Annotated in this window: 41 protein-coding genes; 19 read left to right on the top strand and 22 right to left on the bottom strand. The window is 60.2% G+C overall.

Annotated elements, in window-relative coordinates:
• Window positions 1-139: 139 nt before the first annotated feature.
• The 10 genes from rfbA to ACR0ES_RS18745 all read right to left on the bottom strand — a co-directional run bounded on the left by rfbA (window position 140) and on the right by ACR0ES_RS18745 (window position 13,394).
• Window positions 140-1,030: a glucose-1-phosphate thymidylyltransferase RfbA gene (gene rfbA, locus ACR0ES_RS18790; RefSeq protein ID WP_480484785.1), complete on the bottom strand. Its 891-nt coding sequence runs from the start codon at window positions 1,028-1,030 to the stop codon at window positions 140-142.
• Entirely contained in the window at window positions 1,027-1,893 is an 867-nt protein-coding gene (rfbD, locus tag ACR0ES_RS18785) for a dTDP-4-dehydrorhamnose reductase (RefSeq protein WP_480871488.1), read from the bottom strand. Before rfbD ends, rfbA begins: the two co-directional genes overlap by 4 nt.
• Window positions 1,890-2,933 (bottom strand): dTDP-glucose 4,6-dehydratase, encoded by a 1,044-nt coding sequence (gene rfbB / locus ACR0ES_RS18780; protein ID WP_209508309.1) that lies wholly within the window; start codon window positions 2,931-2,933, stop codon window positions 1,890-1,892. The genes rfbD and rfbB overlap by 4 nt, the downstream gene beginning before the upstream one ends.
• A 3-nt stretch (window positions 2,934-2,936) precedes the next feature.
• Window positions 2,937-3,494 carry a dTDP-4-dehydrorhamnose 3,5-epimerase gene (rfbC, locus tag ACR0ES_RS18775; RefSeq protein ID WP_480488984.1) on the bottom strand — a complete coding sequence of 186 codons (558 nt, stop codon included), beginning with the start codon at window positions 3,492-3,494 and terminating at the stop codon, window positions 2,937-2,939.
• A 142-nt stretch (window positions 3,495-3,636) separates the two neighbouring features.
• Window positions 3,637-5,382, bottom strand: a complete 1,746-nt coding sequence (locus ACR0ES_RS18770; protein WP_480871487.1) for a Mur ligase family protein — start codon at window positions 5,380-5,382, stop codon at window positions 3,637-3,639.
• 14 nt (window positions 5,383-5,396) lie between these two features.
• Entirely contained in the window at window positions 5,397-8,198 is a 2,802-nt protein-coding gene (gene cphA, locus ACR0ES_RS18765; protein WP_480774354.1) for a cyanophycin synthetase, read from the bottom strand.
• A 15-nt stretch (window positions 8,199-8,213) separates the two neighbouring features.
• Window positions 8,214-9,110: a cyanophycinase gene (locus ACR0ES_RS18760; RefSeq protein ID WP_267365913.1), complete on the bottom strand. Its 897-nt coding sequence runs from the start codon at window positions 9,108-9,110 to the stop codon at window positions 8,214-8,216.
• Between the two features lie 274 nt (window positions 9,111-9,384).
• Window positions 9,385-10,896, bottom strand: a complete 1,512-nt coding sequence (gene amaB, locus ACR0ES_RS18755; protein ID WP_480871486.1) for an L-piperidine-6-carboxylate dehydrogenase — start codon at window positions 10,894-10,896, stop codon at window positions 9,385-9,387.
• 3 nt (window positions 10,897-10,899) lie between these two features.
• On the bottom strand, window positions 10,900-12,006 hold the full coding sequence (locus ACR0ES_RS18750) for a saccharopine dehydrogenase family protein (protein ID WP_480508683.1): 1,107 nt from the start codon (window positions 12,004-12,006) through the stop codon (window positions 10,900-10,902).
• 134 nt (window positions 12,007-12,140) lie between these two features.
• On the bottom strand, window positions 12,141-13,394 hold the full coding sequence (locus ACR0ES_RS18745; RefSeq protein ID WP_480488973.1) for a cytochrome-c peroxidase: 1,254 nt from the start codon (window positions 13,392-13,394) through the stop codon (window positions 12,141-12,143).
• Window positions 13,395-13,427: 33 nt separating this feature from the next.
• On the opposite strand from ACR0ES_RS18745, the gene ACR0ES_RS18740 reads away from it, so the two are divergent.
• Complete coding sequence (locus tag ACR0ES_RS18740; RefSeq protein ID WP_267365609.1) at window positions 13,428-13,898, top strand: tetratricopeptide repeat protein; 471 nt, start codon at window positions 13,428-13,430, stop codon at window positions 13,896-13,898.
• A gap of 30 nt (window positions 13,899-13,928) precedes the next feature.
• On the opposite strand, the gene ACR0ES_RS18735 is transcribed toward ACR0ES_RS18740, so the two are convergent.
• Genes ACR0ES_RS18735 through ACR0ES_RS18710 form a run of 6 tightly spaced genes read right to left on the bottom strand, consistent with a single transcriptional unit; the run spans window position 13,929 to window position 19,505 of the window.
• Window positions 13,929-14,990, bottom strand: a complete 1,062-nt coding sequence (locus ACR0ES_RS18735) for a TRAP transporter substrate-binding protein (protein WP_480484794.1) — start codon at window positions 14,988-14,990, stop codon at window positions 13,929-13,931.
• Between the two features lie 24 nt (window positions 14,991-15,014).
• Window positions 15,015-16,304 carry a TRAP transporter large permease gene (locus ACR0ES_RS18730; protein ID WP_480477545.1) on the bottom strand — a complete coding sequence of 430 codons (1,290 nt, stop codon included), beginning with the start codon at window positions 16,302-16,304 and terminating at the stop codon, window positions 15,015-15,017.
• Window positions 16,305-16,892, bottom strand: coding sequence for a TRAP transporter small permease (locus ACR0ES_RS18725; RefSeq protein ID WP_480484795.1), 588 nt, complete (start codon window positions 16,890-16,892; stop codon window positions 16,305-16,307). It abuts the gene before it with no gap.
• 53 nt (window positions 16,893-16,945) lie between these two features.
• On the bottom strand, window positions 16,946-17,461 hold the full coding sequence (locus tag ACR0ES_RS18720; protein ID WP_480484813.1) for a flavin reductase family protein: 516 nt from the start codon (window positions 17,459-17,461) through the stop codon (window positions 16,946-16,948).
• On the bottom strand, window positions 17,461-18,351 hold the full coding sequence (locus tag ACR0ES_RS18715; protein ID WP_480539941.1) for an aldo/keto reductase: 891 nt from the start codon (window positions 18,349-18,351) through the stop codon (window positions 17,461-17,463). Before ACR0ES_RS18715 ends, ACR0ES_RS18720 begins: the two co-directional genes overlap by 1 nt.
• Window positions 18,351-19,505, bottom strand: a complete 1,155-nt coding sequence (locus ACR0ES_RS18710) for an LLM class flavin-dependent oxidoreductase (protein ID WP_480871485.1) — start codon at window positions 19,503-19,505, stop codon at window positions 18,351-18,353. The genes ACR0ES_RS18715 and ACR0ES_RS18710 overlap by 1 nt, the downstream gene beginning before the upstream one ends.
• 105 nt (window positions 19,506-19,610) lie before the next feature.
• Here ACR0ES_RS18710 and ACR0ES_RS18705 point away from each other — a divergent pair, with 105 nt between their 5' ends.
• The 8 genes from ACR0ES_RS18705 to ACR0ES_RS18670 all read left to right on the top strand — a co-directional run bounded on the left by ACR0ES_RS18705 (window position 19,611) and on the right by ACR0ES_RS18670 (window position 31,231).
• A complete protein-coding gene (locus ACR0ES_RS18705; RefSeq protein WP_480871484.1) occupies window positions 19,611-20,321 on the top strand; it encodes a GntR family transcriptional regulator in 711 nt (236 codons plus the stop codon).
• A 12-nt stretch (window positions 20,322-20,333) separates the two neighbouring features.
• Window positions 20,334-21,434, top strand: coding sequence for a Gfo/Idh/MocA family protein (locus ACR0ES_RS18700; protein ID WP_480871483.1), 1,101 nt, complete (start codon window positions 20,334-20,336; stop codon window positions 21,432-21,434).
• A gap of 243 nt (window positions 21,435-21,677) precedes the next feature.
• The gene (locus tag ACR0ES_RS18695) at window positions 21,678-23,771 is read left to right on the top strand and encodes a hydantoinase/oxoprolinase family protein (protein WP_480774362.1); all 2,094 of its coding nucleotides are present in this window, start codon (window positions 21,678-21,680) and stop codon (window positions 23,769-23,771) included.
• A complete protein-coding gene (locus ACR0ES_RS18690; protein WP_480774363.1) occupies window positions 23,771-25,423 on the top strand; it encodes a hydantoinase B/oxoprolinase family protein in 1,653 nt (550 codons plus the stop codon). Before ACR0ES_RS18695 ends, ACR0ES_RS18690 begins: the two co-directional genes overlap by 1 nt.
• Entirely contained in the window at window positions 25,420-26,487 is a 1,068-nt protein-coding gene (locus ACR0ES_RS18685; RefSeq protein ID WP_480871482.1) for a pyridoxal phosphate-dependent aminotransferase, read from the top strand. Before ACR0ES_RS18690 ends, ACR0ES_RS18685 begins: the two co-directional genes overlap by 4 nt.
• A complete protein-coding gene (locus ACR0ES_RS18680) occupies window positions 26,484-27,224 on the top strand; it encodes a maleate cis-trans isomerase family protein (protein ID WP_480871481.1) in 741 nt (246 codons plus the stop codon). Before ACR0ES_RS18685 ends, ACR0ES_RS18680 begins: the two co-directional genes overlap by 4 nt.
• Window positions 27,225-27,534: 310 nt before the next feature.
• The gene (locus ACR0ES_RS18675; RefSeq protein WP_480871480.1) at window positions 27,535-28,785 is read left to right on the top strand and encodes an aminotransferase class V-fold PLP-dependent enzyme; all 1,251 of its coding nucleotides are present in this window, start codon (window positions 27,535-27,537) and stop codon (window positions 28,783-28,785) included.
• Between the two features lie 28 nt (window positions 28,786-28,813).
• Entirely contained in the window at window positions 28,814-31,231 is a 2,418-nt protein-coding gene (locus ACR0ES_RS18670; RefSeq protein WP_480871479.1) for a GcvT family protein, read from the top strand.
• Between the two features lie 117 nt (window positions 31,232-31,348).
• Here ACR0ES_RS18670 and ACR0ES_RS18665 read toward each other — a convergent pair whose 3' ends face one another.
• Together ACR0ES_RS18665 and ACR0ES_RS18660 are read right to left on the bottom strand one after the other, a co-directional pair.
• A complete protein-coding gene (locus ACR0ES_RS18665; RefSeq protein ID WP_480871478.1) occupies window positions 31,349-31,930 on the bottom strand; it encodes a UbiX family flavin prenyltransferase in 582 nt (193 codons plus the stop codon).
• Window positions 31,927-33,435, bottom strand: a complete 1,509-nt coding sequence (locus tag ACR0ES_RS18660) for a UbiD family decarboxylase (protein ID WP_480871490.1) — start codon at window positions 33,433-33,435, stop codon at window positions 31,927-31,929. The genes ACR0ES_RS18665 and ACR0ES_RS18660 overlap by 4 nt, the downstream gene beginning before the upstream one ends.
• Before the next feature lie 136 nt (window positions 33,436-33,571).
• On the opposite strand from ACR0ES_RS18660, the gene ubiT reads away from it, so the two are divergent.
• From ubiT to ubiV, 3 genes are read left to right on the top strand one after another with little or no spacing between them, the layout of a single operon-like run.
• Window positions 33,572-34,114: a ubiquinone anaerobic biosynthesis accessory factor UbiT gene (gene ubiT, locus ACR0ES_RS18655; protein WP_480496068.1), complete on the top strand. Its 543-nt coding sequence runs from the start codon at window positions 33,572-33,574 to the stop codon at window positions 34,112-34,114.
• Window positions 34,114-35,091, top strand: coding sequence for a ubiquinone anaerobic biosynthesis protein UbiU (gene ubiU, locus ACR0ES_RS18650; protein WP_480871489.1), 978 nt, complete (start codon window positions 34,114-34,116; stop codon window positions 35,089-35,091). The genes ubiT and ubiU overlap by 1 nt, the downstream gene beginning before the upstream one ends.
• Before the next feature lie 4 nt (window positions 35,092-35,095).
• Entirely contained in the window at window positions 35,096-36,016 is a 921-nt protein-coding gene (ubiV, locus tag ACR0ES_RS18645; RefSeq protein WP_480871477.1) for a ubiquinone anaerobic biosynthesis protein UbiV, read from the top strand.
• 88 nt (window positions 36,017-36,104) lie between these two features.
• On the opposite strand, the gene ACR0ES_RS18640 is transcribed toward ubiV, so the two are convergent.
• The 4 genes from ACR0ES_RS18640 to ACR0ES_RS18625 all read right to left on the bottom strand — a co-directional run bounded on the left by ACR0ES_RS18640 (window position 36,105) and on the right by ACR0ES_RS18625 (window position 42,759).
• The gene (locus ACR0ES_RS18640; RefSeq protein WP_480871476.1) at window positions 36,105-37,247 is read right to left on the bottom strand and encodes an amidohydrolase; all 1,143 of its coding nucleotides are present in this window, start codon (window positions 37,245-37,247) and stop codon (window positions 36,105-36,107) included.
• A gap of 181 nt (window positions 37,248-37,428) precedes the next feature.
• Window positions 37,429-39,447 carry a CocE/NonD family hydrolase gene (locus ACR0ES_RS18635; protein ID WP_480871475.1) on the bottom strand — a complete coding sequence of 673 codons (2,019 nt, stop codon included), beginning with the start codon at window positions 39,445-39,447 and terminating at the stop codon, window positions 37,429-37,431.
• 58 nt (window positions 39,448-39,505) lie between these two features.
• Window positions 39,506-41,545 (bottom strand): oxidoreductase, encoded by a 2,040-nt coding sequence (locus tag ACR0ES_RS18630; protein WP_480871474.1) that lies wholly within the window; start codon window positions 41,543-41,545, stop codon window positions 39,506-39,508.
• A 287-nt stretch (window positions 41,546-41,832) separates the two neighbouring features.
• Window positions 41,833-42,759, bottom strand: a complete 927-nt coding sequence (locus ACR0ES_RS18625; RefSeq protein WP_267366015.1) for a LysR family transcriptional regulator — start codon at window positions 42,757-42,759, stop codon at window positions 41,833-41,835.
• A gap of 157 nt (window positions 42,760-42,916) precedes the next feature.
• Here ACR0ES_RS18625 and ACR0ES_RS18620 point away from each other — a divergent pair, with 157 nt between their 5' ends.
• The 7 genes from ACR0ES_RS18620 to ACR0ES_RS18590 form a co-directional block, all read left to right on the top strand.
• Window positions 42,917-43,933, top strand: a complete 1,017-nt coding sequence (locus ACR0ES_RS18620; protein WP_267366014.1) for a TRAP transporter substrate-binding protein — start codon at window positions 42,917-42,919, stop codon at window positions 43,931-43,933.
• 67 nt (window positions 43,934-44,000) lie between these two features.
• Window positions 44,001-44,537, top strand: coding sequence for a TRAP transporter small permease (locus tag ACR0ES_RS18615; protein ID WP_480477503.1), 537 nt, complete (start codon window positions 44,001-44,003; stop codon window positions 44,535-44,537).
• Window positions 44,538-44,554: 17 nt separating this feature from the next.
• Entirely contained in the window at window positions 44,555-45,895 is a 1,341-nt protein-coding gene (locus ACR0ES_RS18610) for a TRAP transporter large permease (protein ID WP_480496053.1), read from the top strand.
• 17 nt (window positions 45,896-45,912) lie between these two features.
• A complete protein-coding gene (locus ACR0ES_RS18605) occupies window positions 45,913-46,407 on the top strand; it encodes a universal stress protein (RefSeq protein WP_209507926.1) in 495 nt (164 codons plus the stop codon).
• A 26-nt stretch (window positions 46,408-46,433) separates the two neighbouring features.
• Window positions 46,434-46,820, top strand: coding sequence for a nuclear transport factor 2 family protein (locus ACR0ES_RS18600; RefSeq protein WP_480871473.1), 387 nt, complete (start codon window positions 46,434-46,436; stop codon window positions 46,818-46,820).
• Window positions 46,821-46,857: 37 nt separating this feature from the next.
• Window positions 46,858-48,261 carry an NAD(P)/FAD-dependent oxidoreductase gene (locus tag ACR0ES_RS18595; RefSeq protein WP_480871472.1) on the top strand — a complete coding sequence of 468 codons (1,404 nt, stop codon included), beginning with the start codon at window positions 46,858-46,860 and terminating at the stop codon, window positions 48,259-48,261.
• A gap of 42 nt (window positions 48,262-48,303) precedes the next feature.
• On the top strand, window positions 48,304-48,451 hold a 148-nt coding region (locus tag ACR0ES_RS18590; protein WP_480774324.1), incomplete at its 3' end, for a thiamine pyrophosphate-binding protein.

Below are 48,451 nucleotides of genomic sequence, written 5' to 3'. Positions count from 1 at the left end.
CCCGCCGCGCCTAAAGGGCTGATGCTACCCTGCGGCAGACCAACCCATCCCAACATCCAAACACGCTAAATAAGACCTCACCACCAAACCCACAACCAAAACCAAAAAACTCAACCAAGCCAATACCGCTATTGAACGGCTAATGGTTCAGCAGGTTCTTGAGGTATTCGCCGTAGTCGTTTTTGCCGAATCTTTGGGCGCGGGCTTCGAGGTCCTGGTCGCTGATCCAGCCCAGCGTATGGGCGATTTCGTCAGGTGATCCGGTTTGCAGGCCTTGCCTGTCCTGAAGCGTACGCACAAAGTTTCCGGCGTCCAGCAGGCTTGCGTGGGTTCCGGTATCCAGCCAGGCATAACCGCGCCCCATGCGGTTGACGCTGAGCAACCCGGCCTCAAGGTACATTTCAAGCAAGGTGACAATCTCAAGCTCGCCGCGTGCAGACGGTTTTACGGCGCGGGCCCGTTCAGGGGCAGAGCCGTCCAGAAAATACAGCCCGGTCACGGCGTAGTTCGATGGCGGCACTTGGGGTTTCTCGACAATCTGGGTGACGGCGCCAGCCTCGTCATAGGCCACGACCCCATAGCGTTCGGGATCAGCGACCCGATAGCCGAAGACAGTGCCACCCGTCTCTTTGGCGTCTGCCGATTGCAGGATCTCGGGCAGGCCGTGCCCAAAGAAGATGTTGTCGCCCAGCACCATGGCCGAGGGGGCACCATCCAGAAAATCTTCTGCCAGAATATAGGCTTGCGCCAACCCGTCAGGAGAAGGTTGAACAATCCAGGTCAGGGACAGGCCCCATTGGCTTCCGTCACCCAACAGGCGCTGAAACTGCTCCTGATCCTGCGGCGTCGTGATCATCGCGATGTCGCGGATCCCGGCCAGCATCAGCACCGAAAGGGGGTAATAGATCATCGGCTTGTCATAGATGGGCAAAAGCTGTTTCGAGACGCCCATCGTGATCGGATAAAGACGGGTGCCTGACCCGCCTGCCAGAATGATACCTTTGCGTTTCTTGCCGTTCCGGGTCGTCATGTGCCGAGCTCTCCAAGGTCTTCAAGTATGCTGTGCAGGCCCGCCTTCCAATCCGGACGGGGCACGCCCAGTTCCGTTGTCAGTGTCGTGCAGTCCAGGCGGCTGTTCAGGGGGCGTTTCGCGGGGGTCGGGTATGCGCTGGACGGGATGTCTTCGACATTGCAGTCAATACCGGCCTGATCGAAGATCTCGCGCGCAAAATCGGCCCAGCTGACATCAGGGCCACCGCTGCAATGGTAAATTCCGGTCTTTTCATCCGGGTTTGTCAAAAGGGCGCGGGCCGCGCCGATACAGGCCCCGGCCAGTGCCGATGCCGGGGTTGGACCGCCAATCTGGTCTGCGACGATCGTCAGGTGGTCACGCTCTTTGCCGAGGCGCAGCATGGTTTTGACGAAGTTATGCCCATGTGACGACACCACCCACGAGGTTCGTATGATTGCATGGGGTCCGCCCGCCGCAATCACACCGGCCTCACCCGCCAGCTTGGTGCGCCCATAGGCGCCCAGCGGGCCGGTCGCGTGGTTGGGTAAGAACGGGGCCGTGCCCGCCCCGTCAAACACATAATCTGTCGAGACCTGAACAAACGGCAATCCGCGCCCGGCCGCGGCTTTGGCCAGCGCCGTGGGCGTGGCTCCGTTGATCAGCAGGGCAAGGTCTTCCTCCGCTTCGGCCTTGTCGACGGCGGTATATGCGGCGGCGTTGATCACCGCATCCGCATCGGTGTTGCGAACCAGGGCCGCGCACCCTTCGGGATCGGTAAAATCCGCCTTGTCGCGCCCAAGCGCTTCAACCGAGATATCCCCGCCACACCGGATCAGTTCCCGGCCCAGCTGACCGGTCGCCCCGAAGACCAGAAGTTTCACGCGCTGACCCCCAGCCGTTCGCCAACGCCGGACCGGTTCTGTAAAGACCGCCACCAGTCTTCATTGTTCAGGTACCATTCAACCGTTCTGCGCAGACCTTCCTCTACCGTCACGGACGGGCGCCAGTTCATTTCGTTGCGCATCCGCGAGGGATCGATGGCGTAACGCGCATCATGCCCGGGGCGGTCTGTGACAAAGGTGATCTGGTCCGCATAGACCCCCTGCGGTTTCGGGCGCAGGTCGTCTAGGATCGCACACAGCGTCTGCACCAGTTCCAGATTGCTGCGCTCGTTCTCGCCACCGATGTTATAGGACCGGCCGACAGCCCCCTTTTGCACCACCAGCAAAAGCGCGTCGGCGTGATCCTCGACATACAGCCAGTCGCGGACATTCGAGCCGTCGCCATAGATCGGCAGCGCCTTGCCCGCGATTGCGTTCAGGATCACAACAGGGATCAGCTTTTCAGGGAAATGATAGGGCCCGTAATTGTTCGAACAGTTGGTCAGCACCACCGGCAGGCCATAGGTCTCGTGCCAGGCCCGGACCAGATGATCGCTGGAGGCTTTCGACGCGGAATAGGGTGACCGCGGATCATAGGGGGTATCCTCGGTGAACTGGCCGGTGGGGCCCAGGCTGCCAAAGACTTCATCGGTCGAGATATGGTGGAACCTGAAAGTGTCCGGTTTTCCTTGTCCGGCCCAATAGCTGCGCGCCGCCTCCAGCATGTTGTATGTGCCCAGGACATTGGTTTCGATGAAAGCCCCCGGCCCGTCGATGGACCGGTCAACATGGGATTCCGCCGCCAGGTGCATCACCGCATCAGGCGCATGCTCGGCAAACACCGCCTTCAGGGCCGCAGGGTCGCGGATATCTGCGTGAACAAAGGCATAGTTCGGGTTCTCTGCAACCTCGGCAACATTGTCGAGGCAGGCCGCATAGGTCAGCGCATCAAGGTTCACGACCTGATGTCCGTCCGCAATGGCACGCCGCACGACCGCGGACCCGATGAAACCCGCACCACCTGTCACCAACAGTTTCATATTCTATCCTTCGTAAACAAACGGGCTGTCAAAATCGGCCAGCGCAGGCGCAATCCTGTCCTTGTCGCTCAGCACCGGGTTCCCCTGCAAGGGCCAATCAATACCACAGCTGTCCCAGCGCACACCCCCATCGGCATCCGCATTGTAAGAGCTGGTACATTTGTAGCAGATTTCGGTGTCGGGCTCTAACGTCACAAAACCATGGGCAAATCCCGCCGGCACCCAAAGCTGCCGCCCGTTCTCAAAGCTGAGCTCGATGCCGAAAGATTGCCCATAAGTTGGCGATCCCTTGCGGATATCGACGGCGACATCATAAAGCGCGCCCCGGCCCGCGCGCACCAATTTGCCCTGCGCATGCGGAGGCGCCTGAAAATGCAGGCCGCGCAATGTCCCCACCGCGGACGACAGCGAATGGTTGTCCTGCACAAATTCCGGCAACACAACCCCAGCCTCCTCCAGCCGCGCCTTGTTCCAGCTTTCGGAAAAAAACCCGCGCAAATCCCCATGCCGCTGCGGGCGAATAACCAACACACCCGACAACCCCGTCTGCTCAATCTCCATAACACCTAACCTCAACCACCTGTTGCCTGTGTTGGGCGAGTATTGTCAGGCTGGGTTTCAATGCAAGGGTGTTGCGCAATTTGCTGCTTAGATGACCGCAGCCGGAGATGGCGGCTCGCTGCCTTCCTGCTCCCTCACCCCACTACGTCACCTGCTGGTCCAGCATCTCAAGCACGGCGTCGCGTTCCGACAGAACCAGCAGCAGTGCTAGATCGCCCGGTTCCACCTGTTTCAGGATCATCGCGGCGGCCTCGGACGGGGATGCGGCCCTTTGGATCTGGGTCTTGTCATACCCTTGTTCCAGAGCCGACTTTTCAATCAGGTCCGGTATCTCTCCCAAAGCGCGACCCCGTAGGTACCCTTCCAGTTCAGCAGCAACGACCACGTCGGGTTGGAAATTCAAGGCGGTTGCGGTGACGTCGCGAATGTCCTGGTCCGAGCGGTCTCCGGCATGGCTGAGCATGATGAACCGCCGTTTTGCCGGCAAGGCCGACAGCGCATCGCACACGGCAGAAATCGAATGCGGATTATGCGCGAAATCCACGAAAACCTGAGCGCCGTTGTGCTGGAATTCGTTGCAGCGACCCGGATTGTCCTTGGCATCCGGTTTGAACCCGGCCAACCCATGCCGCACCGCTTCAAGCGGCAGTTTCAAAGCCAGCGCAAGGCACATAGCCGCCAGAGCGTTCAGGATGTTGTATTTCGCGACCCCGCCCATGGTCAGGGGCACGTCGGACACGGCAATGACCGTATGCTCGGACCGGCCGTCAAAGAAGACGATGTTGCCCTGCGAGACATAAGCGCAGCATGTTCCCGCGTCGCGCGCCCGACGGATCAGATCATTCCCGGCATCCAGTGAAAACCACCAGATATTCGCCGCCGTGTTTTCGGCCTCGGCACGGACAAAAGGATCATCGGCATTCAGGGCCAGAACACCGCCCTTGGTCAGTGTCCGGTGCACGGCGAATTTCGCCTGAGCCAGCTCGGGCACCGTGTTGACGCCGTATTGCCCCAGATGATCGTTCGCCACGTTGGTGACAGTGGCGGCCATGGCGGCACGCGTCGGCAGGCCGCGGCGCAGGATACCCCCACGGGCCACTTCAAGGCATCCGATTTCAAGCCGCTTGTCGCGCAGCAACATCCGCCCTCCGCCGGGGCCGGAATAGTCGCCGCGATCCAGAATATCGTCACCCACCCGCACAAACTCGGTCGAGGTCAGCCCTGCGACCTTGCCCGAGGCGCGGGCGATCGCCTCCAGCAACCGGGTCGTGGTGGTCTTGCCGTTGGTGCCGGTGATGAAGGCGACGGGGATGTTGTGAAAGGCGGGCCAGTCCACGTCATCCGGGGCGGGCAACGCGTCGACAGGCCAGGTTTGGCTGCCGGTTCCATGCCCGATGGAAATCTCATCATCGTCGCACAGGATATCCACACCATGCGCGTCGGCTGCCGCGATCAGGGCGATCAGCGCAGGATTGGCCTCCTTCGCCATGACGCCTTTGACGTCCCGGATCATCTGATCAAAATCGCCCGGCGTGGTCTCCAGCAACTCTGCCGCGCAGAAATGCCAGGCGGTCTGAGCCGCAAAGATCGCGGAATAAAGCTGATCCATCGGTGCCGAGATTGCCAGATTGACGCCTCCGGTAAAGGTACGGTGGGTCAGTGCCTGATCCTGCCAGCCAAGCGCATCCAGAACGCGCCGGGCGTGTTTTTCCCACAGTGCAATGACCTGCGCGGGGTCGATAATAGTGAAAAACACATCCATCACCGCGCCGGGGTGATCCCATAACAGGCCGGGGCCGGTCAGTCGCCGCGCGTCATCCACCTGAATATGATCAGCGGTCGCGCTTTCGATGGTCAGCGCGGTTTCAAGCTCTTCGATCCGGTCCATTCCGGTACCTCCGCTCAATCCGCGTCTTCGCTGATTTCACGCGCCAGTCTTACACCGCGTTCGTCCCGGATCAGGTTCTGATCGCTGTCGAACATGTCCTCGAACGTGGTGTCGGCAGGGCTGGTCCTGGGTGCTGCCTCGGTTTCAGAGGTTTCTCCATCGGAGTTGAAGTAGATGATCTGTTTCCAGCAGCGTGTGGTGTCATCTCCGAAGATCACCAGCAGATCGCCCGGTGCCGCCATCTCCAGCGCTGTGGTCACGGCCTCAACCTCATCCGGGATGATCGAGATTGCCTCATCCGGTGTCCCGCAATCGATCAGGGCCTGCCGCATCATTTGCGGCACCTCGTCATGCCCGCGACCCCGGCGGCGGTCATCGGCCTTGCAGATGAAGTGGTCAAAATGCCCGGCCAGCGCTGCGGCCCCATCAACAATGTCTTCATCGCGCCGATCACCGGGCATCGCAACAACGCACAGCCTGCGGCCCTTGACCTCCAACTGATCGGCCAAAGCGGCCATCGCCTTCAGCGCGGCCGGGTTGTGGCCGTAATCAAGGATCACCTTGAAGGGATGTTCATCATAGACATTCATCCGCCCCGGTGCCTGGAAATAACTGGTGTCGAAAGTGCGCAGACCATGCCGGATATTGTCCAAATCGACCCCAAAGCTATAGGCCATTGCAGCTGCGACCATGGCGTTTTGCACGTTGAAGATCGCCTTGCCTTCAAGCGTGGCGGGGATCAGATGCGACCACAGAACCGGGATGTGAAGCCCTTTGTCATAGATGGTCAGCATGTCGCCATTCATGCCTTTTTCCAGCACGATGGCCTTGCCCCCTGTCTTGATATGTTCCTTGACCAGACTGTGACCGGGGTTGGTCGTGACATAGAAGATCTGATCCGCCCCGGCGTAATCGGCCATCTTCAGACAATTGATGTCGTCGGCGTTCAGCACGGCCGTATCGGTCGCGCTTTCCACCACCACCCGTTTGACGACGGCCAGCTCCTCGACCGTGTTGATCCCGCCCAGGCCCAGATGATCTGCCGAGACGTTCAGACAGGCTGCCACGTTCGAGCGTTGATAGCCCAGACCCGAGCGCACCAGCCCGCCCCGCGCGGTTTCCATCACCGCAAAATCGACCATCGGATCACGCAGGACGATCTGCGCCGATTTCGGGCCGGTCATATCCCCTTTTACGCTCAGCTTGCCATCCACATAGACGCCGTCGGTCGAGGTCATGCCAACGATCTTGCCGCTGGTTTTCATGATATGACCCAGCATCCGCGACGTGGTCGTCTTGCCGTTGGTGCCGGTGATGGCCGCAATCGGGATGCGGGTTTGTTCATTGGCGGGGAACAGCATGTCGATGACCTTGCCCGCCACATCGCGCGGCTGACCTTCGGACGGGGCCACATGCATCCGGAAACCGGGTGCGGCGTTTACTTCGACAATCGCGCCACCGATATCCTTGTAGGACTTGGTGATATCGTCGATCAGGAAATCGACACCGCCCACATCCAGCCCGACGGCCATGATGGCGCGTTCGGCCATGTCGCGGTTGTCAGGATGCACCACGTCGGTCAGATCGATGGCGGTGCCACCGGTTGACAGGTTCGCGGTCGAGCGCAGATAGAAAACCTCACCCTCGGGCAGGACAGTGTCTTCCGTCACGCCCGCATTCTCCATCAGGCGGTTAGCCTGATTGTCCAGCTCGAGCCTGGTCAGCACTTTTTCGTGCCCGATGCCCCGGCGTGGGTCCTGGTTCACGATGTCGACCAGTTCGGCAATCGTATGGGTTCCGTCGCCTATTACATGGCCGGGGACGCGTTTGGCCACCGCAACCAGCTTGTCGTTCACGACCAGCATCCGGTGATCAAAGCCGGTGATGAAGCTCTCGACCAGAATGGCGCGGCTGCGCGAATGCTCCTTGGCCTCGGCAAAACCCGCCTCGACCTCGGCATCGGAATTCAGATTGATCGAAACGCCGCGCCCATGGTTGGCGTCCAACGGTTTGACCACCACCGGAAACCCGATCCGGGCTGCCGCGCGTACGGCCTCGCGGGCCGAATAGACCATGCGCTGCTGCGGAACCGGCAGGCCAAGATCGTTCAGCAGATTATGGGTGTCTTCCTTGTCACAGGATATCTCGACCGAGATATGCTTGGTCTCGGACGTAATTGTCGCCTGAATGCGTTTCTGAAACTTGCCGTGTCCAAATTGCACAAGCGAGCCGGAATTCAGCCTGATCCACGGAATGTCGCGTTCCTGCGCCGCCTTGACCAGCGATCCGGTCGATGGGCCAAATTCCTTGCGTTGCGCCCGCAGCACAAAGCTGCGCAGTTCTTCATCCCAGTTGAAGTCCGGGTCGAATTCGTAATCCACCTGATCTTTCAGGGATTGCGGCAGCAGGTGCATCAGTAACCGCATCGCCAGATTGCCCGCATCCAGACCGACGTCGCGCTGGCGGTATTCATAGACCATATTGTACTGGCCCGGCTCACCTGTGCCGCGCGTACGTCCAAAGGTCACGTCGGACCCGGCCACGTTCTGAACTTCGATGGCGCAATGTTCCAGCACATGTCCCAGCCAGGTGCCTTCATCCTCGCGCAGGCGGCGGATAAAGCCGCCGGGTTCGCGATAGGAACAGCCGTGTTCCGCCAGACCGGGAAGCGCCTTGATCAAGGCGTCAATAAACTCGGAACCAATTTTTGCCGAGGGCCACTCTTCCAGAACACCCAGATCGATGACGTGGCGAATGACCGGAAAACTTGCCCAGACATTCGGGCCGACAAAGACATTGGTCGAGATTATTTTCATGAGGCTCCCCGTTGGTTAGCTTTTTGTTTTCCCCCCGCTGGCGGCCTCTTGACCGGACATGTCCGGCAATGTGCAGAACGCCAAATGCTCATCCGGCGGAAAAGCCTGGCGAGCCGTCAGATCATAACGGCACCCTTCGCCCAGAACGTCAAGCCGAAGTCCAAGCAGGCTCAGCGCTTCGCCGCGGCGCGCGTCCCACATCGATGAATGGGTCAGATGACTGGCGTCCACGACGGTAACCGATCCGCTGCCCACGACTTCAAGGACATTATCGGGTCCGATGAAGGCTGCCGTGTCTTCGTCGATACCCAGTCCGATCAAAAAAGGGTTGAAAGATGAAGCGGTTAGCAAACGTCCCAGCCGATTGCGTTGTGTGAAGTGCTGGTCGATGATGACGGCGTTGGTCAAACCCATGCCCGGAGCCAGCGTGATATTGCCCTCAGCCGGAGCCGAGTTGCTGCTGCCCCCGGCCACCATGTGTTCGGACATGATCGACGCCCCGGCTGAAGTGCCGGCAACCGGCACACCGGCCGCATTCCGGCGCCGAATTTTCTGCGCCACAAGTGTGCCACCCAGAATCGCCGACAGCCGCAGCTGGTTGCCGCCGGTCATGAATATCCCTGTAGCGCGGTCCAGCATCTCGGCATAATCGGGATTGTCGCAATCAGCACGCCGCGAGATGGGCAGAAATTCGACCTTGCCCGCGCCCAGCTCGGAAAAGATGCGATTGTAATCCGGTCCGGTCTCTTCCAACATCGAGGCCGTCGGGATCACGACAATATCGGCATCAGGACCACCAGACAGCTCAACGAACTTGCGGTGAATCTGCATTTCCTTGACGCGGTCTTCGCCGCCGCCGATCGGGATGATGAACCCGCGCGGGGTCTCTGCATCAACGGGTGCAGGGCACATATCTTACTTACCTTCCGGTATAAAAGCAGCCAGCCATCGGGGCCACTCGGACGCTTAACCTGTTCATACATGCCGTGTCGGGCCATCTGACCCTATCGGACATGCCGTTCCCCCCCCAGCGACATCACATGCCGCACGGCAGGGATTTCGTCAAGAACCACCGGTTTTGTGCCTGCTTCAGCCTGCCAGTGCCAAACCCTGCACGACAAAAGCGATCCCCCCGAAACATCAAAGCTCCGGGGGGATCAGATTGCCCGTCAGTTTGCGCGCTGGTTCAGATGTCGAATTTGACACCCTGCGCCAGCGGGAGCTCTGCCGAGTAGTTCACGGTGTTGGTCTGGCGGCGCATATAGGCTTTCCACGCGTCCGAGCCGCTTTCGCGTCCGCCACCGGTTTCCTTTTCGCCACCGAATGCGCCACCGATCTCGGCGCCCGAGGGGCCTATGTTGACGTTGGCAATACCGCAATCCGACCCCGCCGCAGTCAGAAACTGCTCGGCCTCGCGCATGTTCAGCGTGAACACACAGGATGACAGCCCTTGCGGCACATCGTTTTGAAGCTGGATCGCATCGTCAAAGTCGTCGTAGCCCATAACATAAAGGATTGGCGCGAAAGTTTCGGTTTTCACGACCGCGCTTTGGCCGGGCATTTCGACAATTGCGGGCTGCATATAGACACCCGCAGGAAGCCCTTCGGTTACACGTTCGCCGCCAAACACGGTGCCGCCTTCGGCCCTTGCGGCCTCCAGTGCGGATGTCATGGCGGCACCCGATGCCTCATCCACCAGTGGCCCGATCAACGTGCCCTCAGACAGCGGATTGCCGATGGCCAGACCGGCATAAGCCTTTTTCAGGCGGCCCACCAGTTCCTCACGGATCGAGTTGTGCACGATCAGACGGCGCAGCGTGGTGCAACGCTGACCGGCGGTCCCAACGGCCGAGAAGACAATGGCGCGCACGGCCATTTCCAGATCCGCCGAAGGGCCGACGATCATCGCGTTGTTGCCACCCAGCTCCAGAATGCACTTGCCAAAGCGTGCCGCAACAATGGGCGCAACCGCACGGCCCATTCGTGTGGACCCTGTGGCCGAGATGATCGGAACATCTTCGCTGGCCACCAGCGCCTCGCCCAACTCCGCGCCACCGATCAGGACCTGAAGCAACCCTTCGGGGGCATCGCCAAACCGCACCAGCGCGCGTTCAAAGATCTTCTGGCAGGCCATCGCTGTCAGCGGGGTCTTCTCGGACGGTTTCCAGATCACCGGATCGCCACAGACCAGTGCCAAAGCGGCATTCCACGACCAGACCGCAACTGGGAAATTGAAGGCCGAGATCACTCCGACCGGGCCCGCCGGATGCCAGGTTTCCATCATCCGATGACCTGGGCGTTCCGACGCGATGGTCAGACCATAAAGCTGACGCGACAGACCAACGGCAAAGTCGCAGATGTCGATCATCTCCTGCACTTCGCCCAGACCTTCGGATGTGATCTTGCCGGCCTCCCAGCTGACAAGCGCGCCCAGATCGTCCTTGGCCGCACGCAGCTCTTCGCCCAGCAGGCGGATCAGCTCGCCCCGACGCGGGGCCGGCACAACGCGCCACGCCTTGAACGCGTTTTTGGCGCGGGCAATGATCGCGTCCATTTCGGTGGCCGGCGTTTCATGCACATCGGCCAGCAGGCAGCCGTCAATCGGCGACGTCACCTTCAGAGTGCCGCCCTTCAATGCGGCGTCTGTCAGATCCAGATTTGCAAGCGTGGTTTGGGCTGTCATTACGATGTCTTTCATATCTCAGGCCGCCTTGTTTTGCCGGGTCACGTCACCAGCACGATACAGCTGGCCAAATTCTGTATTCAGGAAGTCGTTCAGTTTGACCTGTTCCTGCCGGACGAACCCTTTCGAAGGCAGCGTGCCGGTGCGCATCAGGTCAACGACGCCCAGAATACCCGCAGCTGTGGTGACCTGAATGGCACTCCAGACCTGCCCATTGATGGTTCGGGAAAAGCTCTTGTTGATCAGGGATTTCTCGCGCAGAACGCCGTTGATCATGCCCTTGGCCGTGCAATAGACCAGCACAACGTCCTGATCAGTGCGGGGCAGGGCGGTCTCGAAGATTTCTTTCAGCAGATCGCGGCGGCGTTCCAGCCCCAGATCGTGCAGCAGCAGTTTCAGGATTTCACAATGGCCGGGATACCGGATCGTGCGATAAGACACGGCCCGCGCCTTGCCTTCCAGCGTTTCCGGCAGCGTGCCCAACCCGCCCGAGGTGTTGAAGCATTCGTATTCCACGCCATCATGACCCAGAATCTCGTAATCTTCCAGCGGCGCGGTCTTGACCAGTTTGCCGTTCACAATGGCGTCGCAGGGATTGCAGTACTCATTGATCAACCCATCGGTCGACCAGGTCAGATTGTATTTCAGTGCATTGGTCGGATAAAGCGGCAGCGCGCCCACCCGCATATGCAGGCTGTCCAGCTCATCAAACTCCGCTGCAAGCGCGGCTCCGGAGATGCCCACAAAACCAGGTGCCAGACCACATTGCGGCATGAAAGCCGTCTCACTGCCTTCGGCCAGCTGGCGTACGGCCTCGGTGGCCGCGACGTCTTCGGTTAGGTCAAAATAATGCGCGCCCGCCTCTTTGGCGGCCTTGGCAATGTTTGGGGTAAGAAAGAACGGTGCCGCTGATACCACGGCGTTAAACCCGGTCAGCTCCTTTGCCAGACGATCCGCATCCCGGGCATCAATCTGCTTTGTTCCAATCCCAAGCCTTGTGATTTCACCCAGTGCTTTCAGGTCATGGTCAGCCACAGTCACTGTATAGTTTGGCGAGGCCCTCAGCAGCGTCGCGATCATCTGACCGATCTTGCCAGCCCCGATTACGCAAATATTCCAGGACATCAACGTCTCCGTAAAATTCTGTTCCTGATATTATGGTGCAGGGCTGGCCAGACATTTCATAGGCCGCAATTTGACGAAGTGATCGACTTATCCGACATTATGCCGGAATAATTGTCATTATGGCGTGACCGCCATCAGGGGTTGAAATCGGCCGGCACCCCGAAAGGAGGAGAGCCAACGCCGGTGCCCGTCAAGGAATGCAGAAATGCGACCAGGGCGGCGATTTCCACATCCGACAGCGTCACTGGCACAATGTCGATCCTGCTGCGCTGGCGTTCCATCTCGAACCGGTCGTCCCACACCACGAAATCCACCTCTTGCAACCAGGGGACCTTGGGCAACGCAGCCATGTCGGGTTTCCATTTGGCAAGGCTGGTCTGTGGGTCAAGATGGTGACGGATCATGCTTTCGAGATCCGCAAAAGCGCCGTTATGTCCATAAGGCGCAGTCAGGGCGACATTGCGCAGCATCGGCGTGCGAAAGCGATAGGCGTCTTCCACACGGTTGCTTTCCGCCATCCGCCCAACGTCCCGCGCATATGGATCCCATTGCCGGGTCCGACCCGGCCCGAATGGCGGCAAACCCAGCGCGTGAAACTTTTGGTCCGACATCAACGGACCCGCATGGCATGTCGCACATCGCGCTTTGCCATAAAACAGGTTCATCCCGTCTTTCTGGACGTCTGACAGCGCATCCATGTCCCCGGCCAAGTACTGGTCGAACGGGCTGTCGGTGCTGCGCCATTCAATGGCCATGAAGGCCGCCAGCGCGTTGGCGATCTGGGTGATTGTGATTTCTTCGGTGGTCTCGATATCGTCAAAAGCCGCGACTATGGCAGGGCCATAGCGCGGATCGGTCCGCACGCGTTTGGCAAGGATCGGCCAGCCCTTGTCAATCCTGTCGTGAACCGCGCCGGTCACCTGATTTTCAGCGACATTACCGGCCATCTCGAATTGCGCGGTCAGCGGGAATAAAGCCTGCGCCGCCAGAAGCGAGTTCAATCCGCCGGGCAGCCATTCCTGTGCTGGCGAATTGAACCCGTTGCCATAGAGGTCCGAGATGCTCAGGCGGCCATCGTGGAAAACGGTATGGATGTCCTTGGCCCCGAGGTTCCACAACCCCGGCGCATTTCGGGGAATGCGTTTGCGGATCCTGTCCGCCCCGGTGCCCGGCGTGCGCTCCGGGCCAAGACCCTGTCCGCCTTCGCCGATCCCCAGGGACAACCCGTCAGAGGTGCCGAAATCGGGGTGATGGCAATGGGCGCATGAAATGTTCAGATTGCCTGACAGGATCGGATCGTAAAACAGTTGATGACCGATAGCGGCCTGTTCCATATCAAATGGGATAAAGTCATCATCTGTCAGCGGGCGCGGCAGGTCCTGCGCCACCGCGGCCCCCGCCCAAACGAGGACAATCGCCCAATGCGCCAGTTTCTCTTTACCCTTTGTTTTCTTGCGACCCCGGCTCTGGCTGAGCTGGAACAGGCCCGTGACATGATGGAGGCCGGAGAGTTTGAAGCCGCGCGCGCGGAACTGCTGCCCGCCGCCCGGTCGGGCAATGCCGAGGCCGAGGAACTGATTGGTGTGATGTACGGGCTGGGTCTTGGGGTCGAGCAGGACCATGAAAGGGCGTTTGAATGGTATCTGCGTGCCTCGATGAAGGGGCATCCGGGGGCGCAGTCGGGGGTCGGCTGGTACTATGAACTGGGTCTGGGAATGCCCGCGCCCGATTTGGTGCGGGCCTATATGTGGTACACGCTCAGCGCCATTGGCGGCGATCCCGATGCGGCGATCAGCCTTGAGGAAGTGATCAAGAAAATGTCGCCGGAGCAGATCGAGAAGGCGCATGTTCTGGTCAACGACTACAAAGGGTGGATGTACCCGTTTCGATAAGGGCCGGGCCACAAGGCCCGACCCATCCGTTTAGTTCAGGTCCGCATTGCGCGAGGCGTTCACGTCCGCCTCAGCCGCCGCGACCGCTTCGGTCAGCGCGGCAAAGATTTCATCACCACGGGCAACATTGGTCTGGAACCAGTCATAGACAGGCGAAGCCGCAGCTTTGAACGCTGCCTTCTGCTCGGGCGTCGGGACATAAAGGTCGCCGCCACCTGCGACGAAGTCCTCATATGCCTGGATCGACTTGCGCTTGGGCGAGGCAAAGGTGGCCTGTTGCAGGGCGTAGAACCCATCGACAACGACCCGACGCATATCTTCCGGCATCGCCTGGAACTTGGCGTTGTTCATCCACCACAGCGCACCCATATAGGCGTGCCCGTCCAGGGTGACATACTGCAGGCCGGCATCCGGGAACTTCATGCCCATGATGTCGGTGATGCCGTTCTTTGACCCCTCGACAACGCCGGTCTGGAAGCTGGTGAAGAGTTCCGGCCACGGGATCGGTGTAGGTGACGCGCCCAGGGCCTTGACCAGTTCCTGCGGCAGGTCGGCGACAACAGTGCGGATTTTCAGACCTTCCATGTCGGCAGGCTCTGCGACGCGGTGTTTTGTGTTGGCGAAGTTGCGCCAGCCACCGGTGTTGCCGATGGTCATCAGGCGGATCGCGCCTCCGGAATCCTCAAGCGCCATGTCGCGCATGGTGCGGGTGAAATCGCCCGACAGAACATGCTCGGCGATCCGGTCATCGGCCATCAGATACGGCAGGTCCAGAACCTGCACATAGGGGAAGATGCCCGAGGCACCGCCCGAGGTAGAGATATAGATATCGATGGTGCCATCCGCCACGCCTTGTAGGCACTCTGCACCGTTCGAACACAGCTGGGTGCCGATGAACAGCTCAACCTCGATGGCGCCGTTCGACGCCGCCTCGACATAGTTCTTGAAAACGATCAGACCGTCGTAATCCTCGTCATTTTCGTTCGAATTGGCAGTGGCGCGCAGCGTATAGTCCGCAGCCACCGCAGCGACCGCAGACGCGGCCACAAGCGATGTGGCAATCGCCGCTGTTTTGATGAAGTTTCCGAGCATGCGTTTCCTCCCTGTGATACTCAGTCAGTTTGCAAATCCCGTTATCCTCGGGATCGTCATGGATAGTGCGGGGATGTAGGTGATCAGAAAGATCACGATGATTTCGACCGCCAGAAACGGCAGGATCGCCTTGGCGATCGTCTCGACCCGCTCCCGCGACACGGCGGCGGCCACGAACAGCACCAGCCCCATGGGGGGCGTTGCAAGGCCGACGGTCAGATTGACGCTCATGATGATGGCGAAATGGATCGGGTCTACGCCGAGGCCAGTGAAAATGGGACCAAGGATCGGGCCAAGGATGATGATCGCGGGGCCTGCGTCCAGAAACATACCGACGATAAACAACAACAGGTTGATCAGAAACAACAGGATCAGCGGATTTTCCGACAGGCTGAGGATCAACGAGGCCAATTGTTCCGGGGCGTGGCTCAGGCTGACCACGGTCTTGAACGCCATTGCTGCGCCAACCAGCAGCAGCACCACAGCCGACGTCATACCTGCATTGCTCAGAACATCCGGAATTTCCCTCAGGGTCAGTGTACGCAGAACGAAAAATCCGATGATAAAGGCGTAGCCCACAGCAACAGCGGCGGCCTCGGTCGGAGTAAAGATGCCCCCCAGAATGCCGCCCAGAATGATCACAGGCGTCATCAGCGGGAAGAACGCCTTGAGGCTGGCTTTGCGCCGCTCATCCCATGTGTATTTCCGGCTGGCGACGGGAAAATCGTACTTGTCGGCCATGAACTTGATCATCACCATCAGGCCGACACCCACCATGATTCCGGGCACGATCCCCGCAAGGAACAAGGCGGCCACGCTTTCACCCATGACATAGGCATAGATGATCATAATGCCCGAGGGCGGGATGATCGGCCCGATCACCGAACTTGCGGCTGTGATGGCGGCGGCGAATTTTCGGGTGTAGCCCTGTTTTTCCATCGCCGGGATCAGCATCGACCCCAGGGCGGACGTGTCAGCCACCGCAGATCCCGAAAGGCCCGCGAACAGGATCGAGCTCAGCACATTTACATGCGCCAGCCCGCCGCGCAGATGGCCCATCAGGGCCTGGCTGAATTCGACAAGGCGGATGGTTATGCCGCCACGGTTCATCATTTCCCCGGCCAGCATGAAGAACGGGATGGCCATCAGCGGAAAGCTGTCCATGCCGTTGTAGACATTGCGATAAAGCAGGGTGATGTCATTCGTCTGTCCGTTCAGCCACAGCAGGATGCCGGGCGCCGCCAGAAGCGCGAAAAAGACCGGCAGGCCAATCAGCAGGAAAATCAGGAACGTAGGCAGGAACCAGATCAGCATCTATTCGGCCCCCATCGCTGCGTCGGGAATGTCCGGCAAAAGATGCGCGCCGCCAAGCAAGGTGACCACGGAACGCAGGATAAGCTCGATATTGACCGAGATCAGCAGAATGATGCCCACCAGCAGCGAAGCCATCATCCAGCTGCGCGGAATGCGATACCACTCGTCAAACCCAAGCGATGTCGGCAGGTACAGGGCGGCGGTGGCGAACCTGCCGCCAAAGCCCGTGACCTCGGACCAGCCGATATTGACCGCAACCAAAAGCACGGCCAGCGAGATCAGCAGGAGGAACAGATTGAGCGACAGGCCGAGCATACGCGGCAGAAACCGTTGCAGCATGTCGATAGCTACAAAACCGCCGCGCCGAAAGGCCGTCGGTGCCATCAACCCGGTCATCCACAACATGCAGAACCGCGCGGCCTCATCCGGCCAAGGCAGGGCGTTGCCCAGAACGTATCGGAAGAACACCTGAATCAGGATTGCGATGACCATGAATGCAATCGCAACAACGCCAACCGCGCGGCCCAGACGCAGCACGGTTTCGTTTACAAATGCAATCGGCGCAAGCACCGATGCCAGTCCGCCCATGCGGATCCTCCCTTGTTCAGCCGCAGGTGTGTCCCGCGGTCGTCAGATCGCGCTTAGTGCTGCGCGAATTGGCCCATTTTCCCGGCATAGAACGTCAGCGCGTCGCCGTCGCTCATGCTGGCCTTCAGGACTTTGCCCACCACGATCACGTGATCGCCCGCGTCGTGATAGGCATGTTGTTCGCATTCAAACCGTGCCAGACAATCCGACAGCAGCGGGGTGCCGTTTGCACAGCGCTCGTGCCGGATGTCGCGCAGGGCATGGGCATCTTTCGAGCAGCCAAAACACAGCTCAGCCTGCGCAGACGATAACACATGCACCGTGAAATGCGGTGCCGCGCGAAAATAGGGGAACCGGCGCGAGTTGCGGTCGCCGGCCCACATGATCAGTGGCGGGTCCAGCGACAGCGACGAAAAGCTGTTGGCTGTGATGCAGATCGGGCCATCACCGCTGTCGCATGTCACGATGGTAACGCCGGTTGCAAACCGACCAAAAGCATCCCGCAGGGTCCGGGTGTCGTCCTTATGTGGCACAAAGGTGTGGGTCATGTTTCTTGAGATTGCGTTCATCATGCTACCTCATGCCCCAGCGCCGCCTCGTACAGGCGGAACCAGGTTTCGCGATCAATTGTGACTTTCAGCGCGTCCGAGATGCGTTTGATACGGTTCAGGTTGTTGGTGCCCAGAACCGGCAGAATGCCCGCCGGATGAGCCAGCAGGAAGGCGACGGCCACAGCGGCCCGGTCTACACCGAACTCCTCCGCGATTTCATCAGCAACAACCCCGACGGGCGGGTTTCCGGCCATCAGCAGCCCACCCCCCAGCGGCGACCACGCCATAAGGTGGTGCCCATGCTGCTGGTGAAACGCCAGATCGCCATTGGTGAAAGGGGCGATCGCGCCCAGTGAGATCTCGATCTGGTTGGTGACCAGCCGGGTTTTCATCGCCGATTGCAGCAGGGTCCAGTCCCACGGGCGGAAGTTCGAAACACCAACCGCGCCCACCTTGCCACTGGCGACAGCCTCATCCAGCGCAGCCCCGGTTTCGTGGTGGTCCATGAACGGATCAGGACGGTGGATCAGCAGCAGATCGATGTGGTCGATGGCCATTTCCGACAGGGACATGTCGATGGATTTCAGGATATGCGCGCGTGAGGTGTCATAGTATTTGACCTTCGCATCGGAATGCCGCCCCACAGGTGCGACGATGTCACATTTGGTGACGATCTCCATCTTCTGGCGCAGGCCGGGATTGGCGCGCAAGGCGTTGCCCAGAACGGCTTCGGCCGCGTAACCGCCATAAATATCGGCCTGATCGAAGGTGGTGATGCCCTGATCAAGACAGGCCTGAATCTTGGCCTCGACATGCCCTGCCGAGGTGTCGCTATCGTCACCCAGCCGCCACATGCCATAGACAAGGCGGCTCATTTCCAGCGTCGGGGATAGTTTCACGCGTTGCATCAGCGGCGCACTCCGTTGCCCAGCGGTGTGGCCGGGGGTGTCTTGGGCACACGCCCGTAGGCTTCGGTAAGCGAGCAGGTTTTCAGATGCGGCATCACACGAGCACCGAAATGCATGGCCTCATCCATGTGCGGATAGCCTGAGAAGATGAACGCGCGAATGCCCATCTTCCGGTAATCTTCGATCTTTGACATGACCTGATCGGTTGATCCAACCAGTGCCGCACCACAGCCCGAGCGGGCGCGGCCGACGCCGGTCCACAGACCGGGTTCCACATACCCGTACTTATCCGCCAGATCACGATTCCTGGCCTGATGCGCTACGCCAAGCGACGTTGCATCCAACGCCCGTTCGCGGATCGCGCGGCCATAGTCGTCATCCAGTTTTGAAACGATGTAATCCGCGTATTCCTGCGCCTCGGCTTCGGTATCGCGAACGATCATGTGAACCCGCAAGCCATAGTCGAGCGTACGGTCATAATTTTCGGCCACTGCATGAACAGCTTTCATCCGCTCGGCCAGTTGATCCTTGGTTTCCGGCCACATCAGGTACACATCGCAATGCTCGCCGCACAGCTCCAGCGCCGAGGGCGAATAACCGCCGAAATACAGCAGCGGCCCGCCAGTCTGATAGGGTCGCGCCGGGTCGGTTGTCAGACCTGTAAAGTTGTAGACCTCGCCCGCATGGTTGATTTCCTCCTGCGTCCAGGCCTGTTTCAGGATCTCGACCACTTCGCGCGACCGTTGATAACGATAGGCACTGTCGGCCTTTTCGCCGGGAAAATCGGATGAAATGATGTTGACGGTCAGCCGCCCCTTCAACATGTGATCCAAAGTCGCGATCGTGCGGGCCAGCATGATCGGCTGCATCTCGCCGCAGCGCACAGCGGCCAACAGGTTGATCTTCTGCGTGATCGGCGCGCAACCGGCGACAAAGCTCAGCGTGTCCTGCCCAACCTGATACGATGACGGGCACAGGATGTTGCGGAACCCCTGCGCCTCGGCCTCCTTCACGATGGCCGAGCAATGCTCCCAGCTGGACCGCAGATCACCATCAGGCACACCCAGGAACTGATAATCGTCCGAACATAAGGCGGCGAACCACGAAACCTCGGCCGCATCCAGATCAGGGGATGTTATGGGGACGATGGTCATTTGATTCACGCTCCGTGCATCTTTTACTTTCCTCTTGCGTAGCAATCACATTGATGTAGATCAATAGTGTATCAATTTTTCCTGCGACCGAATGAAGCGCCTGAAATGCCCCCCAACACCCGAAACCCCAATGCCCTGCCTATCTACGTTCAGATTGCCGAGCTGCTGATCCGCGATGTCGCTGCGGGTCGTTTGATCGATGGTGAGCGTCTGCCCCCGGAACGCGACATGGCGGCCAAGCTGAACGTGTCGGTCGGCACGCTGCGAAAATCGCTCGCCGAGCTTGAGAAAAAAGGCATGTTGGAGCGTATTCAGGGGTCAGGAAATTACATCCGCGAGACCGGAACCCAGAACAGCGTCTACGCGATGTTCCGGCTGGAACTGCCCCAAGGGGGCGGGTTGCCGCGTGCGGATATCCTGTCGGTCGATCATCTGAAAAAACCTTCCGATCTGCCGGATTTTGGCACCTCGGACACCGGATCGCGCGTACGTCGGATGCGCTATCTGAATGACACAATCATCGCGGTCGAGGAGATCTGGCTGGACGAATCAGCCGGCCTGATCAAGCGAAGCCTGCTGTCGGACTCGCTCTACCGCTATTATCAGCACCAGCTGGGTTTCTGGATATCACGGGCCGAAGATCGCGTATCGATTGGCCAGCTGCCCGATTGGACCCCCGCGGCGTTCACCAAAGCCGCCGGTGAAACGGTGGGCTATATCGAACGGTTCAGCTGGTCGGACAAGGCCGAACCTGTCGAATTTTCAAAGACCTGGTTCGACCCGGACCGGGCCACCTATGTCCAACGTCTGAAGTAAAAGGAAACGCGCATGACCCAGACCATCAATTACGGGCTGATCGGATGTGGCATGATGGGGCAGGAACACCTGCACAACATCGCCCTGCTGGACGGCACGCGTGTCGCAGCGATATTCGAACCCGATCCCGGGATGGCAAAAGCCGCGCAGGCGATTGCGCCGGAGGCGGTTATGGCACGCTCGGTGCAAGAGGTGTTGGATATCGAAGACCTGGACTGCCTTGTCATAGCCAGCCCAAATCACCTGCATGTCGACCAGATCTGTGAAATCGCGCAAACGCGCCCCTTGCCGCTATTGGTGGAAAAGCCCCTGTTCACCAACCCCCAGGACGCCGCAAGGCTAGCGAAGGTACAGCGTGACTATCCACACCCGATCTGGGTTGCGATGGAATACCGTTATATGCCGCCCATCGCGACCCTGATCGACAAGATCGGGGACACAGGCGGGGTCAGGATGCTGTCGATCCGGGAACATCGCTTTCCGTTTCTGCGGAAAGTCGGCGACTGGAACCGGTTCAACCGCAACACCGGCGGCACCTTTGTCGAGAAATGCTGCCACTTCTTCGATCTGATGCGGCTGATCCTGCAATCCGACCCTGTGCGGATCACCGCAAGCGGCGGGCAGGCGGTGAACCATCTGGACGAAACCTACGGGGGCGAAACACCCGATATACTGGATCATGGCTATGTTCTGGTCGATTTCGCCAATGGCGCGCGCGCGATGCTCGAGCTGTGCATGTTCGCCGAAGGCGCCCGCTATCAGGAAGAGATTTCGGCCATCGGGCCCAACGCCAAGGTCGAGGCTCTGGTGCCGGGGCCGGGACGGTTCTGGCCCGACCATCTGGGAACACCGCCAGTGCCGCAGGTCATCGTCAGCCCGCGGGACCCCAAGGGGCCAATATCGCACGACATCCCTGTCGATCCCCGCTTGCTGGCTGCCGGTGACCACAACGGCTCGACCTATTATCAGCACAGGGGGTTTCTGGATCTGGTGCGCGGGCACAAGGCCGAACCGGATGTAACAGTGCAAGACGGTCTGTGGGCGGTGCGAATGGGATTGGCGGCGCAGCAGGCCCTGCAAACCGGCGAAACGGTTCACCTAAAGCACCCTTAGACTGACCCCAGGCAGGTTCAGGGCAGAACCCTCTGCGGTGACAAATGTGTCGCTTGCGGGCCAATCTGTCGTAAACCAGCTAGTGAAGCGGGGCACAGTAGGGGACAAAACTGTATGACCTGTCAGTGTATTCCCACCCGTCTGGATCGCCGTGCGACCGGCTGTGATCTGGTCACGACGCGCCGGTAACCGCCCTGCGGGGCCGTTCTGCCTGCCTGCTTTCAGACGACAACGGAATACCTCATGACAACCGCTCTGCGCCTCGCCATCGATATTGGCGGCACTTTTACCGACACGGTCCTCGTCTCGGGTGATGAGACGATACTGGCCTCCACCAAAACCCTGACCACCCACCAGAACCCGGCAGAAGGCGCACTGGAGGGCGCACGGCGCGTCATGGCGCAGGCTGGCCGGTCGCTGAATGATGTCACCGGATTTATTCACGGAACCACTCTGGCAACCAACGCGCTGATCGAACGGCGCGGGGCGGTCGTGACCACGGTCTGCACCGAAGGATTCCGCGATATTCTCGATATCGGGTACGAACGTCGGTATTCACAATACGACATCAATCTTGAAAAGCCGGACATGCTGGTGCCGCGCGAACGCTCGTTGACCATACGCGAACGCATGTCGGCAGAAGGCGAGGTGCTGATTGAACTGGATGAAGGGCAAGTAGACCGGTTGCTGGCCGAGATTGACGCCAGCGGGGCCGAGGCGGTGGCCATCTGCCTGATGCACTCTTACGCCAACCCGACCCACGAATGGCGTTTGCGCGATGTTCTGGCGCGACACCGCCCCGGTTTGACCGTCTCGATCTCGTCCGATGTCAGCCCCGAAGCGCGTGAGTTTGACCGGCTCTGCACCACTGTAGCCAACGCCTATATTCAACCGCTGATGGATAGCTATCTGACCCGGTTTGTGGATCAGTTCACGGCCGAGGGCGTAACCTGTCCGATCCTGATGATGACGGCAGGCGGTGGTATGTGCACGATCGACACCGCCACGCGTTTCCCCATTCGTCTGGTGGAATCCGGCCCTGCCGGTGGGGCTATTCTGTCCGCCCGCATCGCCGCGCGTGCCGGGTTGGATCAGGTCCTGTCATTTGACGTCGGTGGCACCACGGCCAAGCTCTGCCTGATCGACAAGGCGCGCCCCCAGACCTCGCGCTCATTCGAAATCGCCCGCGCGGCACGGTTTATCAAGGGGTCGGGAATGCCGGTGCGCATTCCGGTGATCGAGATGATTGAAATTGGTGCTGGTGGTGGTTCGATCGCGGGTGTTGACCGTCTCGGGCGTCTGACGGTCGGGCCAAAATCGGCAGGCTCGGAGCCCGGGCCGGTCGCTTTCATGCGCGGCGGCGTCAATCCGACCGTGACCGACAGCGACATCACTCTGGGCTATATCGTGCCCGACACCTTTGCCGAGGGGCATATCCAGCTGGAACCTGCTGGCGCCAAGGCCGCCCTGAGACGTGTGATCGGGGATAAACTGGGGCTGGATGCGACAGGTGCGGCAGATGGGGTCAGCCGCATCGTTGTCGAAAGCATGGCCAGCGCCGGGCGGATGCATGCGGTTGAAAGCGGCAAGGACCTCGGCCCGCGCACCATGATTGCCTTTGGTGGCAACGGGCCGCTGCATGCCACCCGCGTCGCCCGGTCCGCCGGGGTGTCGCGTATCGTGATCCCGCCCAATCCCGGTGTCGGTTCGGCGGTTGGGTTCCTGTTTGCCCCGGTATCTTTCGAAATCGTCCGCTCGCGCTATTCTCTGCTCGACAGCATGGACATGGACGGGGTGAACGCCCTGTTCGATACGATGATTGCCGAAGCAAAAGAGGTCGTCGCCCAAGGGGCAGGGGATGCACCCACCGAAACCCTGCGCACCGCCTTCATGCGCTATAGCGGGCAAGGGCATGAGATCGAGATTACGTTGCCGGACCGCGCCCTGACACGCCCGGATATCGCCCCGCTGACAGCCGCATTCGAAGAAGAATACCGCAAACAATTCTCACGTCCTGTGCCGGGGATGAAGATCGAGGTTCTCAACTGGGCCGTTCGCGTTGCCACCCCGGACAAAGCGGTGCCTACGGTGTTGGAAACGCCGGGCAAAACCGCATTTCAGGTCACGCAGACGCGCCCCATCACCTGTGATCTGGATGGCACGGTAAAACAGGCCGCCTTTCTCGCCCGCGCCGATATGCGCCCCGGTGACCATGTGGCAGGCCCCGCGCTGATCCATGAACCACAAACAACCACACTCGTTTCCGCCGATTTCTCGGCCCAGATGGACGCAATCGGCAACCTTGTCCTGATACAGGACCAGAAAGGAGGCGCATGATGACCGCTGATCTGTCCCCCGCCCGCCTGCAAGTGATGTGGAACCGTCTGCTGGCTGTGGTCGAAGAACAGGGCCAGACCCTGATCCGCGCAGCTTTTTCGCCCATCGTGCGTGAATGCGGTGACATTTCCGCCGGGATATTCGACGTGAATGGCCGGATGCTGGCGCAGGCCGTGACCGGAACACCTGGCCATATCAACACCATGGCCGAGGCCGTGCTGCACCTGCGCGCCCGTTTCGCGGTGCAGGACATGCGCCCCGGCGACATCTACATGACAAACGACCCGTGGCTGGCCTCGGGGCATCTGAACGACTTCCTGTTGATGATGCCCGCGTTCAAGGACGGCAAGGTGGTGGGCTTTACCTCCTGCACCTCGCATCTGGTGGATCTGGGCGGTCTGGGTATGGGACCTGAAGGCTCGGACATCTATGACGAAGGCCTGCTGATCCCGCCTTGCAAACTGGTCGAGGCCGGAACGCCCAATGCGCTGCTGATGGATATCATCCGCGCCAACTCGCGCGAGCCTGTGGCCAATGAGGGCGACATCTACGCCCTGATCGCCTGTTGCGAGGCCGGGGTGAACCGCCTTGTTGCGATGATGGAGGAGTTCGGGATCGATGATCTGGACAGGCTTGGCACCTATATCATCGACACCTCGCGCAAAGGCGCGTTGCAGGCCATCGCCGAGGTGCCCGAAGGCGTTTACAAAAACGTGCTGCACATGGACGGCTATGAGGCCGAGCTGGAGCTGCACGCGACGCTCACCGTCACCAAAGACGGGATGCATGTTGATTTCACGGGCACGTCCGGGTGTTCGAAAAAGGGCATCAACGTGCCTTTGAACTATGCCACCGCCTATACGGTCTTTGCCCTGCGTTGCATCGTCGGGCCGGATATCCCGAACAACGCAGGCTCGTTGGAACCTTTCACGGTGGAAGGCCCCAAGGGTTGCATCCTGAACGCCCAGCATCCGGTGCCAGTGGCCATGCGGCATACGCTGGGACAGGTCACACCGGATCTGGTTCTGGGCTGCCTGCATCAGGCGCTGCCCGAACAGGTGCCTGCCGAAGGGGCCTCGTGCATGTTCGACCTGCCAATGCGCCACGCTCCCGAAGTGGCGTCGAATGGCGGGCGCGAATTTGCCATCGAACCCGTTCACAATGGCGGCACCGGGGCGCGACCCCACGCGGATGGCCTGTCCGCGACAGCCTACCCTTCGGGGGTGTTCGGCTCGCAGGTCGAGATAACCGAAAGTGTCGCACCCGTGATCATGTGGCGACGCGAATTGTTGCCCGACTCGGGCGGCGCGGGCCAGTTCAGGGGCGGATTGGGTCAGCGGATCGAGATGACGTCCGCGAACGATGCCCCCTTCATCGTCTTCCTGTCGGTTGAACGACTGAAATTCCCCGCTCTGGGTCGCATGGGCGGCCTGCCCGGCGCACCGGGGCGTATCCGGTTCCGCGATGGCGGCGCAGACATTCCGGGCAAGGGCGAGCTGCGCGTGGAAAGCGGCGATTACCTGATCTTCGACACCCCCGGCGGCGGCGGCTTTGGCAATCCGGCCGCGCGCGACCCCGAGGCGCTGGCGCTGGACCTCAGGCGCGGGCTGGTCACGGAAGAAGGGGCCAAAGCCTATGGGGGTGCCTCATGATCCGCGCAGTTGGTCACATTCGTGCCATGGCGGCCTATGCGCTGGCCGATCTGGGCGCGCCGGACACTGTATCTCTGGCCCAGAATGAAAGCGCCTTTCCGGTCAGCCCTGCCGCAACTGCGGCGGGCCAGGCGGCATTGCACCGGATGCCGCTTTATCCCGATCCCGACTGGTCGGACCTGCGCGCCGCCATCGCTCAGGTGCACGGGGTACCAGCCGACAACATCCTGTGCGGTGCCGGATCGATGGAGTTGATCGGCTGCCTGATCCGCGCCTATTCAGGGCCGGGCGACCATGTATTGGGCACGGATTACGGCTATGCCTATGTGGCCTCAGCCACGGCGCAGGTGCGGGCAGACTATGTGAAAGCGCGCGAGGTTGATCTGACCGTCTCGGTCGATGACATTCTGGCCGCTGTCACGCCTGATACCCGGATCGTCTTTGTCTGCAACCCCGGCAACCCGACCGGCACCCTGATCCCGAACGCCGAGATCATCCGCCTGCGCAACACCCTGCCCGGGAACGTGCTGCTGGTGGTCGATCAGGCCTATGCCGAATTCGCCGATCGCGATCACGACCCGGCTGAAATCTTTGCCCTCGTTGCACGTGGGGATACCGTGGTCATACGCACCTTTTCAAAGGCTTACGGTCTGGCGGGCGCGCGCGTGGGTTGGGGTCTGTTCCCGTCAGAGGTCGCGATTGAGCTGCGAAAGCTGCTCAACCCCAACAACGTATCGACCCTCTCTCAGGCCATGGCAACGGCAGCGATGCAGGATCAGCCCCACATGTGCGACACGGTTGCCAGAACCGCCACCATCCGGGATCGCTTTGCCGACGGGTGCCGGGAGCTGGGATTATCTGTTCCGCGCAGCCACACCAATTTTGTCCTGATCCGCTTTGCCGATGCCGCGACGGCGCAAAAAGCGGATGCCGCGTTGCGCAAAGCGGGTTTGCTCATGCGCGGAATGGGCGGCTATGGCCTCGCGGATTGCCTGCGCGCCACGATCTGCGACACGGCAGTGATGGAGCGCTGCCTGACTGTTCTGAAAGAGGTGACGTCATGACCTTTGAAACCCGGACACGGGCCAAAATCGGAGTGCTGGTGCCCTTTACCAACACCAATCTCGAAGCTGACATGATACTGATGCGCTGCCCGGACACGACGGTGCATTTTCAGCGAATGGGTGGCTATGACGTGGATGAGATCCCCGGATCAGATCAAATGGCGGGTCTGGGGGCCTCGGATATCAGCCATGACCTCAAGATGATCTCGGGCGTTCGGCCCGATGTGGTGCTCTATGGCTGTACCTCGGCCACGCTGACCCATGGCCCGTCCTTTGATCGAAAGCTGGCGCAGGACATCAGGGCCGCGTCGGGCGCCGTGTGTATTACCGCGGCAGGGGCGCTGGTTGGCGCGGTCCATGCGCTTGGCGTGTCCAGGGTCGGTTTTTCCTCACCCTATCTGGGCGAGATCAACACGCAGGCCATGGATTTTCTGACGCAGAACCGGATCGCAACGGTGAAATGCGCCGATATCGGCCGCGAGCTGGGCAATTACGGGCAGGGCGAACTGACCCCGGACGAGGTTTTCGACCTTGCCATGCAGGCCGACCACCCAAAGGCCGAGGCCATCATACTCAGCTGCACCGACATGCGCGCGGTCGAGGCCATAGACCGGATCGAAACGGCCCTTGATAAACCTGTCGTCACGTCCAATCAGGCCATGATGTTTGCCCTGATGCGGGCGCTTGACCTGCCAAGGCACGGGACTGTTCCGGGGCGGTTGTTTGATCTGCTATAGCCTTGGGTCAGGCAAAAGCATGGAACCCGCCCCGGTCGGCTGCCCGCATCAAAGGCGGGTGCGCACCGGCATATGGGGCGGGTATTCCAGCCCACCCAACGCGCCGTGTCGCAGACGTGACTGTATTTACGTCGCAAAGGAACAAGATACCGCGCCCTCTACGCCATAGTCGGAATAAGGGCCGCTCGGGAATGAAGCACATGTTGAACCAGCCGCACAGTCACGGGAAATTTGGCCTGCCCCGCGGGGAAACCATCTTAGGCTTGTCTGAAACATCATACGTTCACAAAATACAAAGGTGCCTCTTTTCATGAGCCAAATTTCGGAAAATCTGCTGAACCAGATCCGCGACCGTTTTGCCCAGATCGATCACTGCCCCGAACAGGGCGAGCGGATATTTTTCGAAAACGCCGGCGGGGCTTTGACACTGAAATCCGTGCTGGACAGCTCGGCACGTCACGCCGCCATCCCCGACAATCAGGGGCGCGACAATCCGGGGTCTCATGCGCTGGTTGCCACGATCAACGCGGCCAAGGCCGATATGCGGGATTTCATGAATGCACCCGGTGGTCAGTTCTTTGTCGGTGAAAGCGGCACCGAACTTCTGTTCCGGCTGATCATGAACGCCTGTCTGGGAACCGGTCCGGGGATTGTGCTGGGGTCGACACTGGAACACCCCGCCACACGGTCAGCCTGTGATCGTTGGGCTCGCATCGCCGGGCAGACCCATGTGCTGGTGCCCCACGATGACGATACCGGCACCGTGACAGCCGACGCCTATGCTGCGGCCGTCACCCCCGACACCAAAGTGGCGACAATCCTGCACACCTCACCCGTGACGGGCATGGGCGTCGATGTGGCCGCTGTTTCGCAGGCGATCCGCGCCGTGGCGCCAGACTGTTTCATCATTGTCGATGGCATCCAGCACGCCGCCCATGGCCGGATCGATCTCAGCGCGTATGACGTCGACGGCTACGTGATCTCGCCCTACAAGGTGTTTTCACGCCATGGCTACGGCGTTGCGTGGATTTCCGACCGGCTGACGCGGCTTGAACACAATGCCCTTTTGGACGGTCCGGCAGATAACTGGGAAATGGGAACGCGCGATACAGGGGCCTATGCGACCATGTCCGACGTTGTGTCTTACTTCGAATGGCTTGGCAGTCAGGTCAGCGACGCCACCGACCGGCGTGCCAGATTTCTGGCAGCGGGCGAAGCCATCCACGTGCAGGAAAAGGCACTGACCGACGCGATGATCCACGGCACCGGCAACCTGAGCGGTCTGGCCGAGATGGAGAAGGTCACCATTCTGGGCGGTGCCGACAACCCCGCTCGCGAAGGGCTGGTGTCGCTGCGCGTGCAGGGCGTGGCCTCGGCGGATGTCGTCAAACGGCTGAACGATGAGGGTATTCGCACCCATTTGCGCAAGGCCGACCATTACTCTGGCAACATATTGACGCCGCTGGGTTATGACGCCTGCGTCCGGGTCTCGATGTGCCACTACAACTCGATCGGCGAAGTCGCCAGATTTCTGGCTGTCATGAAAGAAATCGCCGCCTGAGCTGCGGCGGACCAAGGGACAAGCACTCATGAAAACCCATGCACAAGCTGTCGTGATCGGAGGGGGCCTTGCCGGCTGTTCGATCCTGTACCATCTGGCCAAGCTTGGCTGGACCGACGTTGTCCTACTGGAACGGAACGAGTTGACCTCCGGCTCGACCTGGCACGCAGCGGCGAATATCCACGGGCTGCACGACAACAACAACATCACCCGCATCCAGCACTATACGATGAATCTGTATAAACAGCTGGAACAGGAAACCGGCCAAAGCTGCGGCGTATTCCAGCCCGGCTCGCTCTATCTGGCCCAGACCGAAGAGCGTGAGCACCAGCTGCGCCTGCAAGAGGCGAAAGCCCGGTTTTATGGTCTGAACTTCTACGAAGTCAGCCGTGAAGAAGCCAAGGAACTGCACCCGCTGGCGCAGTTCGATGACATCCGCTGCATCATGTACGAACCCGATGGCGGCAATGTCGACCCGTCGGGCGTGCCGCATGCCTATGCCGCCGGGGCCCGTGCGATGGGGGCCACTATTGAACGGTTCTGCCCGGTGACAGCGACCGAAAAACAGCCCGACGGCAGCTGGATCGTGCGCACGCCCAAAGGCGACATTCACACGCAATGGGTTGTCAACGCCGCCGGTCTCTGGGGCCGCGAGGTAGCGGCGCTGGCGGGTCTGACCCTGCCGCTGCAACCGACCGAGCATCAGTATTTCGTGACCGAAAGCATCGACGAGGTCGCCAGTCTGGGCCGTCGTTTGCCCTCGATCGCTGACCGCGACGGCGAATATTACTTCCGGCAGGAAGGCAACGGCCTTCTGATCGGGGCCTATGAGAAAGATATGAAGTTCTGGGCCGAGGACGGCACGCCGCTCGACTTCGCGCATGATTTGTTCCCCGACGATCTGGACCGGATCATGGAAAACGTCATCCGCGCCACCGAACGCGTGCCAGTTGCGGCCACTGCCGGGGTGAAACGCGTGATCAACGGCCCGATGATCTGGTCGCCCGACGCCAACATGCTCTGGGGGCCGGTGCCCGAGCTGAAGAACTATTTCCTCTGCGGCGGTCTGATCCCCGGCTTCTCGCAATCCGGGGGCTTGGGTCTGCTGGCGGCGCAATGGATGATCGAGGGCGAGCCGCAATACGACATGTTCGCCTGGGATCTGGCCCGGTTTGGCGACTGGGCCGACAAGAAATTCACCAAGGCCCGCGTTCGGGATGCCTACACCCACCGCTTCAAGATCCATTTCCCCAACGAGGAACGCAGCGCAGGCCGCCCGGCCCGTATACGCCCCGCCTATGAGATGCAGAAGCAGATGGGCTGCGTCTTTGGCCTCAATTGCGGCTGGGAACATCCGCTCTGGTTCGCCGATGAACCCGAGGTGGAAGAGACCACCGGTTTTACCCGCCAGAACTGGTGGGAGCCCGTAGGCCGTGAGGTGCAGATGCTGCGCGACAGCGTGGGCGTGATCGATATCTCGAACTTCGCCAATTACGTGATCAAGGGCCCCGGTGCCCATGACTGGCTGGACCGTCTGGTGGCCAATCGGGTGCCCACCGAAGTGGGGCGCAGCTGTCTGACGCCGCTGATCTCGGTACGCGGTGGCGTGGCGGGTGATTTCACCATCACCAAGCTGGCCGAGGATGAATACATGATGATCGGGTCGGGCATGGCCGAACGCTATCATCAGCGCTTCTTTCAAATGGTGGAAATGCCCGAGGGCACCACGCTTGAGGTCGCCACCGACCGCGTCGCGGGGTTCAACATCGCAGGCCCCAGGTCACGCGAAGCGCTGGCACGCCTGACCAATGCCGATCTGTCGAACGAGGCGTTCCGCTTCATGCGGTCGCAGAAAATCACGGTCGCCGGCGTCGAATGCGTGGCCATCCGGGTCAGCTTTACCGGCGATCTGGGCTGGGAACTGCACTGCGCCGAGGGGGATCAGGTGGTGCTCTACACCGCCTTGCTTGAGGCCGCCAAAGACTTTGGTGGCGGTCCGGTGGGCGGGCGCGCGCTGGGGGCGCTGCGGATCGAAAAGGGCTATGGCTCGTGGGGTCGAGAGTATTCTCAGGAATACTGGCCGCAAGAGGTCGGGCTGGCGGGTCTGATCAAACTGGACAAGGATTTCCTGCACAAAGACGCCTATCTGTCCGTCAAGGACAACCCCGCGCGCGAGGTGCTGTCCGTCTTCGAACTGGATGTGACCGAAGATGCCGACGCAACCGGGGGCGAGCCGATCTTTACCCCCGATGGCACGCCCGTGGGCCGTGTCACCTCGGGGGCGTTCGGTTACTCGGTCGGGAAATCGCTGGCGCTGGGGTTCCGCAACCCAAACACGGCACAGCCGGGCGATGAGATGGTCATTCAGGTCATCGGCAAACCGCACAAGGCGCGCGTACTGGCCGAGGCACCGTTTGACCCGTCGGGCGCCAGACTGCGGCGCTAACGCTCAAAACCCGTCTACAGGCAGGCAAGGCCAATAAGACGCTCCAAAAGATGTCTCGTCTCGGCACTTCAGGCGACTTCATCTTTTTCCAAATACTCCCGCCGGAGGCGCCCGAACTCACCCACCAGCGCATTGCGGGCGCCATTGCTGCGCCACCGGGTCACAAATGCGCAGGCAGTCCACCGCGCGTGCAGCGATCTGGGACACGATATCCATCAGGGCGTCGGGCTTCAGATAAAACGCAGGCACCGGGGGCAGGATGATGGCGCCCATTTCTGCCGCCGCCGTCATGTTGCGCAAATGGGCCAGGGTCAGCGGTGCTTCTCGTGTCAGTAAAACCAACGGCCTGCGTTCCTTGAGCTGAACGCTGGCGGCGCGCGTCAGCAGGTTATCGTCCAGCCCATGCGCAATCGCGGCAAGCGTTCGCATGGAACAGGGCGCAACGATCATGCCGGATACCGGAACCGACCCGGACGCAATGCTGGCACCGATGTCGGCGCTTGGGTGATGCCGCGTCACCAGTTGCCGCAGGTTTTGCAAAGCGTCCGGGCCGCATTCCTGCGCAAGTGTCCGCATCCCGGCTGCGCTGACCACAAGATCGGCCTCGATATCCGATGACGCCAGGCACCGGGCCACTGCAAGGCTTAACGCCGCGCCTGACGCACCGGATACCCCCAAAACAACACGGGCGTTTGTCATGCTCTCAGCTCCGGCATCAATCGGTTTACAAGGTCTTCCGCAAAGGCGTGATCTCCATCCGCAGTGTGCATCACAGTCCCCCATTCCCGCAGCGTTTCACTGCCCAGTTTCGTCGTGGCGTCGATGCCGATTTTTCCGGCCAGACCGGGTTCGGGTGATGCAAAATCCAGATAATCCATAGGTGTCCTGTCCAGCACCATCACGTCCCGGCCCGGGTCCATGCGAGTGGCAAGCGCCCAAGCAATATCCTCCCAGTTTCGGGGATCGATATCGGCATCGACCGCGATGATCATTTTCGTATAGCTGAATTGCGGCAGCATTCCCCACAGGGCCATCATCACGCGCCGGGCCTGCCCCGGATACCGTTTGTCGATGGCAACGATTGCCATTCGATAGGAACAGGCGGCGGGCGGCAGCCAAAGATCGTGGATTTCGGGGATCTGCGCGCGGATGGTCGGCAGGGCCAGGCGGTTGAACACCTCGCCAATGATTGACGGTTCGTCCGGTGGCCGCCCGGTATAGGTCGAAAGATACAGCGGCGCGTCCCGATGGGTGACAGCGCTGACCTGCATCACCGGAAAGGGTTCAGCCGGGTTGTAATAGCCGGTGTGATCCCCAAAAGGCCCCTCGGGGGCGGTCTCGCTTGGTGAAACCCAACCTTCCAGAACAATCTCGGCGTCAGCAGGAACCAACAAGGGGATGGTTCTGGCCGGGATCAGATGTGGGCGCTTCTGGTTCAGGGCACCGGCAAATGTCAGCTCGGATACCGTTTCTGGCAAGGGCAAGGCCGCCGATAACAAAGTCGCGGGGTTTGCGCCCAGCACAATGGCGACGGGCATCTTTTCGGCGCACCTCGCCCAGCTCCTGTGATGCGCCGCGCCGCCGCGATGAGGCAGCCAGCGCATGATGACACGGTTCCGGTCCAGCACCTGAACACGGTAAACCCCCGCGTTATAGCCTTGCGCCGCGTTTGCATCGCTGCCGTAGGGCCGGGTAAGAACCACGGGCCACGTGATCAGCGGCCCCGCATCGCCGGGCCAGTGGGTCTGGATTGGCAGCGCGGTCAGGTCCACATCCGCTCCGCTGTGGCAGAGGCTTTGCACCGGGGCGGTTCTGACCAGTTTCGGTCGGGTCAACAGGGCCGCCTTCAGCATCGGCCATCTGGCCAGCGCGTCCCGCACTCCGTCCGGCGGCGTCGGGGACCGCAGCGCGGCCAGAAAGGCCCCCAGATCGTCAAGCCCGGCGGGTGTGACACCCAGCCCGGCAGCAACCCGTTCCGCCGTTCCGAACAGGTTGACGACGACGGGGGTATCGAACCGATCAGTGGACACGTCTGTCGGGTGGTCAAATTGCAGAACCGGCCCGCCCGCCTCAAGCACGGCGCGGTGAACAGCGGTCATCTGATGGCGTACGGAAACCGGATCAGGGATGCGCCTGAACTGTCCGGTGTCTTCGCACCATTTCAGAAAATGCCGAAGGCTGGGATATTGCGGCAGGGTGCGAATGGGACTGCTCCGACGGTGGTTTCCACCCTCTAGCAACGAAAGCGAGGGGTCGAATTGACAACCGTCAAGTCACCCCAGCCGCGATCGCCCTAGGAAGGCATCCAAGGTCATAATGTTGTGACAGCAGGAGGTCTCATTGCCCGTTCCTCAGAACCCGATACCGCGCTGCCCGGCGGCTTTGGCGGCCATGTTTCGGATAGTGCCGCTTGGCCCCTTGTCGCTGTCGCTGACGGTCTTCACGCGCCGGGTCGCAAAGAAAAACCCGGAAATGTTTCAACGGCTTGGCGCATACGGAAGATCAGTTTTCGTTCTTGATCCGACGGATTTGCCTGTTGTCCTGCTGCTTGATCCGAATGGCGGTGCCCCAAAGGTGACACTGACCCGGCGCAGCGGGTCAGGGGTTGCGCGTATTTCCGGCCCTCTGGCGGCCCTTCTTGGGCTGGTTCACGGTGCATTTGACGGCGATGCACTGTTCTTCTCACGTGATCTGGTGATCGAGGGCGATACGGCCGCGGCGCTGGCCCTGCGCAACGCAATAGACGACGCGGAACTGGACCTCGCGCACGAGGCCGCAGCCCTCTCCGGCCCGCTTGCGCGCCCGCTGAAGCAGCTGATCGCGTTGGTGGAACGTCGAACCGGCCTGTACCTGACTCGACCGGAAGATGCTGTACTATGGTGATGGAAATCGTCTGCCCGGCAGGAACGCCCGCCGCCTTGCGCGCAGCCGTCAAGGCCGGGGCGCATACAGTCTATTGCGGCTTCAATGACGAAACCAACGCGCGCAACTTTCCGGGCCTGAACTTCGACCGGGCCGAAATGCGCGCGGGTGTTGCCTTTGCCCATGACCACGGGGCCAAGGTACTGGTTGCGATCAACACGTTTCCCCGCGCCGGCAGCGAAGCAATCTGGCATCGCGCGGTGGCCGACGCGGAAACCTGCGGCGCGGATGCCGTGATCCTCGCCGATATCGGGCTGCTGGATTATGCCGCGCGCAACCATCCGGGGCTGCGCAGGCACCTGTCCGTGCAGGCCGCGGCGGCGAATGCCGATGTGATCAACTTCTATGCCGAAACCTTCGGCGTCAAACGTGTGGTCCTGCCGCGCGTGCTGTCGGTTCCCGAAATCGCCGCCATCAACGCCGAAACAGAAGTCGAGACCGAGGTTTTTGTGTTCGGCGGGCTCTGCGTGATGGCCGAAGGTCGCTGTTCGCTGTCCTCTTATGCCACCGGGCTGTCTCCGAACATGAATGGCGTCTGTTCGCCCGCCAGCCATGTTGAATACCAGAACGACAAGGGCGCGTTGAACACCCGTCTGGGTGGCTACCTGATCCACCGAGTCGAACGAAACCAGCCTGCACCTTACCCGACATTGTGCAAAGGGTGCTTTTCCGCAGGTGAAAAGACGGGCCATTTGTTCGAAGACCCCGTCAGCCTGAACGCGGAACGGCTGATCCCGCAATTGCAGAAGGCCGGTGTTACCGCGCTGAAAATCGAAGGGCGCCAGCGCTCGAAATCCTACGTTGCGCAGGTGGTTCGGAACTTCCGTGCCGCTGTCGACGCGCTTGAGGCCGGGCGCCCTCTGCCCGAGGGGATGCTGGCCCGTTTGTCCGAAGGGCAGGCCATGACAACCGGCGCCTACAAAAAAACCTGGAGATAGCGCGATGGAACTGACCGTTGGCCCCAACCAGTTTTTCTGGCCCGCCGAGAACTGGACTTCCTTTTATGAGGATCTGGCCCAAACCCCCGTCGACCGCATCGTGCTGGGTGAGCTGGTTTGTTCCAAGCGCCTGCCGTTCTATCAGGACCGGATCCCCGACGCGATTGCCCGGCTGGTTGAGGCTGGCAAACAGGTTGCGCTGACCAGTCTTGCACTGGTGACGCTCAGGCGTGAACGCAAGCTGACCGCCGATCTGGCGGATCTGGGCGTCACGGTCGAGATCAACGATCTGACCGCGCTGGCGCATCTGCCCGAAAACACCGATTTCGATGTCGGACCGCTGATCAATGTCTATAACGAAGGCACATTGGCATGGCTGGCGTCACGTGGCGCGCGCCGCATTTGCCTACCACCGGAACTGCCAATCGCCTCGGTCAGGGTTCTGGCACAAGCCGCCGCCAGTCTGGGTGTCGCAGTCGAGGTTTGGGGCCATGGTCGCCTGCCATTGGCCATCTCCGGCCGGTGTTACCACGCGCGCCTGCATGGGCGCAGCAAAGACAACTGCCAGTTTGCCTGCGAAAACGACCCCGACGGGCTGGATGTGCTGACCGGCGATGGACAACCATTCATGGCCATGAACGGCGTGCAGACCTTGTCAGACAGCTATGCCTGCACGGACCATCAGGTCGAGTTGCTGCAAAGCGCGGGCGTCTCGGCCCTGCGCCTGTCGCCGCAATCTCAGGGGTTCCCAAGGCTGTGTGCGCTCTACCGTCAGCGGCTGGATGGTCAACTTGACCGGGGCGATCTGGAACATGCCCTGTGCACGGACGATCCCGATATAAGGCTAAGCGATGGGTTCCTGACCGGCGCATCCGGTGCTGAATGGTCGGGTTCGGCACGCGTGTCCACCGAAGCGGCACGCTGATCATTCTGGAAAAGTCCGGCATCCGTGGGCGAATGTTTGAGGCGACCAGAGGAAGCGATCCGAAACATCCACGGATCGTCCTGCGCAGTCAGGTGGTCACTGGCAGACGTTGCCGCACCAGTTCGGCCCACAGGTTTGCCCCCAATGGCAGCAGCGCGTCGTTGAAATCATAATCGTCCGCGTGCAGGGGGCGGCCATTCGACCCCTCGGTTCCATTGCCGATCAGCAGAAAACACCCCGGAACCGCAGCCGCAAATTCCGCGAAATCCTCGGAAAACGACATGGCGGTCCGGTCGCCGTCAACCTCCAGACCCAGCGTTTTTGCTGCTGAAACCACATGGGTTGCGGCGTCGGTATCGTTGATTGCCTCGATGAATTCGGTCCGGAATTCCACCGTCACCGCGACACCGTGGCTTTCCGCCACGCCCGCCGCGATCTGCCGCATATGGTGTTCAATCCGCGCGCGGTCATCGGGGGACATCGCCCGTGCGTCCCCTTTCAACACTGTTCGACCCGGCAGGACGTTGCGCTGCCCATCGGTGATGAACTCGGTCACGGAAACGACCGCGCCAGACAATGGGGCAAGCTTTCGCGAAACGATGGTTTGCAAGGCCAGAACAAGCTCTGCTGCGGGCGTGATTGTCTCGCGCCCGACATGGGGCATCGAGGCATGGCCGCCCTGACCGGTGATGGTGACCTCGAATAGGCTTTCGCTGCAACAAATGACACCGGCGCGGGTTGAAACCCGTCCAACGGGTTCGCCCGGCAGATTGTGCGCGCCATAGACTTCGTCAATCGGAAAATCCCGCAGGACGCCTTCCTCAATCATCGCCCGCGCGCCCAGCCCGTGCTCCTCATTGGGCTGGAACAGGAAGACAACGGTGCCGTCAAAGCCCTGATCCCTGGCCAAAAGTTCGGCCGCGCCCAGCAGCATCGTCGTATGGCCGTCATGGCCGCAGGCATGCATCACGCCCGGGTTCCGAGACTTGTAGGCAAAGCTGTTGGCCTCGGTAATGGGCAGGGCGTCGAAATCCGCGCGCAGACCGATGGACCGGTTGCCATGGCCCGCTCGCAGAACACCAACAACGCCGACACCTTCATGCACTTCGATGCCAAGGCTTCTCAGGTGGTCGGCGATCCGGGCCTTGGTCCAGTCCTCCTGAAAGCCAAGCTCGGGGTTGCGGTGAAACTCATGCCGCAGGGCGCGCAGGTTTTCGGAAAAACTCGTCATGGCAACTCTCCTTCGTCCTGCTTTCTTGCGCCCTTGCTACAGGATTTTGCAATCCCGCTCAAAGATAGGTTCCGATTGATGCACGTTGCCCCCGGATGAGAGCCCTGAACAGTTTCGATCCCGCGAGCAGCCCACCAAGCCGCGCACCACAAGACCGGCGGGTCTGTAAACCATTCTGCGCCTACATCCCGTTGCGGGGGATGACATAAGACTGTTCGTCCTCAAAGATCAGATCGGCACCCGACCACGCCTTTAGGCGAGCGGTCAGGTGAAATTCGGTCGCTGTCGCCCTTTGTTCGGAATGGGTCCAGATCTTGGCTGACCACCCTTCGCGGTCGAAACCGGCGGTTTGCTCCATTGTGGCCATTGCCGACAATGGATCACCCGGCTGGATGGTATAGCGTCGATCCGACATATCGCTCAGCACCGTGCCGATATCGTCAAGGCGAATATCGCCCACCGGCCCAAAGACACCCCCGTCAAGGAAATACCTGTGTGTCACCGCGCCATTGGTCAGATCGGTGTGGACCGAACGCTCCATCGACCCAGAGCGAACGTTCGTCTTCCGCGGGGCGACGTCGGAACCCTGAGGTTCGGGCAGCGGGCGTGGGGCTGGCGCGTCATCTCGCTGGTTTCGCACGGGCAGGATCAGCCGCGACGTGCCGGGTCGGATCGTCAGCGTCACAGGTTCCGGCGCTGGCCACAGGACCGGCCAATAGGCAGACGCGATTTGCAGAACGATGCGATGACCCGCCAATACCCGATAACCGGTTCCATAAAGCGGGACAGTCACGTGCATGTCTTCGCCGGGTGTAATCGGCGTCGGTTCAGTGTCACTGATCCGGTGCGTCAGGTTGCAGAACCCGCGTGCAATCAATGTCTGCGCGCCGTCCGGGGCCTCATCCACCAGCAGGGCCGCAACAATGCCCTGCGTCCGATCGGCAGAAACAGTCAGGTCAACCGAGGGCTGGCCCAGAATATCTATGGGCTTTTCCAAGGGCTTTGCTTTGAATTGCAGCGCCCCTGCGGCCTCGATCCGGCAATCTGCTGCCATATCTCCGGGTATTGCAAAGGAACACATGTCGCCCGCTGCGGCCCCGAAATTCTGTGGCGAACAGACCGACATCTCCCCGCCCGACCCGGCGGAGGCGTCCAGGGTTCCGTCATTCAGCCACAAGGGCTGGTCCTTGACATTTGGCGACGGCCAGCTCGGCTCTTCGATCCACCGCCCTTCGCGGTGCACATGTGTCCCGGACGGGGCGGCACTGTCTTGCAGGAAAAACCGCAAGGGCGGCTCGTCCATCAGGCCGGTGTCGATCCCCTTCAGCCAATGGTCCCAGAACCGGATCACCTCGCCGACGAAATCGACCCGGGGCCCCGGCACCCCTTCTTGCGGATACAGATGCGCCCAGGGGCCCATCAGGATCTTGACCGGCCCGCTCAGATGTTCCGCGATGCGGAACGGCGTGTCGCGATACAGGTCCATCCATCCGCCAAAGAAATACACCGGCACATCGACATCCGCATAGTTTTCGCAGATCGAGCCGCGCCGCCACATGTCGTCATGGGTCTGATGTTCCAGCCACTTGGCGGGCCAGAATTCGACCCCCTCCAACCGTGCGCGCCACATGTCGATCCAGCGATCCGCGCCCACGATCTCGGGGTCGGGCGGCATGGCATTGTACAGCTGCATGATCGAACCCCACCAGAAATTGTCATTGGCCAGACAGCCGCCGTAAAAGTGAATATCCTCGCGCCAGCGGTCATCCGTTCCCATCACCGGCGCAATCGCCTTCAGCGCTGGTGGGCGGGTCGCGGCCACCTGAAAGGCGTTATACGCCCCCCAGCTTTTGCCGAACATTCCGACATTTCCGTCGCACCAGTCCTGATCTGCAATCCACAGGATGATGTCGTGCCCATCCTGAATCTCCTGATGCGAATACTCATCTTCGGGAATCCCGTCGCTGTCACCATAACCGCGGATATCCACCCGGATCGACGCATAGCCTGCCGCGGCGAAATGCGGATGCATGCTTTCATCCCGCATCCGGGTGCGATCCCGGCGGCGATAGGGGATGTATTCCAGAACACAGGGAACAGGCGTTGTTCGCGCCGATCCGGGCAGCCAAAGCCGTGCCGCAAGTTTTGCGCCGTCCGGCATGGGAATCCAAACGGTTTCGATGACCTCTGTGTTGCTCATGTCCGGTCCTTTGACTGACTGTCAGGTGAAAGGCTGCTTGTGGTGTGCTTCATTGATCTCACCACCGAAGCCCCAAGCGCAGCGCATCATAAATGGCGGCATGCGTGTTGCGTGATGAAACGGCATCTCCGATCCGGTACAGATCAAACCCGGCCTCTGGGACAGATTGCGGAAACACGGGGCCGGACCTGCCGACCAGCGCTTCATAATCCACGGCGCCCAGGTTTCGCGACAGCGGTTTCAGATCGAAGTACAGATCATCCAGTGGTAAAACACCCTGATTGACAACCACCTGATCATACAGGCGCTTTTCTATCAGGTCCGAGTAATCCGTGCCAATGGCTGCCTCCAGCTGGTTGCCTGATCGCACCAGTGATTTCAGCGTCCGGGCGACTGTGAACACGGCTCCGGTTTTTTGCAGGGCCCGCATATAGGGCACCAGGTTCATCCCCATGATTTCGGGGGCAAAACTGCGGTCGCGGGTCATGATTTCTACCCGCCCGCCCGCTTGTGCGATAGCCTCAGCCGCCATCAGGGCCGGGTGATCCCCCGCATCGTCATAAATAAGGACATTGTCGCCGGGGCGCACATCACCGGTCAGGATATCCCATGCAGTAACCGCCAGATCGTTACCCGCCTCCAGAACCGTCAAATCGGGCAACCCGCCGGTTGCGATCACCACCATGTCCGGCGCAAGCGCGGTTACAGCATCGGCGTCCGCAAAGGTGTTGAACCGAAATGTCACGTCGCGCGCCGCGCATTGGGCCATGCGCCAGTCGATGATTCCGATCATCTCGGACCGGCGTCGGGATTGCGCGGTCAGCCGCACCTGACCGCCGGGTTCGGGCGCGGCCTCAAGAACGGTGACGTCATGCCCGCGCTCGGCCGCGACCCGCGCGGCCTCAATCCCGCCGGGGCCTGCGCCCACAATCACCGCGCGGCGGCGCGTTTCAGCAGCAGGGATCACATGCGGCATCGACAATTCGCGCCCGGTGGCCGGGTTGTGGACACACAGCGCCTCACCCGCCTGATAAATGCGGTCAAGACAGTAGGTGGCACCGACACAGGGCCGGATGTCCTCTTCCCGTCCAGCCCGGATTTTGGCAACGATCATCGGATCTGCCATATGCGCGCGGGTCATGCCGACCATGTCCAGCAGGCCCGAGGCCACCGCATGCCGTGCCGTTGCCACATCGGGAATGCGCGCGGCGTGAAAGGTCGGCATCCCAACCTCGGCCCTCACGCGCCCGGCGAAATCCAGATGGGGTGCGCTTTTCATGCCCTGAACCGGGATCACGTCCGTCATGGCCGGGTCGGTATGAATACGCCCGCGAATAATGTTCAGGAAATCGACCTGACCACTGTCACGCAGCCTTCGGGCAATCTCCAGCCCTTCCGCTTCGGTGATGCCGCCCTTTTCCACCTCGTCGGCGGTGTAACGGACCCCTATGATGAAATCGCGCCCGACGCGGTCGCGGATTGCATCCAGAACCATGAAGCCAAAGCGCAACCGGTTGTCCAGATTGCCCCCAAAAGGCGCGTCCATCCGATTGGTCATCGGCGACCAGAACTGATCGATCAGATGGCCATAGGCCTGCAATTCAATTCCATCCAGCCCGGCGGCCTGCATCCGTTCGGCAGCATCGGCGTAATCGGTCACAATCCGCGCGATGTCGAAATCTTCCATCTTCTTGGCAAAGGCCCGGTGCGCCGGTTCCCGGTCGTGCGACGGCGACAGGGATGGCAGCCAGTCACCCTTGTTCCAGCCCGTGCGCCGCCCCAGATGGGTCAGCTGGATCATCACCGCACAGCCATGGGCATGGCAGGCATCCGTCAGCTCCGCCATCCAGCGGACTACCTCGTCCTTGTACGCCAGGATATTGTTGAACGCAGGCGGGCTGTCGCGGCTGACAACGGCCGACCCCGCCGTCATGGTCATCGCAACCCCCGCTTTGGCCCGCACCTCGTGATAGGCACGATAACGTTCCGTCGGCATCCCATCTTCGGGATAGGCGGGTTCGTGACTGGTCGTCATGATCCGGTTCTTCAGCGTCAGGTGCTTTAGCTGATAAGGTTGCAGCAAGGCATCGCGGCTCATGATAGCGCCTCGTGATCGGTTTGAGTGCGCAAGGCGGCAACAGGGTCGGATGACATGCGGCTCTCCGGTTGTCTGGGGGCAAAAGGTGAGGGTCTTTGCCGATTGAAATCAAACTGGAATTGCCAAGTCAAACTTGTTTTCAATCAGACGTTTTGGACCCATTTTCCTCATGCCTTACGCCCGAGTGGACAAGACAAGCGCGGCCGCGCACACCCGGTTGGCGTATGCCTTCAGTGAACAAATCCTCTTGCGGAGTGCCCACGCGCAAACAGGCGGCGAGGCCGGGCTCAGGGCGTCTCGGAATGAACGCTCAGCAGGGTTTCCAGAAACAGCTTGGCCGCACGTGTCGGATCCGGATGTTTCCGTGTCACCGCCGCAAAGCGCGTTCTGTATTTGATTTCCTGCGGCATCACCTGCCTCATAAGCCCCTGTTCGACAAATTCCTGCGCCAGATGGTCCGGAAGAAAGCCCAGATAGCTGCCTGACAGAATAAGAATTGCAAGGGCCTGTTCGTTCTGCACTTTGGCAGCGCGCCGAAACCCCAGTTGCTGGCCATATATCAGGTTGGGCGAGTTCACGTTCAGACCCGCATAGTTGTACGCCTGAATGTCCCGCAAACTCAGCGTGTCAGCGGACTGGCTGAACAACGGATTGTCCTGCCCGCAATACAGAAACATGTTTTCCCCATAAAGCGGCGCATAATGCAGGCTTGCCGAGGGGCGGTGCAGGGCGATGATCCCGACATCCAGCTGCCCGCTGATAACCATGGTCTCAATGACGTTGGGCGGTTCGATCGACAACTCGATCTGGATGGCAGGGGCGGCTTCGTTGAACCTGTGAATGGCGCGGGCAAGGCGCGCTTCTGGGTTCGTGGTACACTGATCGAACAACGCCACGCGGATACTTCCTGCCAGTTGCTGCTTGATCTCGTTGACTTCGGTTCTGAACTGAGAAACCGAAATCAGCAGGTCTTCTGTCGCGGCCAGCACTTTTTCGCCGTCTTCAGTCAGGGAAAAACCCGCCGGGCCACGGTTGCACAGCTTCAAGTCCAGCCGCAGCTCCAGATCCGATATGTGTTTCGAGATTGTTGACTTCCCGATGTTGAGCTCATTTTCCGCCGCTGAAAACCCTCCGCTTTCCGCAACGGTTTTGAAAACCCGAAGAAGGCGGATGTCCGTGTCCCCGATGCGGGTGGCCAGTGGGTTTTGTCTCATATTATAAGTTCGACATTTGTGAAACCTTTCACGCAAATATTAACAACGACGAAACCATGTTGGCAAGATAGCCTCTTGTGGCCGAGGCAGAATCGGACTGGCCACCTTCTCCCCAGGCCATCGCGCACCTCGAAACACGACAAATGGGAGGACATCCATGTCATTTATCAAAAAGCTGGGCACCATCAGCGCCGCCGTTTCCGTTGCTGCACTGATGGTTGCGGGCACGGCTGATGCGAAGAACTTCAAGATCGCAGTGGGCGATAGCGCAGGAAGCGCACAGGAAGCTCTGGGCATCGCCTTCGTCAAGGCGCTGGAAGAGAAATCGGGCGGTGCCCACACCGCAACGCTGTTTCTGAACGGTCAGCTGGGGTCCGAACAGGACACCGTGAACGAGGCGGCGATCGGAACGCTGGATATGTCTCTGCTGGCGATCAACAACATCACGCCGTTCTCGCCTTCGGTCGGTGTTTTCACGCTGCCTTACGTGATCCTCAGCCTGGAAGATGCCGAAAAGCTGACCCAGGGCCCAATCGGTCAGGAACTGGTCGAAAACACCATCCGTGATGCCGGCGTGCGCATCATCGGCTGGACCTATACCGGTTTCCGCCGCCTGACCAACTCGAAAAAACCGGTCAAATCGGTTGCTGACCTTCAGGATCTGGTCATCCGCGTTCCTAAGAACGAGATCATGATCGAAACCTACAAGGCATGGGGCATCAACCCGACGCCGATGGCATGGTCGGAAACCTTCACCGGTCTGCAAACCAAGGTGGTTGACGGGCAGGACAACCCTTACCTGACCATCAACGCGATGAAGTTCTACGAGGTTCAGGACCACGTCACCAACCTGCGCTACATCTTCTCGATTGAACCGCTGATCGTTTCAGAAGCGGTCTTCCAGGACCTGTCCGCAGAAGATCAGGCAATCCTCCTTGAAGCAGGACAAGAAGCCACCCTGGCATCCGCACAATTCCTGCGGGATTCCGAGGCCGCCATCAAGGAAGAGCTGACCGCCAAAGGCATGGAGATCATCGATCCCGAAAACGACGAAGCCGAGTTCATCGAACTGGCAACAGGTGCCGTTTGGCCCCAGTTCTACGACTCCATCGGTGGCGTCGAAAAACTGAACACCGTTCTGGAAGCCATCGGCCGCGAGCCGGTGCAGCAATAATCGCCGCAGAGCGATACCGGGAAGAGCGCCACGGCGCTCTTCTCATCTCAGGGAGGAGTGAAACCACATGTTCTGGAAATTTCTGGACAACATAGAAAGTGTCATCTGCCGGATACTCTTATCCGGCTTTGTCTGCCTTTTGTTCGTGCAGATCATCGCGCGCGAGGTCTTCGGCTTTTCGGTCAGCTGGATCGAAGAACTCTCGGTCTACATGTTCGTATGGTTCGTCTATTTCGGTGCAAGTTACGCCGCCCTGAAAGGGGCGCATAACCGCGTGACGTTCCAGTTCAAATTCCTGCCTGACGGGTCGATCAAATATGTCGAAGCCTTTGCCGACCTCTTCTGGCTCTTCTTCAATGTCTACTTCCTCTATCTGGCGACAGACTTTGTTTTCAACAAGATGAACAAGTTCTGGAAATCCCAGACACTGGGCATCGAGATGAAGTATATCTACATGGTGCTGCCCATCGCATTTGCGCTGATGACCTTCCGCATCATTCAGGTGAATTACCGCCGCCTTGTCAAAGGCGAGGACATTCACGATCCCGACCAGATCGATCTGGACGAGATCAAGGCCGCTGCCGAAGCGGCCAAAGACCACTGAGACCGGGAGGGGTAACCATGGAATCCGAAATCGTCACGGTCCTGTTTGGATCATTTCTGTTCTTGCTGCTCATTGGCGCGCCGATCACGGTGGCGCTGGGTGTCGCGTCGCTGATCTCGTTTCTCTATCTGGGCGACAATCCGATCAAGTTCGTGCAGATCGCCTTTACATCCGTGGGCTCGTTCCCGCTGATGGCGCTGCCAGCCTTTATCCTTGCCGGGGCCCTGATGGAGGCTGCCGGTATCTCAAAACGCCTGATCAACGTTGCCGAAAGTCTGGCCGGTCCTTTCACCGGTGGTATTTCGGCCGCAACGGTCATGGCCTGTCTGTTCTTTGGTGCAATTTCGGGCTCGGGCCCGGCAACAACCGCGGCTGTTGGGATGCTGATGATCCCGGCAATGATCGACCGCGGCTATGAGCGCGGCTATGCCTCGGCGATCACTGCGTCCTCTGGCGGCCTCGGGATTATCATTCCTCCCTCCATCCCGATGGTGATCTTCGGCATTGCCGCGCTCGGTATGGCCCCGCCACCCGAAGCGGTCGAGAAATTCGGCACCTTCCAGTCGGTTTCGATTTCGAAACTGTTCATTGCCGGGTTTGTACCCGCCTTCCTGATCGCCACCAGCCTTCTGATCCTGAACTACTTCATGTCGAAAAAGCGCGGCTACAAAGGCGTCGCCGAAGGCTGGTCGATCCGCCATGTGGGCTGCGAAATGTATCGCGGGTTCTGGTCTTTGATGGCGCCGCTGGTGATCCTGGGCGGTATCTATACCGGCTTCTTCACCCCGACCGAGGCTGCAATCGTCGCGATCTTCTATACCCTGTTCGTGGGGGTAGTCATCTATCGCGAACTGACCTGGCAGTCGCTGTTCCAGTCGCTTGAAGCCACCACATGGCTGACCGGTCGCGTCCTGCTGATCCTGTTCACCGCTACGGTGTTCGGACGTCTTTTGGTGGAAAACCAGATCCCGGCGATCATCGCAGATTCGATGCTCAGCTTCACCGACAACCTCTATGTAATCTGGGCGCTGATCATCTTCTTCCTACTGTTCGTCGGCATGTTCATGGAAACACTGGCCACCATCCTGATCCTTGTTCCGGTAATGCTGCCGGTAGCGTATTCGGTTGGTATCGATCCGATCCACTTTGGCGTGGTGATGGTCTGTACGCTGGGCATCGGGTTCCAGACCCCGCCGCTGGGCGAGAACCTGTTCATCGCATCCGGTATCTCGAACATCTCGATCGAACAGATCTCGTTGCGCGCGCTGCCTTTTGCGGCGGCAAACACGGTGGCGATCTTCATTATCGCCTTCTTCCCTGAACTGTCGCTGTGGCTTCCACGGCTGTTTGGCTACTGATCTGAAAGGATGACGACATGAAACAGATGGTCACCAACATCCTGTTTGCCACCGACCTGTCCGAAAACTCGGGTCACGCCATGCGCCATGCCGCAAGCATCGCGCAGGCCACCGGGGCGGAAATTCACGTGCTGCATGTGAATGAACCCCTGTCGGAGGATGCCAAGATCACGATGGAAATCTTCATCATGAACGAAGAGACCCGCAAGACCGCCATTGAGCGTCGTCACGAGATGGTGCGCAAGGTTCTGGCCGAGCGGCAAGCCAAGTTCTGGGCGCAGTTCGACGGCGACGACGGGAAAATTCGCGATCAGGTCACCTCGGTCGAGGTGACTGACGGCCATCCGGCAGAAGTGATCCTGCGCCGCTCGGTCGAACTGGGTTGCGACCTGATCGTATTGGGAGCGCATGATCACGGCTTTTCGCACACCTTCCTGGGCACGGTCGCAAAACGCGTTTTGCGGCGCTCCAGGATCCCGACACTGATCGTTCCGAACCCGGACGAAATGTAACAACCCCACTGACAAGGAAGTACAAAATGAACAAAACCCTGACCACGCAGGACCTGGCGGACACGTTCGACGCGTTCAACCGCCACGACATCGACGGCGTGATGACCCACTTCGCCGACGACTGCGTGTTCTACACCGTGGCCGGTGACGAGAAATACGGCAACAAGGTTGAAGGTGCCGAAGCCATCGCCGCCGCGTTTTCGGGCGTCTGGGCAGGCATGAAAGACGCCCATTGGGATCATCACAGCCACTTTGTCCACGGTGATCGTGCCGTATCCGAGTGGACCTTCTCGGGAACCGACGCAAACGGAATGCGGATCGAAGCCGAAGGTGCGGATCTGTTCACCGTTCGTGACGGTAAAATCATTGTAAAACAGGCGCTTCGCAAAGCGCGCCCAATGTCCAAAGCCTGATCCGCCGCCCTGCGCGCAGCCTCGGAGAAAAACAAGAATGGTGGATAACAGCATCCCGCGTCACTGGCCCAAGGCCAGTTATGACCCCAAATATGACCCGATCATTGATGCGGGTCCGGGTCACAATCGCGACCACGCGCCCACGTATTGGATTGGAACGGCCGGAACACCTCCGGCCGATGATGGACCTGTGTCCAGCGATATGGATGCGGATGTGGTGGTGATCGGATCGGGGTATACCGGTCTGTCGACCGCCATTCATCTTGCCAAGGAATACGGCATTCAAGCCGTTGTTTTAGAAGCAAATACCGTCTCCTGGGGCTGCTCCACCCGCAATGGCGGGCAGGCCCAGATCTCATCCGGGCGGCTCAAGCGGTCGCAATGGATCGAACGGTGGGGAACGGACGTGGCCAAGCGCATGCATGCCGAGGTCACAGAAGCGTTTCAGCTGTTCAACGATCTGATTGCGTCCGACGATATCGATTGCGACCCCCAGCCGGGTGGCCACTACTACATCGCGCATCGCGACAAGGTCATGCCGTCCCTCAAGAAAGAGAGCAAGCTGCTCAACGACGTGTTCGGCTATGGTTCGCGCATCCTCTCCCGGGAAGAACTTCACGAAAAGCACGTGCGCGATATGGAGGCCGCAGGTGCCATGTGGGAACCCGACGGGACCTGCATCCATGCGGGTAAACTGGCGTTCGGCTACGTCAACATGGCGCGCCGTCTGGGGGTGAAAATTCACACCGGCAGTCCGGTCATGGGATGGCAGACGAAAAACGGCGTGCATCACCTGCGCACACCGGGCGGCATCGTCCGCGCCAAAACGGTGGCCTTGGCAACCGCGGGCTATACCCCACCGGGCCTGAACACGCGCACAAAGCACCGCCTGATGCCCATCCTGTCAAACTCGATGGTGACACGGCCGCTGACCCAGGCCGAACTGGATGAGTGTGGCATTCAGACCAAATCACCCCTGACGGACACCCGCACCTTGCGCCACTACTATCGTTTATTGCCCGACAACCGGATGCAGATCGGCAGCCGCAGCGCGGTAACGGGGCGGGATGCCGAGAACGAAAAACATCTGGAGCTTCTGAAGAAGGGCCTCGCCCGAAAGTTCCCGGTGTTGACGGATATTAACCTCGATTACTCGTGGTGGGGCTGGGTCGATGTCAGCCACGATATGATGCCGCGTATCTTTCAACCAGATCCGCAACAGCGCGTGTTCTACGCGATGGGATACGGCGGCAACGGCGTTATGTACTCGGCTCAGGCCGGGCGTCGTATGGCACAGCTGATCGCGGGCAAGAAAGACAAGGCCTTTGCCCTGCCGATCTTCACGTCCCCGCTGCCCAGCCATGGCATCCTGACACCCTTCCGCCGCCTCGGCCAGCGCATAGCCTATGTCGGCTATTACCTCAGAGACGAAATACTGTGATTTACCAACGCTTTAGCGTTCTGAAGATAAGGAAACACCCCTATGAAGATGACGACGGAAGAGGCCTTTGTTAAGGTTTTGCAGATGCATGGTATTGAACATGCGTTTGGGATCATTGGCTCTGCGATGATGCCGATTTCGGATCTGTTTCCGAAGGCTGGGATCATGTTCTGGGACTGTGCGCATGAGG

This window comes from Ruegeria sp. N7, assembly GCF_056531345.1.
This window is presented reverse-complemented; position numbering and strand designations above follow the sequence as displayed.

Excerpts from the sequence above, each read along its gene's own strand:
- ACR0ES_RS18635 (WP_480871475.1), bottom strand. The coding sequence starts at position 39,447 with ATGAGCAACACAGAGGTCATCGAAACCGTTTGGATTCCCATGCCGGAC.
- ACR0ES_RS18695 (WP_480774362.1), top strand. The coding sequence starts at position 21,678 with ATGACAACCGCTCTGCGCCTCGCCATCGATATTGGCGGCACTTTTACC.
- ACR0ES_RS18625 (WP_267366015.1), bottom strand. The coding sequence starts at position 42,759 with ATGAGACAAAACCCACTGGCCACCCGCATCGGGGACACGGACATCCGC.
- ACR0ES_RS18595 (WP_480871472.1), top strand. The coding sequence starts at position 46,858 with ATGGTGGATAACAGCATCCCGCGTCACTGGCCCAAGGCCAGTTATGAC.
- ACR0ES_RS18720 (WP_480484813.1), bottom strand. The coding sequence starts at position 17,461 with ATGAACGCAATCTCAAGAAACATGACCCACACCTTTGTGCCACATAAG.
- ACR0ES_RS18770 (WP_480871487.1), bottom strand. The coding sequence starts at position 5,382 with ATGGACCGGATCGAAGAGCTTGAAACCGCGCTGACCATCGAAAGCGCG.
- ACR0ES_RS18675 (WP_480871480.1), top strand. The coding sequence starts at position 27,535 with ATGAGCCAAATTTCGGAAAATCTGCTGAACCAGATCCGCGACCGTTTT.
- ACR0ES_RS18710 (WP_480871485.1), bottom strand. The coding sequence starts at position 19,505 with ATGACCATCGTCCCCATAACATCCCCTGATCTGGATGCGGCCGAGGTT.
- ACR0ES_RS18610 (WP_480496053.1), top strand. The coding sequence starts at position 44,555 with ATGGAATCCGAAATCGTCACGGTCCTGTTTGGATCATTTCTGTTCTTG.
- ACR0ES_RS18630 (WP_480871474.1), bottom strand. The coding sequence starts at position 41,545 with ATGAGCCGCGATGCCTTGCTGCAACCTTATCAGCTAAAGCACCTGACG.
- cphA (WP_480774354.1), bottom strand. The coding sequence starts at position 8,198 with ATGAAAATAATCTCGACCAATGTCTTTGTCGGCCCGAATGTCTGGGCA.
- ACR0ES_RS18620 (WP_267366014.1), top strand. The coding sequence starts at position 42,917 with ATGTCATTTATCAAAAAGCTGGGCACCATCAGCGCCGCCGTTTCCGTT.
- ACR0ES_RS18615 (WP_480477503.1), top strand. The coding sequence starts at position 44,001 with ATGTTCTGGAAATTTCTGGACAACATAGAAAGTGTCATCTGCCGGATA.
- ubiU (WP_480871489.1), top strand. The coding sequence starts at position 34,114 with ATGGAAATCGTCTGCCCGGCAGGAACGCCCGCCGCCTTGCGCGCAGCC.
- ACR0ES_RS18735 (WP_480484794.1), bottom strand. The coding sequence starts at position 14,990 with ATGCTCGGAAACTTCATCAAAACAGCGGCGATTGCCACATCGCTTGTG.
- ACR0ES_RS18750 (WP_480508683.1), bottom strand. The coding sequence starts at position 12,006 with ATGTCCTGGAATATTTGCGTAATCGGGGCTGGCAAGATCGGTCAGATG.
- ACR0ES_RS18690 (WP_480774363.1), top strand. The coding sequence starts at position 23,771 with ATGACCGCTGATCTGTCCCCCGCCCGCCTGCAAGTGATGTGGAACCGT.
- ACR0ES_RS18730 (WP_480477545.1), bottom strand. The coding sequence starts at position 16,304 with ATGCTGATCTGGTTCCTGCCTACGTTCCTGATTTTCCTGCTGATTGGC.
- ACR0ES_RS18760 (WP_267365913.1), bottom strand. The coding sequence starts at position 9,110 with ATGTGCCCTGCACCCGTTGATGCAGAGACCCCGCGCGGGTTCATCATC.
- ACR0ES_RS18740 (WP_267365609.1), top strand. The coding sequence starts at position 13,428 with ATGCGCCAGTTTCTCTTTACCCTTTGTTTTCTTGCGACCCCGGCTCTG.
- amaB (WP_480871486.1), bottom strand. The coding sequence starts at position 10,896 with ATGAAAGACATCGTAATGACAGCCCAAACCACGCTTGCAAATCTGGAT.
- rfbB (WP_209508309.1), bottom strand. The coding sequence starts at position 2,933 with ATGAAACTGTTGGTGACAGGTGGTGCGGGTTTCATCGGGTCCGCGGTC.
- ACR0ES_RS18670 (WP_480871479.1), top strand. The coding sequence starts at position 28,814 with ATGAAAACCCATGCACAAGCTGTCGTGATCGGAGGGGGCCTTGCCGGC.
- rfbC (WP_480488984.1), bottom strand. The coding sequence starts at position 3,494 with ATGGAGATTGAGCAGACGGGGTTGTCGGGTGTGTTGGTTATTCGCCCG.
- ACR0ES_RS18600 (WP_480871473.1), top strand. The coding sequence starts at position 46,434 with ATGAACAAAACCCTGACCACGCAGGACCTGGCGGACACGTTCGACGCG.
- ACR0ES_RS18665 (WP_480871478.1), bottom strand. The coding sequence starts at position 31,930 with ATGACAAACGCCCGTGTTGTTTTGGGGGTATCCGGTGCGTCAGGCGCG.
- ubiV (WP_480871477.1), top strand. The coding sequence starts at position 35,096 with ATGGAACTGACCGTTGGCCCCAACCAGTTTTTCTGGCCCGCCGAGAAC.
- ACR0ES_RS18680 (WP_480871481.1), top strand. The coding sequence starts at position 26,484 with ATGACCTTTGAAACCCGGACACGGGCCAAAATCGGAGTGCTGGTGCCC.
- ACR0ES_RS18685 (WP_480871482.1), top strand. The coding sequence starts at position 25,420 with ATGATCCGCGCAGTTGGTCACATTCGTGCCATGGCGGCCTATGCGCTG.
- ACR0ES_RS18640 (WP_480871476.1), bottom strand. The coding sequence starts at position 37,247 with ATGACGAGTTTTTCCGAAAACCTGCGCGCCCTGCGGCATGAGTTTCAC.
- ACR0ES_RS18725 (WP_480484795.1), bottom strand. The coding sequence starts at position 16,892 with ATGGGCGGACTGGCATCGGTGCTTGCGCCGATTGCATTTGTAAACGAA.
- ACR0ES_RS18705 (WP_480871484.1), top strand. The coding sequence starts at position 19,611 with ATGCCCCCCAACACCCGAAACCCCAATGCCCTGCCTATCTACGTTCAG.
- ACR0ES_RS18700 (WP_480871483.1), top strand. The coding sequence starts at position 20,334 with ATGACCCAGACCATCAATTACGGGCTGATCGGATGTGGCATGATGGGG.
- ACR0ES_RS18715 (WP_480539941.1), bottom strand. The coding sequence starts at position 18,351 with ATGCAACGCGTGAAACTATCCCCGACGCTGGAAATGAGCCGCCTTGTC.
- rfbA (WP_480484785.1), bottom strand. The coding sequence starts at position 1,030 with ATGACGACCCGGAACGGCAAGAAACGCAAAGGTATCATTCTGGCAGGC.
- ACR0ES_RS18605 (WP_209507926.1), top strand. The coding sequence starts at position 45,913 with ATGAAACAGATGGTCACCAACATCCTGTTTGCCACCGACCTGTCCGAA.